The 57,671-nt window shown below is 43.0% G+C and carries 49 protein-coding genes and 2 pseudogenes (1 of these 51 running past the window's edge); 33 read left to right on the forward strand and 18 right to left on the reverse strand.

All coding sequences use genetic code 11. From position 1 onward, the window contains the following. The 3 genes and pseudogenes from F9Y84_RS22025 to F9Y84_RS00010 all read left to right on the forward strand — a co-directional run. Positions 1-111, forward strand: a pseudogene (locus tag F9Y84_RS22025) (IS982 family transposase); the annotation flags it as partial. A 258-nt stretch (positions 112-369) separates the two neighbouring features. After that, positions 370-1,974, forward strand: coding sequence for a hypothetical protein (locus F9Y84_RS00005; protein WP_147391263.1), 1,605 nt, complete (start codon positions 370-372; stop codon positions 1,972-1,974). Positions 1,975-2,194: 220 nt separating this feature from the next. Beyond that, entirely contained in the window at positions 2,195-3,784 is a 1,590-nt protein-coding gene (locus F9Y84_RS00010; protein WP_147391264.1) for a hypothetical protein, read from the forward strand. A gap of 829 nt (positions 3,785-4,613) precedes the next feature. Here the strand turns inward: F9Y84_RS00010 and F9Y84_RS00015 are convergent. Beyond that, positions 4,614-5,009, reverse strand: coding sequence for a VOC family protein (locus tag F9Y84_RS00015; protein ID WP_147391265.1), 396 nt, complete (start codon positions 5,007-5,009; stop codon positions 4,614-4,616). A gap of 20 nt (positions 5,010-5,029) precedes the next feature. Here F9Y84_RS00015 and F9Y84_RS00020 point away from each other — a divergent pair, with 20 nt between their 5' ends. Continuing rightward, on the forward strand, positions 5,030-5,320 hold the full coding sequence (locus F9Y84_RS00020) for a ribbon-helix-helix domain-containing protein (protein ID WP_147391266.1): 291 nt from the start codon (positions 5,030-5,032) through the stop codon (positions 5,318-5,320). A gap of 8 nt (positions 5,321-5,328) precedes the next feature. Here the strand turns inward: F9Y84_RS00020 and F9Y84_RS00025 are convergent, their stop codons facing one another. From F9Y84_RS00025 to F9Y84_RS00035, 3 genes are all read right to left on the reverse strand, one after another. Then, positions 5,329-6,006, reverse strand: a complete 678-nt coding sequence (locus F9Y84_RS00025) for a site-specific integrase (protein ID WP_167508305.1) — start codon at positions 6,004-6,006, stop codon at positions 5,329-5,331. Between the two features lie 336 nt (positions 6,007-6,342). Further along, a complete protein-coding gene (gene galU, locus F9Y84_RS00030; protein ID WP_147391267.1) occupies positions 6,343-7,221 on the reverse strand; it encodes a UTP--glucose-1-phosphate uridylyltransferase GalU in 879 nt (292 codons plus the stop codon). Positions 7,222-7,591: 370 nt separating this feature from the next. Further along, the gene (locus F9Y84_RS00035; RefSeq protein ID WP_147390116.1) at positions 7,592-10,090 is read right to left on the reverse strand and encodes a S8 family serine peptidase; all 2,499 of its coding nucleotides are present in this window, start codon (positions 10,088-10,090) and stop codon (positions 7,592-7,594) included. 623 nt (positions 10,091-10,713) lie between these two features. On the opposite strand from F9Y84_RS00035, the gene F9Y84_RS00040 reads away from it, so the two are divergent. The 4 genes from F9Y84_RS00040 (at position 10,714) to F9Y84_RS00055 (ending at position 14,157) form a co-directional block, all read left to right on the forward strand. Continuing rightward, positions 10,714-12,237, forward strand: a complete 1,524-nt coding sequence (locus tag F9Y84_RS00040) for an autotransporter outer membrane beta-barrel domain-containing protein (RefSeq protein ID WP_147390115.1) — start codon at positions 10,714-10,716, stop codon at positions 12,235-12,237. 305 nt (positions 12,238-12,542) lie between these two features. Continuing rightward, entirely contained in the window at positions 12,543-12,932 is a 390-nt protein-coding gene (locus F9Y84_RS00045; protein ID WP_125250636.1) for a CsgE family curli-type amyloid fiber assembly protein, read from the forward strand. A 1-nt stretch (position 12,933) separates the two neighbouring features. Then, positions 12,934-13,383 carry a curli assembly protein CsgF gene (locus tag F9Y84_RS00050; protein ID WP_373865584.1) on the forward strand — a complete coding sequence of 150 codons (450 nt, stop codon included), beginning with the start codon at positions 12,934-12,936 and terminating at the stop codon, positions 13,381-13,383. Beyond that, positions 13,384-14,157, forward strand: coding sequence for a CsgG/HfaB family protein (locus F9Y84_RS00055; RefSeq protein ID WP_128731623.1), 774 nt, complete (start codon positions 13,384-13,386; stop codon positions 14,155-14,157). Positions 14,158-14,220: 63 nt separating this feature from the next. Here F9Y84_RS00055 and F9Y84_RS00060 read toward each other — a convergent pair whose 3' ends face one another. Continuing rightward, positions 14,221-15,144, reverse strand: coding sequence for a manganese-dependent inorganic pyrophosphatase (locus F9Y84_RS00060; RefSeq protein WP_128731622.1), 924 nt, complete (start codon positions 15,142-15,144; stop codon positions 14,221-14,223). Between the two features lie 355 nt (positions 15,145-15,499). On the opposite strand from F9Y84_RS00060, the gene F9Y84_RS00065 reads away from it, so the two are divergent. Next, on the forward strand, positions 15,500-16,000 hold the full coding sequence (locus F9Y84_RS00065) for a hypothetical protein (protein ID WP_147390114.1): 501 nt from the start codon (positions 15,500-15,502) through the stop codon (positions 15,998-16,000). 8 nt (positions 16,001-16,008) lie between these two features. Further along, entirely contained in the window at positions 16,009-16,818 is an 810-nt protein-coding gene (gene mutM, locus F9Y84_RS00070; protein ID WP_128731621.1) for a bifunctional DNA-formamidopyrimidine glycosylase/DNA-(apurinic or apyrimidinic site) lyase, read from the forward strand. A gap of 308 nt (positions 16,819-17,126) precedes the next feature. Here mutM and F9Y84_RS00075 read toward each other — a convergent pair whose 3' ends face one another. Next, positions 17,127-18,746: a flagellar assembly protein A gene (locus F9Y84_RS00075; RefSeq protein ID WP_147390113.1), complete on the reverse strand. Its 1,620-nt coding sequence runs from the start codon at positions 18,744-18,746 to the stop codon at positions 17,127-17,129. A gap of 272 nt (positions 18,747-19,018) precedes the next feature. Beyond that, a complete protein-coding gene (locus tag F9Y84_RS00080) occupies positions 19,019-19,912 on the reverse strand; it encodes a LysR family transcriptional regulator (protein WP_147390112.1) in 894 nt (297 codons plus the stop codon). A gap of 111 nt (positions 19,913-20,023) precedes the next feature. On the opposite strand from F9Y84_RS00080, the gene F9Y84_RS00085 reads away from it, so the two are divergent. The 13 genes and pseudogenes from F9Y84_RS00085 (at position 20,024) to F9Y84_RS00145 (ending at position 36,119) form a co-directional block, all read left to right on the forward strand. Continuing rightward, positions 20,024-21,592: an NADH-quinone oxidoreductase subunit L gene (locus F9Y84_RS00085; RefSeq protein WP_147390111.1), complete on the forward strand. Its 1,569-nt coding sequence runs from the start codon at positions 20,024-20,026 to the stop codon at positions 21,590-21,592. After that, positions 21,592-24,006 (forward strand): YbcC family protein, encoded by a 2,415-nt coding sequence (locus F9Y84_RS00090; RefSeq protein WP_147390110.1) that lies wholly within the window; start codon positions 21,592-21,594, stop codon positions 24,004-24,006. Before F9Y84_RS00085 ends, F9Y84_RS00090 begins: the two co-directional genes overlap by 1 nt. Positions 24,007-24,143: 137 nt before the next feature. After that, positions 24,144-26,027 (forward strand): hypothetical protein, encoded by a 1,884-nt coding sequence (locus F9Y84_RS00095; protein WP_147390109.1) that lies wholly within the window; start codon positions 24,144-24,146, stop codon positions 26,025-26,027. A gap of 317 nt (positions 26,028-26,344) precedes the next feature. Then, positions 26,345-26,635, forward strand: coding sequence for a helix-turn-helix domain-containing protein (locus F9Y84_RS00100; RefSeq protein WP_147390108.1), 291 nt, complete (start codon positions 26,345-26,347; stop codon positions 26,633-26,635). Then, a pseudogene (locus tag F9Y84_RS00105) lies at positions 26,625-26,978 on the forward strand (HipA N-terminal domain-containing protein); the annotation flags it as partial. The gene F9Y84_RS00100 and the pseudogene F9Y84_RS00105, both read left to right, overlap by 11 nt. Then, positions 26,950-27,156: a hypothetical protein gene (locus F9Y84_RS00110; protein ID WP_147390107.1), complete on the forward strand. Its 207-nt coding sequence runs from the start codon at positions 26,950-26,952 to the stop codon at positions 27,154-27,156. The pseudogene F9Y84_RS00105 and the gene F9Y84_RS00110, both read left to right, overlap by 29 nt. 19 nt (positions 27,157-27,175) lie before the next feature. Further along, positions 27,176-28,180, forward strand: a complete 1,005-nt coding sequence (locus F9Y84_RS00115) for a YecA family protein (protein ID WP_147390106.1) — start codon at positions 27,176-27,178, stop codon at positions 28,178-28,180. 10 nt (positions 28,181-28,190) lie between these two features. Then, positions 28,191-29,315 carry a hypothetical protein gene (locus F9Y84_RS00120; protein WP_147390105.1) on the forward strand — a complete coding sequence of 375 codons (1,125 nt, stop codon included), beginning with the start codon at positions 28,191-28,193 and terminating at the stop codon, positions 29,313-29,315. A 349-nt stretch (positions 29,316-29,664) separates the two neighbouring features. Then, the gene (locus tag F9Y84_RS22030; protein ID WP_225740751.1) at positions 29,665-29,841 is read left to right on the forward strand and encodes a hypothetical protein; all 177 of its coding nucleotides are present in this window, start codon (positions 29,665-29,667) and stop codon (positions 29,839-29,841) included. A gap of 525 nt (positions 29,842-30,366) precedes the next feature. Next, entirely contained in the window at positions 30,367-30,618 is a 252-nt protein-coding gene (locus F9Y84_RS00130; protein WP_147390104.1) for an HVO_A0114 family putative DNA-binding protein, read from the forward strand. A 10-nt stretch (positions 30,619-30,628) separates the two neighbouring features. Beyond that, positions 30,629-33,769: a DEAD/DEAH box helicase gene (locus F9Y84_RS00135; RefSeq protein ID WP_147390103.1), complete on the forward strand. Its 3,141-nt coding sequence runs from the start codon at positions 30,629-30,631 to the stop codon at positions 33,767-33,769. A gap of 37 nt (positions 33,770-33,806) precedes the next feature. Then, positions 33,807-35,795 carry a DUF2357 domain-containing protein gene (locus F9Y84_RS00140; protein WP_404821599.1) on the forward strand — a complete coding sequence of 663 codons (1,989 nt, stop codon included), beginning with the start codon at positions 33,807-33,809 and terminating at the stop codon, positions 35,793-35,795. A 117-nt stretch (positions 35,796-35,912) separates the two neighbouring features. Further along, entirely contained in the window at positions 35,913-36,119 is a 207-nt protein-coding gene (locus F9Y84_RS00145) for a DarT ssDNA thymidine ADP-ribosyltransferase family protein (protein WP_211091502.1), read from the forward strand. A 383-nt stretch (positions 36,120-36,502) separates the two neighbouring features. On the opposite strand, the gene F9Y84_RS00150 is transcribed toward F9Y84_RS00145, so the two are convergent. The 3 genes from F9Y84_RS00150 to F9Y84_RS00160 all read right to left on the reverse strand — a co-directional run bounded on the left by F9Y84_RS00150 (position 36,503) and on the right by F9Y84_RS00160 (position 37,681). Beyond that, positions 36,503-37,078 (reverse strand): hypothetical protein, encoded by a 576-nt coding sequence (locus F9Y84_RS00150; RefSeq protein WP_147391328.1) that lies wholly within the window; start codon positions 37,076-37,078, stop codon positions 36,503-36,505. Continuing rightward, the gene (locus F9Y84_RS00155) at positions 37,075-37,362 is read right to left on the reverse strand and encodes a hypothetical protein (RefSeq protein WP_147391329.1); all 288 of its coding nucleotides are present in this window, start codon (positions 37,360-37,362) and stop codon (positions 37,075-37,077) included. The genes F9Y84_RS00150 and F9Y84_RS00155 overlap by 4 nt, the downstream gene beginning before the upstream one ends. A gap of 67 nt (positions 37,363-37,429) precedes the next feature. Then, the gene (locus F9Y84_RS00160; RefSeq protein WP_045962041.1) at positions 37,430-37,681 is read right to left on the reverse strand and encodes a helix-turn-helix transcriptional regulator; all 252 of its coding nucleotides are present in this window, start codon (positions 37,679-37,681) and stop codon (positions 37,430-37,432) included. Positions 37,682-37,962: 281 nt separating this feature from the next. On the opposite strand from F9Y84_RS00160, the gene F9Y84_RS00165 reads away from it, so the two are divergent. Beyond that, on the forward strand, positions 37,963-38,316 hold the full coding sequence (locus F9Y84_RS00165) for a hypothetical protein (protein WP_147391330.1): 354 nt from the start codon (positions 37,963-37,965) through the stop codon (positions 38,314-38,316). 309 nt (positions 38,317-38,625) lie between these two features. Here the strand turns inward: F9Y84_RS00165 and F9Y84_RS00170 are convergent, their stop codons facing one another. Beyond that, entirely contained in the window at positions 38,626-39,486 is an 861-nt protein-coding gene (locus F9Y84_RS00170; protein WP_128730764.1) for a YicC/YloC family endoribonuclease, read from the reverse strand. A 155-nt stretch (positions 39,487-39,641) separates the two neighbouring features. Here F9Y84_RS00170 and rph point away from each other — a divergent pair, with 155 nt between their 5' ends. Both rph and pyrE read left to right on the forward strand, forming a co-directional pair. Further along, positions 39,642-40,355, forward strand: coding sequence for a ribonuclease PH (rph, locus tag F9Y84_RS00175; RefSeq protein WP_010377321.1), 714 nt, complete (start codon positions 39,642-39,644; stop codon positions 40,353-40,355). Positions 40,356-40,375: 20 nt separating this feature from the next. Continuing rightward, positions 40,376-41,020, forward strand: coding sequence for an orotate phosphoribosyltransferase (pyrE, locus tag F9Y84_RS00180; RefSeq protein WP_125250626.1), 645 nt, complete (start codon positions 40,376-40,378; stop codon positions 41,018-41,020). A 130-nt stretch (positions 41,021-41,150) separates the two neighbouring features. On the opposite strand, the gene F9Y84_RS00185 is transcribed toward pyrE, so the two are convergent. The 7 genes from F9Y84_RS00185 to trhP form a co-directional block, all read right to left on the reverse strand. Further along, entirely contained in the window at positions 41,151-41,864 is a 714-nt protein-coding gene (locus F9Y84_RS00185; protein ID WP_125250625.1) for a response regulator transcription factor, read from the reverse strand. A 612-nt stretch (positions 41,865-42,476) separates the two neighbouring features. Then, positions 42,477-43,637: a M23 family metallopeptidase gene (locus F9Y84_RS00190; protein WP_147391491.1), complete on the reverse strand. Its 1,161-nt coding sequence runs from the start codon at positions 43,635-43,637 to the stop codon at positions 42,477-42,479. Between the two features lie 406 nt (positions 43,638-44,043). Beyond that, entirely contained in the window at positions 44,044-44,976 is a 933-nt protein-coding gene (locus F9Y84_RS00195; protein WP_147390183.1) for a GGDEF domain-containing response regulator, read from the reverse strand. 2 nt (positions 44,977-44,978) lie between these two features. After that, positions 44,979-45,383, reverse strand: a complete 405-nt coding sequence (locus F9Y84_RS00200) for a response regulator (RefSeq protein ID WP_147390182.1) — start codon at positions 45,381-45,383, stop codon at positions 44,979-44,981. Positions 45,384-45,385: 2 nt separating this feature from the next. Then, positions 45,386-48,073, reverse strand: a complete 2,688-nt coding sequence (locus tag F9Y84_RS00205; protein ID WP_147390181.1) for a PAS domain-containing sensor histidine kinase — start codon at positions 48,071-48,073, stop codon at positions 45,386-45,388. A gap of 489 nt (positions 48,074-48,562) precedes the next feature. After that, the gene (locus F9Y84_RS00210; protein WP_125250620.1) at positions 48,563-48,817 is read right to left on the reverse strand and encodes a YfhL family 4Fe-4S dicluster ferredoxin; all 255 of its coding nucleotides are present in this window, start codon (positions 48,815-48,817) and stop codon (positions 48,563-48,565) included. Positions 48,818-48,819: 2 nt separating this feature from the next. Next, complete coding sequence (trhP, locus tag F9Y84_RS00215; RefSeq protein ID WP_125250619.1) at positions 48,820-50,178, reverse strand: prephenate-dependent tRNA uridine(34) hydroxylase TrhP; 1,359 nt, start codon at positions 50,176-50,178, stop codon at positions 48,820-48,822. Positions 50,179-50,495: 317 nt separating this feature from the next. Between trhP and ndk the strand changes: the two genes are divergently transcribed. From ndk to F9Y84_RS00250, 7 genes are all read left to right on the forward strand, one after another. Next, positions 50,496-50,927 (forward strand): nucleoside-diphosphate kinase, encoded by a 432-nt coding sequence (gene ndk / locus F9Y84_RS00220; protein ID WP_010377338.1) that lies wholly within the window; start codon positions 50,496-50,498, stop codon positions 50,925-50,927. Between the two features lie 203 nt (positions 50,928-51,130). Next, entirely contained in the window at positions 51,131-52,267 is a 1,137-nt protein-coding gene (rlmN, locus tag F9Y84_RS00225) for a dual-specificity RNA methyltransferase RlmN (protein WP_125250618.1), read from the forward strand. 142 nt (positions 52,268-52,409) lie between these two features. Beyond that, positions 52,410-53,900, forward strand: a complete 1,491-nt coding sequence (gene pilW, locus F9Y84_RS00230; RefSeq protein ID WP_147390180.1) for a type IV pilus biogenesis/stability protein PilW — start codon at positions 52,410-52,412, stop codon at positions 53,898-53,900. A gap of 8 nt (positions 53,901-53,908) precedes the next feature. Next, a complete protein-coding gene (locus F9Y84_RS00235) occupies positions 53,909-54,784 on the forward strand; it encodes a RodZ domain-containing protein (RefSeq protein WP_225740752.1) in 876 nt (291 codons plus the stop codon). Between the two features lie 5 nt (positions 54,785-54,789). Continuing rightward, positions 54,790-55,908 carry a flavodoxin-dependent (E)-4-hydroxy-3-methylbut-2-enyl-diphosphate synthase gene (gene ispG / locus F9Y84_RS00240; protein WP_125250615.1) on the forward strand — a complete coding sequence of 373 codons (1,119 nt, stop codon included), beginning with the start codon at positions 54,790-54,792 and terminating at the stop codon, positions 55,906-55,908. A gap of 136 nt (positions 55,909-56,044) precedes the next feature. Continuing rightward, positions 56,045-57,322 carry a histidine--tRNA ligase gene (gene hisS / locus F9Y84_RS00245; RefSeq protein ID WP_147390178.1) on the forward strand — a complete coding sequence of 426 codons (1,278 nt, stop codon included), beginning with the start codon at positions 56,045-56,047 and terminating at the stop codon, positions 57,320-57,322. 9 nt (positions 57,323-57,331) lie between these two features. Then, on the forward strand, positions 57,332-57,671 hold the 5' portion of the coding sequence (locus tag F9Y84_RS00250; protein ID WP_147390177.1) for a YfgM family protein. 278 nt of this gene lie beyond the right edge of the window; 340 of the gene's 618 nt are visible here — the first part of the coding sequence; the start codon lies at positions 57,332-57,334; its stop codon lies beyond the right edge, outside the window.

Here is a 57,671-nt window from a genome sequence, read left to right on the forward strand (position 1 = left end):
TCAAGACATAGAAGCTTGCATGGAATGATATTAACAGTCTTGGGTGCGCTGATTGCATACAGCCACAAAGAAAAAAAGCCATCAATTTCTATTGATGAACTGATGGCTTAAACCGATCTCGGGTTAATTAAGTAATTAAGCAAATTGGTATTGGAGGAGTTACAAAACTTTCGAAGAAAACCCAAGAAGTAGTTAAAGGCCCATCTAAGAACCGTAGGTAGGTTTACTGCTAAATGCTATTCCCAGTTAATAAAATTATTTTACCTCCAGCCTAGACAATCCTTGAAGCTTTTCTATATTTAAATCTCAACACATCAAAATGCGCCACCACGCCAATGGGCGCTTGCTAAAAGGGAACAAGGATCCATCATGATTTCGAACAAAAAATCTTTACTCGCTTTATCTGTAGCGTCAGCTTTAACACTGTCAGGTTGTTTTAGTGATGATGATGACAACAAGGTTGTGGTGGTACCACCAACAGAACCAACAGATCCCGTTGTGGTTGCACCTGAGCTGCCCGATGCACTTGCTTTGGTTGTGAGCGCAAACATAGTGGATGCAGCAACGCAAAGAGTGGTCGACGCTAATGTTCGATTCTTGGAAAACGGTGTCGCATCTCAAAATATCGTTGATGTTGATGGTAATGCCATCTCCATGATTGAGGGGACTGGTGGAAGCTTTGCATTTACAAAAAAAGAGGATGCAACACTAACAGAGGTAACTGTGAGTGTAACTGCTGACGGTTATATCGGTAAAAGTTTTGTGGTTAACTTAGCGGCAGAAGAAGGCCAAACGGTATTGCCCGTGCAGTTAGCGATCACCTCAAAAAATGCTGATGGTGTATCAGATACTGTGGTTCCAGCAACGATAGGAGATGATGGTTCGTCTTCTGAAGCGATTGTAGCGCAAACTTCAGGTAAAGCAGCCGCTGGGGCTAACATACCCGCAGGGGTTATTTTGCGAGATGCGTCTGGCAACCCTGTTACTGGCCAAGTTTCGGTCAATGTCAGTGGCGCAGACGCTTCAACCAGTGCTGTTACTGCTATTTTACCTGAAGGGTTGAATGCAAGCGGCGCTGCTAATGTCGAACAAGCAGTTGGGGTGGCAAACGTGTTAGTGAATAGTGCGACAGGTAGCAAAGTTAAGCAGTTTTCAAACCCAATCACAGTAACGACTTCTATCCCAGCAACAACAACGTTGAACGGTGTACCAATCAAGACTGGCGATACATTGAGCCTCAAATCTCACAATGAAGATACCGGTGTATGGACTGCAGAGTCTACCCAAGCCACGGTTGGGAGCTTTAATGCTGAGACCAATACCTATACAGGGTCTTTTCAAACTGATCATCTAACGTTTTTTGCCTTAACCCGAACAACAGCTGCTTGTACCAATGATATGGTGGTTAATTTTACTGGAGCTGCCGTGCCTTCTTCAGGCCTCTTAGTAACAGAAACCTCATCGGATGCTAGTGCCAGTGGTTACGCGCCTGGGGGCTCAAGCTCTTTGAGAATATTAAGTGGTGCGCTTGCGACTCGTTATGGCGTTTCTGCTGAAGCAACAGCGCGAGTCAGGGTATTTGATTTTTCTAATAACATTTGGTTTGACTCGGTAAGTGAAGTTCCAGTGTGTGGAACGGTGCAGGCTGAGCTTGTTGAACCTGTAACCTATGTTGCTGAAACCTTCAGTCTAACAGCTACGTGTAGCAACGATGCTACTGTGTCTGTACCACTCACAGCTTCAGTTGTACGTTACTCTTTACCAGGCTTTTCTGCTAAAACAGCTGTAAATTTAGGTGCCGGCTCTTATCAGTTTTCTGACATGGTTGAAGGTTCAACATACAACGTGAGCATTAACCCTCGTGTCAATGATACCAATGGCCCCGTCGCTGCTCAAACTACGACTATAACTGCAGGAGGTGCAGCAGAGTCATTGAATATCACAATATCTTGCTCTGAGGTAACAGGAGCCTAATATTTTATAAAACAAAGCAGTAGAGCTGGCATTTGGATCAGCTCTACTGAAAATCTCTTCCACAAGCTGCACCAGTTTTGAAGTAACGGGTGATCAGCGCCATAAAAACCTCATTCCAAAGCTGGAGAAATTTAAAACCTCTTCTATAGTTTTTATTTGATATTAAAAAAATGCGCTATTGCGCACTCGTGCGCTTTCAAAATCGGAACAAGGATTAATCATGATTTCAAATAAAAAGTCTATACTAGCTTTATCAGTGGCTTCTGCACTGGTGCTTTCTGGTTGTTTTAGTGATGACGACGATAATGTTGTTGTGCCACCGCCTGAACCAACGGATCCTGTAGTGGTTCCACCAGAAAGCTCAGATCCGCTTACTCTAGTGATCAGTGCGAACGTGGTGGATAGAGCCTCAAATGATATTGTGCCAAGCACAATCCGCTTCCTAGAAGGTGGAGCGGTATCAAGCAATATTGTAAATGTAGATGGAAATGCGATAACATCACTGAGTGATGACGAAGGTGCTTTTGTGTTCACCAAAAAAGATGGCGCTGAATTGAGTGAGGTGACCATTCGGGTGAGTGCTGAAGGTTACTTTAGTAAAGACTTTACTGTAGCACTTGAGACATCAGGAGACAGCACCGCTGTCAATACTCTGCTCCCTATCGTTGCCAAAACTGGTGATGATGTGTCTGACACAACTGTAGAAGCGTCAGTAGGTACCGATGGTACAACCACCAGTGAAATTGTTGCTGAAACAACGGGTAAAGCAGGAGCTAGTGCAAAAATCCCTTCAGGTGTTGTATTACAAGATGCTGACGGTGCAGCTATTTCTGGCGCTGTTTCACTTAACGTGAGTGGTGCAGACTCAAATAGCTCAGCAGCAGCCTTAGTCTTGCCTGCAGGCTTAAATGCCGGTAACGACTCTGGCAACATACTTCAAGCTATTGGAGTATCAAATGTTGTAATGACAGCTGCAAATGGTAAAAAAGTTAAAAAATTCTCAAGCCCAATTACCGTTTCAATGTCTATACCTGCTGGAAAAAAAGTCAATGGTGTAGAGGTTAAAACTGGTGATATGCTAAACCTCAGATCGCACAATGAGGACACTGGCGTATGGTCTGCTGAAGAACAAATGGTCACAGTTGGCGAGCTAAATGAGGCCACTAATACCTACAATGGCACCTTTCAAACAGATCACTTAACCTTCTTCGCTGTTACAAGAAATGAACCTCGCTGTGACGCTGGCGTGATAATCAATACATCCGGTGCATCAGTACCAAACACAGGGTTACTTGTGACTATGCAGTCTTCAGATATGGGGGAGTTATTTGCGGTTACACAAGATGGTAACACCACATTGTTGACTGGACCTCAATCGTCGCGAGTTAGAGTATCAGCAACAGCGACGGCGAGCATAAGGGTATTTGATTTTTCAAACAATACTTGGTTTCAATCAAATGGGGAAATCCCTGTTTGTGGCACGTTTGATACACCGTTGACTAACCCTGTTACATTAGTGAGTGAAAACGTCTCGATAACAGCGACTTGTACAAACGATAGCACCGTATCTACACCAGTACCTGCTGCCGTTGTGAGGTATGCTCAGGGTAGTAGCTCAAGAAGAGCAGCCGGAAATGCGGGGGGAGGCACTTACACACTAAGTGACATGGTTCAAGGGCAAACCTATACCGTGTCAGTTAAACCAAGAATAGCTAATGCGACAGGCCTTGTAACTGCAACAATTACAGCAGACGGTACAGCTGAAACAATTAATGTGCCGGTGACTTGCTCAGTAGTGACCGGTGCATAGAAAATAATGATTAGTCCAATCATCTAAGCCGCGGAGACGCGGCTTTTTTCTAGGTAACAGTTATACTAAGTAAGTTTGATACTTATTCAATTTGAAGGAGTAAGCCTGATGCCAATTAGGTTAAAGACTTCTAATTATTGAACAATTACATAGTAAGATTTTTGCCTAGCCTACAGGGCGTAGGTACCTCGGTGTGAGCAGGACGCAAAAGCGGTGTTACAAACAAGGCTTTATCACCTCAAATTAGCAAGCTTAATTAACCTGAGCTGCGGATAATTAATGCCTCTCTAGCAGCCAGTTTTAGCGCTAACTGCGTTGAATTCCCTTTCAATAGTCAGCTATTGGTGCGTAAATTCACCTTGCCTACAGGATGTAGGTACCTGAACGAGAGCAGGACGTGGGAGCGGTGTTTTCCCTAAAGCTCTCTGGCTAGACAAGGAAAAAACTAAGTTGTGCTTTGGCAACAATGAGTTGGAACATGCCTTATCCAAACCTTAGATTAATTAAGGTAATTGATACTGACCATATCTTAAGGGAGTCGTTTTTTATGTTGCTCGTTTATGTTGAGCGGCGTCAAACCAACTTATTGCAGTAAACCCAATATCATCAAAATCTGGCTTTATATTAAGAAATAAGGCCAATCTAACGGCCTGCTGACACACTAAATTAGCTGAAGAAAAAGTTGAAATCTTGCAAGAGTAAGCATAAAAGCTGCGTTATACCTAATTCTTTGCTGAAAAGTGTAATGTCAGGCGTGTGTAATACACGATAAACTCACTCGATCCCTAACGCAGCTTCAGGTTATCTCGCTTTTATCCTAAAGCTCAGATCAGCGATATACATCGCTTTTCTCAATAACTTCAATCTCATACCCATCAGGGTCAGTGATAAAAAAGAACTTGGCAACTAGCACATCTCGATTGTAAAAGTCTTTTATGGCCTTTGGCTGGTAACCAAGCGCCTGAGCTTGCTCAAAGGTGGACTCTAGTTCATCAACAACAAACGCAAGGTGCCCGTAGCCATTACCATGGATGTATTCTGACTGCATGTCATGGTTCCAAGTCAACTCCAGCTCAAACGAGGTTTGCTCATTACCCAGATAAATAAGGGAAAAGTTGCTAAAATCTATACGTCGTTTTACAGTCAATGCAAATACGTCGTGATAAAATCGAATTGATTGATCAGCATCTTTTACTCTGATCATGCTATGTATCATTTTTGCCATTTACAACCTTTGGAATGTTTATGTGTGAGCTATACGCTTCAACGGCACCGCATCGATATGAAGTTGATCGGCGCTCTATTCGTATTCAAGGCGTGGTAACAAGCCTTGCGTTAGAAAACGAAATTTGGTCTGTGTTAGAAATTATCGCAAAACAGGAGCAACTATCACTCGCTGAGTTTATATCTACACTGTATCAAGAGGCGATAGAACGTCATGGTGAGATTAACAATCTTGCTTCTATGTTACGGGTAACTTGCTTAACTTACCTCGCACATCATAAATTAGCAGGGGTAGAAAAGGGTAGTAGCTGAGTACTACATTAGTGGCGGTCTAAAAACCTTTGCCAAGTTATGTTCGGATTGATAACTCTAAGCTGAGAGGTGATCTGCTTTAATATCGCTAATGGCGGGCAGGTTACTATATCGCCATCATCCTTTAATCCAAGCAGGTAATGCAAGCTACTCTTATGACCTTGTTGGATGGCTGATATTCTTATTTGTTGCTCAAAATTCAAACGAAGGCTACTAATAGCCGTTTTCATTCCTTGTTGATCGACATTGGGTAAGCCGCATTTTTGCAGGTAGCCCTGTCGCTCTCCTTCTCCTGAAAACCAAATTCTGACTTTTTCACTGTACCTTCCACTTTTGGCCGGTAGATCAAATAAAATACGTTGTTGACCGAGTTTTTTGACCTGCGTTAAATATTGCTCGAGTCCACTTTGCCAAAGCGCTGGATGAATAGGTACCACGCGAGGCTGAATTTTACCATGGGTTTTAAAGTGCAATAGGTGAACATGGTCTTGTTGAAAAATATCATCAAGGGTGAGCGAGCCAATTTCGTCGCTGTAGGCACCAGTGTAGTAACTCAGTAACGGTAGCCAAAAGTGCCAATGTTTGGGCTGTTCCCGTTTTAATTTTTCGTCGGTATAGATGTACCCGTTAAATAGAGTATGAAGTTCCATTGTTGAGAATGCTCGTCTGCCTAAATGAGTTTTCATACAATGATCAACACCTTGAGTATTAAGAGCGGTTAGTGTAGCGGGTTTTGTTTTTTTACGGAAGGGTATGATATACCGCGCAGGTCACATAATCTATGGGCTAATCTAAACTTGAAGTAAGAAGCGAGTTAATCAACTAAAAGGCAGTATCCTAAAAGTATACTACCACTACAACGAGAGGTTGTTGCTTTCTGTAATGGAAACTACTGCCTTTAAGTTTAATGCAGTAGTATGGATAACAGCTGCTAAAGAGAATGCTGTTATCCATAAGAGCCATTAGTATAAGTCGCTGCTAAGTGCGAGGTGTGATAGTCGCTATCCCAGTCTGTGACTTGGCTATTGTAATTGCTTTAAAAATTGTGAAAACGCGTCACCTAGCTGTTCATCTCGGATAGCATATTCAACAATCGCTTTTAAATAACCAAGTTTATCGCCACAGTCGTGCGATCTACCGCTCATATGAAAAGCTTCAACGGTTTCTTGCTCCATCAGCATATCAATGGCGTCAGTGAGTTGTATTTCACCGCCAGCCCCCTGTGGTGTCTTTTTAAGGAGCGGCCAAATATTTTTAGAAAGCACATAGCGGCCAACCACTGCGAGATTAGAAGGTGCTGTCTCCATATCAGGCTTTTCTACCATGTGCTTAATAGGGCTGCTTTCACCTGGACAAAGCGTTACACCACCAATATCGGCGATACCATATTTGCATACGTCTTCTTGGGGAACAGGCTCTAACATGATTTGGCTGGCTTGTGTTTGTGAAAAACGTTGTAGCATTGCAGCTAGATTTTCTTGGCCTTGATCTGCGGTATATTCATCTAAAATGACATCAGGTAATACAACTACAAAGTCACTATCGCCAACAATGGGTTGTGCGCACAAAACGGCGTGACCTAGACCTTTTGCTTCACCTTGGCGAACGTGCATAATGGTGACATCTTCAGGGCAAATTGAGCGGACCTCATCGAGTAACTTACGTTTCACACGCTTTTCTAGCGTAGCTTCTAACTCAAAGCTAGTGTCAAAGTGGTTTTCAATTGCATTTTTAGAAGAGTGGGTTACAAGTACAATTTCTTTTATCCCAGCAGCTACGCACTCAGTAACGATATACTGAATAAGCGGCTTATCGACTAAAGGTAGCATTTCTTTAGGAATTGCTTTGGTCATTGGGAGCATTCGGGTACCAAGACCCGCAACAGGAATTACTGCTTTCATAAAAGTCCATATTTTGACTGATTTCCAAGTTTCATCGGGCATTGTATCTTTCTGTCAAAAAGTTGCAAATTAGAATAACTTGATAGTTAGACAGAAGGTGTGAACGCTTGTTTATTTTTTGTTTTTTATTTTTTGTTTTTTTGTATCGAGGGGGAAGTATTGAGCGCTTAATGCCAATTTGCTTAATTAAGTGGTCTATTTTGAGGCGAGAAAATCTTGTCGATAACTCCGCTACCGCGCCTTGCTATCGCTAAGGTACCTACATCCATATAGGCAAGGCAAAAATTTTGCTATTTAGTTGTTCTAAATGAGACATTTTTAATAAAAAAAGCCCCAAGCGGGGCTTTGATTATCCACTGGAAGAGGATGATTAGAAGTTTACTGTGATCTCATTTGAGCAAAGCTCAGCAGATTGACACACTTTATAGGTGTAGCTAGTTGCCTCAAGGTCACGAGCAAAATCTCTGTACTTACCTGTGTTAGAAACGGTTTCAAGTAGTCGACCATCTCGGTAAATTGATACCTCACTTGCACTACTTCCTTCCCATGATAGTTCAACACGGATAAAGCCCAAGCGAGATTTATTTGCCCTCACAAGAGATAGTGCGACTTCGTCGCTGCTTACCACAACAGATTGCGCCGTTGTGTGACTATTGCCTTCGCTATCGGTAACGGTAAGTGCAACGTTATATTCACCGGATGCTGCAAACTCATGAATAGGGCTTGCGTCAGTGCTCGTGCTGCCATCTCCAAAATCCCATGCCCAGCTGACAATATCATCATTGGGATCACGGCTTTCATCTGTAAAGGTTACGGCTAAACCTGATGCACTATAGCTAAAGCCTGCCACAGGTGGTTGTGGTGCTACTTCACCAAGACCCGTTAAGTTTAAAGTCCAGCTGTTTAGTGAGCCGGTGTCAATGCCAGCATTATCAGAAACAGACAATGTCCAGTCACCCGTTGCAACTTCACCATTAAATGCCGCTGAATTGAAGGTTTGATTAATGTTGTCTGTGCTACCGCCCTGACGGTTATGCAGTGTAGCAACGGTTCCTGCTGGTGACGTTAACGTCACAATTAGGTCCCCGATATAAGTGTGAGTAATATCTACAAGCGTGTTACTGTCAAATACCGTAACAGCATCAGCAACAGTGATCACAGAGGTAATACCGGTCGCGTCGTTGTCAGGGATGTCAACTGCGGTGGTATTATCATAGCTAAAGTCACTTAAGCCTTGCGGAAGTACATAAAGTCCAACCTGTTCGCTATCAGCTAACTCTCCAGACGTCGCGTTTAGAGTCAAATTATACTCGCCCCACGGCGTCGTGCTGGTGGTTGGCACTGATAACGTTACAGTATCACCAGGCATAGCTGTATCAGCAGATAGTGCTGCACCCTCAAGAGGTGAAGCCACCGCAAGGTTGATGGAACCTTGCCAATCAGCAACTGATGTGAACGTAAATTCATAAGTTGCAGTATCACCAGCAACAATTTCTAGATTTGCTGGACGTGCTGAGACTCTAAAGCCTGGCTCAGGATCGGCATCAATAACAGCTTGATTTACATTTAAACGCGTACCAGAGACCGTTTTATCGGTAAGATCTGCGTTCACGTCACCACTTTGCATTAGTAGATTTTTAAGCTCAACAGCACTCAATGTTGGATTCACAGAAAGTACTAATGCGGCGGCACCGGCAACATGAGGTGTGGCCATAGATGTGCCTGAATAACTCGCATAGCCGCCACCAGGTACGGTAGACAGAATTGCGCTACCTGGCGCACCCATATCTACCGATGTTAATCCCCATTGTGAGAACGAAGACATAGCATCAGTATGTGTTGTGCTGGCGATAGAGAAAACAGTATCGTGATCATAGCTTGATGGATAATGTGGGTTTACATCATTATCAACCGCGCTGTTACCCGCTGCTGCAACAAACAGAATATCCGCATTTTCGCTTGCTGTAATCGAATCAGACAGTGCTTGGCTAAATCCGCCACCACCCCAGCTGTTATTTGTTACGCGGACATTGTGGCCTGCATTTTTTAATGCAACCATATAGTCAATACACTCGATAGCATCAGAAGTAGAACCTGAGCCTGACGCATCTAGGAATTTACAGCCTACAATGGATACTTCATGGTTGACACCAACAACACCTGTTGCATCATTACCAGTGGCACCAATTGTACCAGAAACGTGAGTACCGTGACCTTGGTCATCCATAGGGTCACCGCTACCTGTGATTGCGTTGATCCCGTATACGTCATCGATATAGCCATTACCATCATTATCGATACCATCTCCAGCAATTTCGCCAGGGTTTACCCAGGCATTTGCTGCAAGGTCTGGGTGTGTGTAGTCCACACCTGTATCAATAACACCGACAATCACATCACGTGAACCAATACTAATGTCCCATGCCTCAGGTGCATCGATATCAGCATCTGCTGTTCCACCTGTTTGGCCGGTATTGTGCATACCCCAAAGTTCATCGAAGCGGCTGTCATCAGGGATCCCAAGTGCTTTGACCTGATAGTCTGGCTCTACATATTCTACCGCAGGGTGGTTAGCTAGCTTTTCAATAGCTTGTTTTGCTTTGATGCTATCAAGCTTAAAGTTTGCTAGTCGTCCTTTCAAGACATGGCGATATTTGTCATCTACACCGTCAGCGTTTAAATCCGATATTTTTGCTTTAACAAGATTTCTTGCGTTAGCGCGCAGTGCCGCGGACGTATTTTCTTTAAATACCACTAAAATACTGTCGTCAGCAGTTGCGGTTGTTGTGTCAATTTGAACTGCTGCTTGAGCGGTAAACGCAAATGCAGGTAGCAAAGCCAAAGACAATGCAGAAAGTTTTGATCTCATTTTAATAACCTTTTTAATTTCAAGCGCTTTTTATTATCACGCTGTTTTAGTTGGTAGTTTTCTGGTAGTGGCTGTGGTCTTTTTGGCAACGCTTTAAAACGTAGACGCAGAAATTCGGCTATGCAATGTAAAAAAAGGGTTAAATAAAAAAATCAGGCATTTTTATTGGTTTGCAAATTTAAGAATATATTATTTAGTTCTTTTTTGTGAGTAGAGATAAGCTAAACGCGATGGAACTTTAGTCATACTTTTTTTGTAGTTAAATTTTTGATTTGTAATGGAATGTGATTTTTTATAGGTAAGTTTATGTAATTATGAGGTTATATATTTCATAAAACCTTCCTATTTATCTTCGGATGTTCCCAACTTAGAGTTAGAGATGGCAAAACGTAATGGAATATATTATTTCAGAATATCAAGGTGGCTGCTTTGATATAGATTATGTTTTTCACTCAAATGTAACACTCTGGTAACTGGCTTAGGTAGGAGCGGCTCAAATTATTGAGCCAGAACAGGACGTTGATTAGGTGAAGGTGGTATTTAACTGAGTAAAGGCAACTGCTCAGACGCAACACTGAACACTTAATTTTAAAACAATATAATAAATCTCTAAGGAGAACAGTGTGAAGTTTTCAAAATCAATTGTGAGCTGCGCCATAGCACTTGCATTAACTCATTCGTTTGCTGCACAGGCTGATACAAAATCAGACAACAAAGCGCTTTCTACTTCTGCACTTTCACAAGTTGAGCAAATCAATGGTACTAGTAACCAGTTAAAGCTTTCTCAAACTTCAAGAAGCCACGGTGATAACGAACTAATCTCCGTTCAATCTGGTGTTTCCAACCTAACCGATGTAACAACAGTTGGTGATGATAATACGACGACAGCAGAGCAAAATGGTACAGGTAATGTTGCTATTATCACTACAACCGGTAATAACAATGAACAAGTGTACAGCCAAGACGGAGAGTCTAACGGCGCACTTTCAGAAGTAACAGGTGATGATAACAACATTGATGTACAGCAATCAGGTGCTGGTCTGCTTGGTATTAATAACGAAGCGATTAACGTAGTAGCCGGTGATCAGAATACCATCTCGGTGTCTCAAGGTTCCGGTGGTCAATGGTTCTATAACCTAGACATGCAAGGCAGCCAAAACGAAGTCTCTGCAACACAAACTGGCACTTGGAATGAGGCTACATTAGAGTCACTGCAAGGTGATATGAACCAAATAACCTTGACACAAGACGGCTTGTACAATCAATACAAGGTGGTGAGTTTACAAGGTAACGAAAACGAGATTGAATCTAGTCAAAGTGGTGATTTCAATGTGGTTTCAATTGAGACAATCACAGGTGATGATAATCAAATAGAAATAGAGCAATCAGAAGGTAATAATAATAGCGTTAGCGTGTTTGAAATTTCAGGCGATAGTAATGAGCTAGCGATAGAGCAAGAGGGTTCGGGTAACCAGTTTGCATCTGATTTACTTGTTGGTAGTGACAATGAGATAACCACAGAACAACGACGCGAAAACAATAACATTTTGGCAGATGTTGTTGGTGACAATAACGAGTTTAGCGCACTTCAGGTCGGCGATAACAATGATATGTACCTAGGTGTTGCAGGGAACAACAATGAGTTTTCAGCCGTGCAAATCGGTGATGGTAACGTTGCGCATATCGCCAATTTCAACGGTAATGATAATGATGTTGAGGTGGTTCAAACCGGCAGCAATAATGAAGCACTTGTACAGTCATCTTATCCAAACGTGAACTTGGCAAGCAATAACAATGCGCTTGATATAACTCAAGACGGTGACAGCAATGGTGTCGCTGTGACAATGAGCAGTGTTTTTGAAAGTAGCGCTAACCAAGTTGATATTGCTCAGTCTGGAGAGTTCAATGCCATTGATCTGATGTTAGAAGGCAGTCGCAATATGTTAGACATCACACAAACTGGCACTAATAACTTTGTTATGGGGATGGGAGCTGACGCTTTTGTTATCAATGGTGATGATAATGCCCTAACAATTAGCCAAATGGGTGATGGTAACTTGGTACAAGGTGGCATTACAGGCAGTGGTCAAAACATCACGGTTACACAAGTAGGCGACAATAACGTTGCTACAATAACGCAGCAGTAACTGCGAATAAACGGGGGCTTAGTGAGCAGGCTCCCGCTTTGTACTGGTATCAATTTGTCTTGATGCTTGCTCAATTCGAAGGAGTAAACCTGGCGCTAATAGCGTTAAAAAAGTCTTATTTAGAACCACTAAATGGCAAAATTTTAACGGTATTATCGACAAGATTCTTTCGCCTCATAATACATCACTGAATGAAGCAAGTTGGTACTGTTTAGCCTATTTATCCTCAATTAATACTTGGCTCTAAACTGTAGTCTATAAGGAATACTCTCATCAACATCGCCAAAATAACGAGCAGATAAGTCATGACAAAAATAATAATACTACTAAGTGCGCAACTTTTTTTAGCCAATATAGCAGTGGCACAACAAGATGTTGAGATCGATGGTTTAGTGATGGATCAAAGTATTAGCCGGTTTGGCCATCAATTTTATTCCCAATTCTCACAACTTTGGCGAGATGTGCCAAATTCAACTGGAATTAACATTACGGTTAAAGAAACCGTTTTACCAAGAGCTGGTACTCGATTGGAAGTGTTAATGAATAATAAGCCTGTGTACGCAACTGCAATGGGAAGGCGAGGTGGCTCTGTTGACGAACGTGTTGAAACCGCGATTTTTACGGTAATGGATGCGATGGCTAAGGCGCAGTATCAGCAAAGTGGGTCTGAAGATTTGGCAGCTAGTGGGTGGTAAAATGAAGATAATAAAAATAACATTGTTACTCGGTGTGTTGGGCTGTGTTCACAGCAAAAATAGTATGGCAACTGAGTTGGTCTACAAGCCAATTAATCCAGCTTTTGGTGGTAACCCGCTAAACGCCAATATGTTACTAAGTAAAGCGCAATCACAAAATAAACACCGAGCGCCGATCATTGAAAAGACTTATGATGAAAAGTTTCAAGAATCGCTAGAGCGAACATATCTCAATCGTTTGGTCAGAGAGATCACTGATGTGGCTTTTGGTGATGATGTAAAAGATAGTATTTTTGATCAAGATGCCACATTTATGAGTGGAGATTATCAGATCCAAGTGATCACAAGTACGCCAGACACCATTACGGTGAGGATTACTAACACTTCGTCAGGTGAAGAAACGATCCTAGAAGTTCCTAGGTTTTCAGTCTCTCCCGACGGAGGGTTTTAAATGTACCGACTAGTAGTAATTGCCATCACGCTCTTTGTAACAGGTTGCTCTAATCTGTCTCGTGTTTTACCTCCTTCGCAGAGTGCTGCTATCGCATTAACAGAAACACAAACGTTTGCAGAGCTAAAAGCGCTACCTAAGCCCAGAGGTCGAATACCTGTTTCTGTTTATTCCTTTCGCGATCAAACCGGTCAATATAAGCCACAAGATAATGTTAGCTCTTTTTCTACCGCAGTTACGCAAGGCGCAAACTCAATTTTGATGCAAGCGCTACACGAGACCGACTGGTTTATTCCGGTTGAACGAGAGGGGCTACAAAACCTATTGACCGAGCGTAAAATTATTCGTGCAGCCAATGATGACAACGATGCTGCGCCATTACCGCCACTTACAACTGCAAAAATTATTTTAGAAGGCGGGATCATCAGTTATGACTCTAATATTCGCACGGGTGGATTAGGTATGGAGTACTTTGGTATTGGTGCTTCAGAGCTTTATCGAGAAGATGTCATTTCAATTTATATGCGCGCTGTTGATGTGCGTACTGGGCAAGTATTATTGTCTGTTGCAAGCAGCAAAAAAGTACTCTCAATGGAAGTTCGAGCCGGTTTTTTTCGTTACGTAAGTTATAAGCGGCTGGCGGAAGCGGAAGCTGGGTTTAGTGATAATGAGCCGATGCATATTTGTGTGACTCAAGCGATTGAAAAAGCGTTAACGTTAATAGTGAAGCAAGGGATAGAAAAGGGGGTCTGGTCAGCGGCTAATGCTGTTTAGTGTGTGGGCTTGGTTGTATAGAGTCAGGAGTAAAATGCCGAGGTAAGCACCTCGGCAATGGCATTACTGTGCAAAGGCATCTTGTAGTGGCGGGACTACTTGTTTTTTACGGCTTAGTACACCGTCTAACCATACTTTGCTTGCTTCTGGTTCAACATTATAGGCTTTAGCAATAATTGCTTCATCATCAGATGCGATTAGCATTTGTGAGCCTTCTTTCATGATGTCAGTCAGCAGTAACATCACACTGTGGCGATTACCTTCAGCTTTTAACTTGGCAATATCAGCGTGTAGCTCATCTTTGATGTTGTCGAACACAGCAAGATCAACGACTTCAAGTTGGCCGATCCCAACAAGGTTTCCATTCATATTGAAGTCTTTAAAATCACGCATTACTAAATCACGCACTGGAGTGCCATCAACTGCAGATTTTACTTTGAACATTTCCATGCCCAGTGCTTTTGCGTCATCAACACCAGCAATCTCAGCTAGCGCTTCAACACATTTAATATCTGCTGTAGTACAAGTCGGTGACTTAAAGATCACGGTATCGCTTAAAATTGCACACATCATGATGCCAGCAATATTTGCTGGGATTTCAACATCGTAAAAGTCATACATCATTTTGATAATCGTGTTACTACAACCGACTGGACGGATCCAACATTCTAGTGGGGCAGATGTGGTCAGATCGCCAAGCTTATGGTGGTCAACAACGCCGACAATCGTCGCTTTATCGATGTCATCAGGTGCTTGCGTCTTTTCAGTGTGATCTACGATGTAAACCTCTTCACCTGCGTAGCTCATTTTCAGCTCAGGTGCTTCAAAACCAAAACGGTCAAGGATAAACTGAGTTTCAGGTGATACATCACCTAAACGTGATGGGATTGCCTCTTCACCAATTTGATTTTTTAAATATGCAAGTGCGATTGCACCACAGATTGAATCTGAATCTGGGATCTTATGACCCACTACATACATTGCCATTGACGGAACTCCTAAAAATTTTGCCCACATTCTAGCAAAATAACTTGTTAATTAAATAGTCCAAATGTGCAATTTACCCCAGTTAGTTTGAGTTCAAGATAGCAAGCCTGCTTTAGGAAAGCATTGGCTTTTATAGCTGTGAATGTGGTAACGAGCATCTATAAGCGAGGGAAACTTTAGCCGTATTCACTTGGGCTGATGTTATACTCATGAATTGAATCATTTCGCTATTTGATAAGCTTAGTTAAGTGCCAAAGCGAACCGCTAAAAGGGCTTGTACCATCAAAAGCAGTGGTTAGGAAGCAGATAGCTATAAAAATAAATGCAAAAGAGCAGTAGACGCTAGGAGATGGCTATGATCCAAATGAGCCGTAAAGCATGGAATAACGTGGTTATATTTTCCATGCTGCTGATGATTTTCTTTCTCAATGGGTTACATTACAAATTGAATCCAACAGATGAAAAAATGGGAATACAGGCGGTGTTACCAGCGCAAAGCTTTGTCCTGACATTAGCGTTTCCCGGTTATAAGATTGAACGTATTGGTACTAGCTGGCGTATAGAACTGCCAAAAGGCGCGACGCAGTCTTATAGCGTGTCAGAGCTTAGTGCTATGGTCTCAAGTTGGCAAAAAGCCCAGCTTAATGTTATTGAAAAGCCGCCACAGCTAGGTGAGGCGCTTAGTGTCGCGCGTATTTGGTTAGCGACACATGAACTGCCATTAAGCTTTCAGTTATATCAACATAGCAACAGGTTGATTTTGTTTGATAAGCATAAGCAGCGCTGGTTTGAGCTTGATGAAGCACAGGCGCGCGCCTTGTTTTTACCCATATTATTTAGACAGCAAGAAATATAGAGCTAATTATGCCTGAATTACCAGAAGTGGAAGTAAGTCGGTTGGGCATTCAACCCTACTTAACTGAACAAGTGATCACCCATGTAAAAGTCTATAACGAGAAGCTAAGGTGGCCTGTCCCCCAAGACGTGCATTTGTTGGAAGGGGAGCAAGTCACCGCCGTGAAGCGCCGCGCTAAATATCTCTTAATTGAGTCGGCTCATGGCACCGCAATATTGCATTTGGGTATGTCGGGGAACTTGCGCGTTGTTGACCAAGGTGAACCGCTTAAAAAGCATGATCATGTCGAAATTATCCTCGCTGGTGGCAAATCACTTCGGCTGAACGATCCCCGCCGCTTCGGGGCTTTTTTGTGGCAAGCAAAAGGAGCACTACACCCGACTTTAGCAAAACTGGGTCCCGAGCCTTTGACCGTTGAGTTTACTGCGGAGCATTTGTTTGCAATGAGCCGTGGTAAAAAGCAAGCAGTTAAGCAATTTATTATGGATAACCACGTAGTCGTGGGGGTAGGGAATATTTATGCGAATGAATCCTTGTTTAAAGCTGGGATCCACCCTAAAAAAGAAGCAGGAAAAATATCCCTTAAACGTTATCAGGCACTTGCGCCCATAATTAAGGAAACCCTTAGTGCGGCGATTAAACAAGGCGGTACTACGCTAAAAGACTTTGCACAAAGCGATGGTAAACCTGGCTATTTTGCCCAAGAGTTACTGGTGTACGGACGAAAAGGTGAGCCGTGTGTTACTTGTGAAACTTCATTGAAAGAAGTCCGATTAGGACAGCGAAGTACAGTGTATTGTCCCAAATGCCAACGATAAATAGTTTTAGAGTTTGCTTATTTTTTTAAGTTTGTTTTCGCAGTCGTTTGATTGGTATTGTATAAGGTAGAGCCTGTGTAGGAGAGTTGCTTTATGTCAGTCAGGCGATAAAGAGTTTGTGTTCCTGTGAAGTCTCCTTGCCCCCTGATAGAGCAACTCAGTAAAAATGTGGATCAAGCGTTGCCCTTTAGGTTTACCCAAGTGCGCCTTGTTCACGATTGCCCAACTTCTACTTTGACTATTGGGCGGCAAGTTGAGCACCGCGACCAAAGTACACTCAAGGAGCAAAAATCAAAGGTCAACAGGCTCTAGTTACCAGCCGTTTTAAAATCAATTTTAACTTGGTTATCTTGTAATGAGGCTGTGCAAGGTGGATAGCTGCGGGTTGTTTTATAAACGCGATCAAATATATGTATTTCAACGCCAGAATGCAGCGCTTTATTTGCAGATAATTTTGTATCTTCTAACAGTTCATGTAAGTCATGGTCGAGCTGATAGAGCTGCTTCTCTAGCTGCTCGGCTTGCTGGCAATAGTGCATTTGTGTCGCACCTATCTTTGTTTTTAGCTGTTGCTTTTTCTCCGTGTCTTTGACTAACTCTGCTTTTTCAATAGCTTGTTGGAGTTGGTCTAAAGATTCATTGGTCGCTGCGACTTCTTTAAATAATGTGTCGGTATCTTCAGTGATTTGAATCCCTTTACGGGCTAAGTAAATCATCATTTTAGCCCCAGAACCACTGCCTATCTCTCCTGCTACTATCATCTGAGCATCAATGATAGAGCCGCCGATGAGTTTGCCATTAGGGTGCTCCCCAGTGCCTACTTGAACCAGCCGCTGCGCTTTGATATCACAATGGTTACTTTGCTTATTGATAAATATATTTTCACCTTCAAGGTAAGTATACTGACCATGAGCGATCTCGACATTGCCTTTTGCGCTGAGTTTGCAAGTTAAGCCTTGTTCGTTATTTTGGTGGTCAACATGACCTATAACGCCACCTTTTACTTCGATATTCCCACCAGCAACTAGCTCTCCTGATTCTACTGTGCCTAATATCGTTATATCTCCTTTTGCTGTAACCCGCATGCCCGGTTCAACATTGTGTGTGACGACTACGCTCCCATTGAAGTCAACGTGGCCACTTTTTACAGTTACATCAGCAATGGTAAAAACATCGTCTACCCGCATGCCGTTGCCTATGTCTGATGGACACCCCGCAATTGTTGCTATGAGCTCAAGAGGGTTACTGGGGTTAATTTCTGTACCTTCACCTGCCATCAACTGAAAAGACTCTCCTGCTTTGGCTTCTATGCTTTCACCCGTGACAGTAAACCCTTCTTTACCTGGGGTTGCTGGTCTTTGTGTAACCAGTAGATCTCCGGGGGAAACACTTGCGAGCTTGCCAAAATCACGCATATCCACAGTGCCATCTTCACGCATTCTTGGCTGTTTAAGGCGTTCTTTTAGCGTTTGTACATGAGGTAATAACTTAGCGGACTGACCATCTTGTGGTGGTCGACCTTGTGCGATGATGCCAGAAGCTTCTTCACCGGGAGGTAATTCAAACTGTTTGCTTAAAATCTTTTCTAGGTAGGCTTGCTTATAGCCACGACTAACGCCCGCTTTGATTATAACCTTCTTGGCTTCTTCTAATGCAATCGTTTTACCACCGCGTGCGGTTTTGAGTTGCCCAAAAGCTTGCATTTTGTCGTCGCTGAGTGTCACGGTAAATTCAGCGTCATATTGTTTCGCGACAACAAGCTGACTTTCAGGGAAGTCACTCTTGAAGTAAGCGTCAATAGAGTCATGGTCAACTTCACAGTCGGCAAACTGCGACTTTTCAAGGGCTTCAATGATAAAGGCTGCACTTGGCGGTGAAGCAGATTTCACATCCATTAAAATGTTGCCATTATGCGCAAGTTTGAACACGATCATCGCCTCGTTTATTTTTTGTCCTATAACTTCAGCTTGCTAAATAAACGTTAATTGGTCAAGTGCTTAGGGTGATTTTCTTACCTAAATATGGGCTCAGTTACAAAACACTCGACTATTGTCCATTTACACTAACTTTATAGGGCAATATAGATGCCTCAACTTTGGGTGGGGGCAGTCTTGCTATATGGTAAATTAAGTCTCTGTGCTACTGAACGTTTTATCGCTTGATGGCATGCGTAATGAGTATGGTCGCTAACAATCTCAACTTAAAAGGCTTCAGGGTCGCTACGTGCTTTATGTAACAACAGCTTAATCGCTTCAGGGATGACTTTTTTATGTGTTGAAATAGCATAAAAATATTCATAAATATCAGGTAAGTCTTGATAGTGCGTTAACACCCCTTGAGCAATTTCGTCTTTTACCACCACTGCTGGCAATACCGCCACAGCACCACTGTCTCTTGCAAGCAGTCGCATCATTGCCATGTCATCCACCTCAGCAAGTATGTTAGGAAAGAACTGGTGTTGCGCGCATAAGGCATTAAAAGCAGTGCGGAGATCAGAACTGGCTGGGGGTAAAATCCAGCGGGTGTTAGCAAAGCCTTTTGGAAACAATGTATCGGGTTTGTTTTGAGGTGGGCCTACAATGGCTAGCGGTTGCTTTGCCACGAGCTGACATTGCCAGTATGGATCGGATGTATCCAAGTTAACGGTGCGGTTGGTTAGTACTAAATCCAGTTCGTGCTTGGTTAGTCCGTTTAGTAGCTCAGAGATACTGCCTGATTTCAATTTAAATTGAACATCACTGCGCTGCATCAACGGGGTGATGAATGCCTCGACAAAGTTACGTGAGAGAGTTGTTAAAACCCCAATCGTAACATGAGTGGTAGATTGCACGCCTTTACTTAATAACGCCTCAAGTTCCTGTCCTGTAGTAAAAATATCATCCGCATAGCTAAGTACTTTTTTACCCTGCTCGGTAAGTATTAACTGTCGGCCGCTGCGTTCAAATAATGCAACTCCGCTATTGTGCTCTAGCTGCTTTATCTGTGCTGAAAGTGCAGACTGTGACACATGCAGATCTTTAGCTGCTTGAGTCAGGTTACCTTGTTTGGCGACTTGCCAAAAGTAATAAAGGTGATGATAGTTGAGTCGGCTCATTTATACATAACAAAAACAGAACGAATAGTTAAATTATATCTATTTTTATTAAGTTAAAAAGGTTGGAATAATACTGATACCGTAAAATTCGATAACGAAGTGTAGAAATTGATGCTTACCACCTTGGTGATTTTACTGCTCCTCCATTTTGTCGTTGCCGCTTTTGTGATGGGAAAAAGCATGGCTCAAAATGGTTTTTTATTCCGTGTTACTAACCTTTTTGCTCTGGGCGTTGGCCTTTGTTTGGTGTTAGCTTGGGGGTATTGGAGTACCTCAAAAAGCAATGCAAACACATTGTTTGAAATAAACTTTTTGCGACTTTGTGTGGTTTCTCTTATTGGCTTTATGAGCTTTGTGTTACTGCGCTATTCAATTCATTACCTTGATGGCGACAAGTTACGAGGACGGTATTTTCGCAGCCTGCTGATCACATTGCTGTGTGTGACTGTGGTGGTATTAAGCAATCACTTGATACTATTTTGGGTTTCTTGGGTTGGAATTAGCCTAAGTTTACATCGTCTTCTAGTGTTTTATCCAAACCGGCCAAGAGCTGCCTTGGCTGCACATAAAAAGTTTATTTTGGCGCGCTTGGCGGAGTCAGCACTCTTAGGTGCTTTTATCTGTATCTATTTAACCACAGGCTCACTGCAAGTTAATGAAATATTGGAATTTTATTCGACATATACAGGCGCGATCACAGCTTTGGATCAAACCGCCGCCATTTTATTGGCTGTTGTTGCATTAATAAAGTGTGCTCAGCTCCCCGTTCATGGGTGGCTAATGCAGGTTGTTGAGTCTCCAACGCCTGTCAGCGCGCTGCTGCACGCCGGTATCATTAATTTAGGTGGTTTTCTGGTGATGTTATTTGGAGCCTTAGTCTTACGGGTAGAGGCTGCGAAGTGGCTGCTTTTAATTGTTGCAGGGATCACCACGTTATTAGCGGCGCTTATTATGACTACGAGGATCAGCTTAAAGGTTCGTTTAGCTTGGTCTACATCAGCGCAAATGGGGCTCATGCTGGTGGAATGTGCGCTTGGGCTATACGAGTTGGCGCTGCTACACTTGCTTGCTCACTCAGCGTATAAAGCACATGCCTTTCTTAATGCGAGTCAATGGGTTCATGAAGACTTAACTCGACGGATGAGCAAGCAAGTAGAGCCGCCTTTTTGGCAGTGGTTTGGCGCACTTGGTGTTGCCATGGGTTTGGTTTATGGTGCAGCAAGCAGTATCGGGTACCAAGGGCCTGTAAGTATTTGGGCACTGATGATAGGCGCACTGACAGTATGGTTGGCACTGCGGTTCGAAGCTCAGGTGCTGCGTAGCTATTGGAAAATACTCGGTATTGCGTTGGTACTACTGGTTGTGTACAGCGTACAGAAATGGTTATTACATTTTATGGTCGCTTTACCCGACGAGCTAAGAACACAGGCTTTTTCTGCTTCAGACGTATGGCTGCTCACCATAGTGATCACATTAGCGATAGTCAATTATCTACTTTACTATCGCGCCCACTTACCTCTGGTACAAAAGCTGTCTCGATTATTATATGCCGGTCTCTATTTGGATGAATGGATGACTAGATTGACCATATTACTTTGGCCTGTGCAGCTGCCTCGTACCAAAAAGCAAAAGTATCTCGCTAAACATCATTATACCCCCAACCTTGAGGAGCTGAAGTAATGTTCAATCACAGTAATAACCAGAGTGTATTGTCAGCGCCACAGCAACAGCAATTGCTCGACGCAGAAATGCGGATCGCGCCAACTTGGCCGCTTGATCAGTTAATTGCGGTTAATCCGTTTTGGGGGATAAAAGCCTTGTCATTTGATGTGGCGGTGAGCAAACTGAGTGCGTTGGCACAAGTTAACATGTTGATGCCCGTTGATTTCTATCTTGAACAGTGGCAACAAGGGGCTATCGCGCCTGCTGCGCTACAACAAGCTGCCGAGTACTATCAGGTGCCGCGCAGCAATAATGAATTACTGAATTGGTTAAGGCAAAGTCGCCGAAAAGCGTTACCACATTGGCATACGTTGGCTGATCTATTTGACTGCTACCGCTCTGAACACAAGATGCCATGGCAAGAGGAAATAGCCCATCAAATTAGCCAATTTTGCGCTGCCCACTATCAGCAAGTGCAGCCTATCTTGAAACAAACCCAAGGACACAAAAAGCTCTGCGTTTATCGTCATTGGCATGAGACGGTTTCTCAAGATTTGGGCATAAGTATCGTGATGGGGGAGCCAGGTTTAGTCGAATACTTTAAACAGTTACCGACAGAACCTGATACGGTAATAGCACTGACCGTTGAGACATTAGGCATTGAGTTCACAGCGCTTGCGGACTACGCACATATGCTGCTGTTAGATATAAATGGTTGGGCGTCATGGGTTGGGTACGAGCGTTGGCAGGCTAATCTTACCGGCTGCCCAAACTCTGACATGCGAGCGCTATTGGCTATTAGAATGGCATGGGAGCTTGTGATTTGGCAGTATGTTAGTAAACGTTATCCTACGATGTTTAGTCAAATTAGCCATCATTGGAACAGGCAAAAGCAGCAGCTACCTGAAATCATCGCGGAGCATAAGCAAGCACTCTCGCCAAGGTTGTTATTCCAGCGTGCACTGGAGCTTAGCTATCAAACTAAGTTAGCTCAACAATTCGAGTCTAAGCAAGCACATGAGAGCAACGCAAATATACTACAAGCTATATTTTGCATTGATGTGCGCTCAGAGGTAATACGTCGGGCACTAGAAAAGCAGCACCTTGGTATTCACACGATGGGATACGCTGGTTTTTTTGGCTTACCGATAGATTATCGAGCCTCAGATAGCGGCTTTGAGCGGCCACAATTACCTGGTTTATTAAAAGCCCCATTAAAGGTAACACAAATACACGAGCCACAATCGCTAACCACACAACGTCAACATACGGGGCGCTGGCAGAGTTGGTCACACTCTGCCGCAGCTTCTTTTTCTATGGTTGAATCGATGGGGATGAGCTATTTTTACAAGCTGTTACGTAAAGTGTTTATGCTGCATCCCACCGCGCACCCTGTTGATAGCCACATAGGTACAACAGCATGGCGGCTTACTCAAGATGAAAGAGAGATTTCGGCTACTGAACAAGCTCAATTGGTTGCACCTATCTTAGCAGGCATGGGACTAACAACATTTGCAGATACAGTTTTGTTAGTAGGTCACGGAGCAAAAACCACTAATAATCTTCACGACGCGGGGCTACAGTGTGGCGCATGCGGTGGTCAATCTGGCGAGGTTAATGTAAAAGTACTCGCCCAGCTATTAAATGATGTTGCGGTGCGTAATGAGCTGATAAAACTGGGGGTGCAGATCCCTGTCACAACTCGGTTCATCGCAGCATTACACAATACCACAACAGAGCAAATTGTAACTTATGGCGAACTCAAACCAGAGATCAGTCAGTGGCTAAAACAGGCATCACATCTAGCCCGCATTGAGCGCTCAGAGGCACTTGCAATCAACCCAGATATTTTGTCACAGCAACAGCTAGAACAGCAGTTTAGCGCTCGAACCAAGGATTGGTCTCAAGTTCGTCCTGAGTGGGGGCTTGCGAATAACGCTGGATTTATTATTGCGCCTCGACAGACAACGCAGGGGCTAGACCTACAAGGTCGAGTGTTCTTACATGAGTACGATTATCAGCAAGACCCAGAGTTAACTAAATTAACCTCAATTTTAACGGCGCCAATGCTCGTTACTAATTGGATTAATATGCAATATAACGCCTCAGTCACCGATCCTGGTAAGTATGGTAGTGGTAATAAAGTACTTCATAACGTGGTAGGGGGGCGAATAGGCGTTTTTGAGGGGAATGGCGGAGATTTGCGAATTGGTCTGCCACTGCAATCCGTTTATAACGGTGAAAAGTGGATGCACACACCACAGCGTTTGAGCGTAATAGTTCAAGCACCAACCGAGGCGCTTGAGCAAATCATGACAGCACACCCGGTTGTAAAACAATTGGTAGAAAACGAGTGGCTTTATCTTCTGTCTATTTCGCCTAATTGTAACGAAATTAGACGATTTGATAATGGTAAGTGGGAACTTCTTTGAATTCAAACGAAACTCGTTGCAACTTAATAAGTTATTGTGCAGAGTATTACATGAATTGAAAGGTGTGGCAGGACGCTACGTAAGCTAAACGACCTCCTAGCCACCGACATTGGACTGTTTATACAAGGAGGCTGCTAGTGGCTTTTGATTATGGCTCTATTGATTTAGGGCTTAAAAACCCATTTAAAACGGAAGGTAAAATCACTGCTTTTCGTGGTGCAATACAAACTATTGCGGGCATTGCACTACTTGTGATTGCCGCCAGCTCCGTTAAGAGCGATGCGGGTATGGGTTGGATCATCATGCTATTTGGCATGTTGATTTTAGGTCTTGGGATCACTTCTCTTGCAAAAGGAATATATGCAACGCTGCGCTTTTTTGTGGGTCGTAATCACCCCACCTCTTTAGCTTATAACTTCAGTAAGTCAGAAACTTCAACCGCCCAGCAAGAAAAGGCTGATGTGGCTTACCGGGCTAAAACGCTAGAAGAAATGTTGATTGGCCGAAAGAACAGCACGTTTGTAGAACCGAAAGGTTTCTTATCGCGTTTGCTTCACAGCATTGCACCTAAATTACTTTTTCTCCCTTATCCTATCAGAAATATGAGTCAACGCTTATTTGGTGCATGGGTGAGTACATTAACCGCACTCGTGCTTTATGGTGTGGTGGCGTTTGTATCGCTATCGGGCTTTGCCGGTGATGCTGGGGAGCTGACTTTTCCAATCTATAGCACCTTACTGATGATATATATTTTGTCATGTTGGTACAGCGCGGCTAAACCGATTTCACGCAAAGCGGAACATGCTATTGAATCTTTGGGGAGTGCGACCCTCGCTAAAGTGATTTCGCTCTCTTTTGTGCTACCAATCTTGATAGGCCTAACTTTGTCTTACATCATGGATGAAGGGAAGTTAAGTAAAGCCGATATTGAGCTCTTTTTTGCGCCGCTACCTAGCCTTCATACTTGGGCTTATCTCACGGGCGTTATCGTGCTTGCACTTGGCTGTAGCGCCATTATTGCTGTTATGCTTAAAGCGCGTTTAGATAAAGTAAACCCAGTGGTTGAAGTGTCTGAATTAAGAGAAAACTGGCAAGAGTCAGTACATCCAAACGAGATATTTATTAACTTAGATAACTTGGTGATGGCAAATCGCCGCTATAAAGAAGTACCAAACCGGGTTTATCGTGAGCTAGATCCCAGCTTGCAAGAACAAGTTGATGGTAAAGGTGGCTTTAAAGGCGAAATGATCCAAGAAGTACAACCTAAAGTTCTCCCCCTAGATTTAGGTAAATCATTTGAGCGCTTTAGGTTTTTATCTTTGCTTGGTGGTAACTTACTGCTACTAGTGACCCTTGGGTTAAGTGTCTTTTTTGCTTATGCCGTAGTAGATATTTACCACTATGTAACGAGCGCCAATATCAGTAATTTTTCTAGTGCCTTCAGCGAAGAAAACATCGCGTCGTTCAGCGCCGTTGTGATGGTAGCCGTGCATTTACTGCTAAGTGGCTTATTGATTAAATCGTTTGCATCAATGCTAACCAATGCTGCACACGTATTCTATGCCGAGATGCAGTTTGAATCTCTGCTGGTTTATTTTAAATGTGAAGGGACATTTACTGAGTCAAAAATATCAACAGGTACTGGTATTCACGATTCCACACGCTCTGAAAATACGCTAGTACGCAGCAGTATTACCCCTTGGGTAGTGGTGTCGAGAATAGTATCAACGACCTTTGCAGCAACGGGCATGAAAAACCTAGAGCACCCAAGACATATTCTAGAAATGCATAAAGACGATGCACAGCTAAGCGACATCCGTAAAGATGTGATTAGTTTCTTAAAAGATCGGGAGTCCATTGCCGCAATTACCAGTGAGCGTGATTTAGGCAACGCCTCACAAGTATACCAGCTCAACCAGCAAACGAGAGCTGTGGACCAAAACCACCAACTGCGTGCAAGTAGTGACGAAGCCGGTGCTTATCTGCGCCGAGAAGAAGCACTCGAAAATAAAGAAGAGTAACAGACAAATGCCACCCTCGGGTGGCAATCTAAACATTTAAAGACTCAAAACTCAAAAACTTACTGAAAATAAACCTTTCAAAAATGCCTGTTTGCCCACCAAACTGCTCACCACTGACCTATGGCTTTTACTAAACCTTAGTGGTTAGCAATGGAAAAATAGTGCCGTTTTTATGCTGCTAGGGTTTAAAAATATAAGTTTTGAAAGGCTTGAACGAGTGATTTTTCAACACTTCATTTATTCGTGGATACAATAGTATCTACTTTCTGCTTTATTTCGCTATAGTGGATATAACTGTATCCATTTTGCCTTTGCGGATGAAATTTACCTTACTTGATGATACCGATGTAAGCCAAGCCTATGCGGCTTATTTACGTGAGTTACGAAAGCGGGCAAAACTGTCACGATCTGCATTGGCTGAGCGAAGCTGTGTACCTGCGGCCACCATTAAGAAGTTTGAGCTAACTGGGCAAATTTCATTTCGCCAATTGTTGTTGCTCTGGCAAACCCTCGACTCGCTTGGGCGGTTATACGAGCTCACACAACCAAGCAAAGAACACGCTGCTGTACCCAAGAGTATTGATGAGGTGCTAAAAGATGAGTTTTAAACCCATTCAAAAACTCATGGTAACTCGTAGATTAAGCTCAGGTGAGCAGGTTGCTGTAGGGGTCTTGGCGCAGAATCGGCAAGGCGTTTTTTTCCAGTATGCAGACAGCTATTTGCAGCAGTTTGGCAATTTATCACCTTTTACTTTGCAGTCGAGCACACAAGTTCAAGTCGCACCTCAAGCGCCACATCAAGGTGTACATGGCGTATTTGGAGATTGTTTTCCCGATGGCTGGGGCATGCTGTTGCAAGATCGTATTTTCCGGCAAAAGGGCATCCTGCCTAATCAATTAACGGCGATGGATAGACTGGCCTTTGTCGGTGATAAAGGCATGGGCGCATTGTACCAATGCTAGCTTTTCGAATTGGAATGATGCAAGGCAAGTCATTGAAGAAGTCGCAGAAGCCATCAGCCAATTTACGTATCTTGCACAGCAGCAAGGGATCAGTAAAACAACAGTGTCTGCGATTGCTAAGACATTGCAACAGCGCAAACAGGAAAATGCAGCGCTTTTTCTATAACAATTAAGAAGGGACAACAATGAAGCTCGGCCGAAACGATCCTTGCCATTGTGGTAGTGGGAAAAAATTTAAACGCTGTTGTATGAGCAGCGTTTCCAAGCAACATGCCCAAGTTTTCGATGATGTTGAATCTATGTTGGCAATGAATCCAAATTGGAGCCTTGATGAGCTCAACGCAGCTTTGCAACACAAAGTTCAGGATCGCAATAATCAACCCCATCCCGATTTTTGTGGCGTAACGCCAACGCAGATGTCCAATTGGCTGTATGCGCCTTTTACTGAATTACAGTGGATCACAATCAGTACGCCAGACAGCCTTGCTGCCAGCCCAGTAATGCGCTATTTAGCCCTCATTCTGGATGAAGCGATGGCGCAAAGCGGCTCCTTCAAAGCAACGAGCAAAGGCAACTTACCGACTAAATTAGTCAAACAAGCCAGTGAGTTATTGCCCGAATTTGCCGTTGCTCAATTCGAACGTGAAATAAGCATCAGTGAGTTTGCGGGCAGCAACGAAGACAAGTTTAATGCCTTGCACTACACCCGAGTGCTTGCCGAAATTAGCGGTATTATTTATCGACGTAGTGGCCGCTACCATGTGAAAAAATCAGCGCAAAAGCAGTATCAGGTGTCAGGTATACAAGAATTTTTTAAACCTATGTTAGAAGCCGCCATCAGCAAATATAACTGGGGCTATTTGGACAGTTTTGAGTTTGATGCCGACTTGCAAACCTTTTGGCTGTTTATGCTGTGGCGTATTCAAAGCCACAGTAGTGTAGATCAGCTAGTTGAAGAGATGAAAGTGGCTTTCCCTGATTTACTACAGGGCTTCCCAGCAGATAATTACTTCTCGCCGGAAAGAAACTTGAGCATTCTCATCGAATCACGGTTTATTGAGCGATTTTTACAGTTTTGGGGATTTGTTACCCTTGATCCAAGAAGTTTTTTAAACACGGGATCTGTTGGTAGGACGGTACAGGTACTGCCTTTATTGAAACAAACTTTTCAATTTACAATAAATACATAGCAAGGTCATCGTGAGCGAATATCAATACTATAAATTCGAGCGTCTAGATGGGTATTTAGATGCTAAAGCACGTCAAGCACTCAGAGCCATTTCAAGTCGTGCCGAGATCAGCTCTACGTCCTTTCAGGTGTATTACAACTATGGTGACTTAAAGGCGGAGCCTTTTGAGCTGATGTTAAAATACTTTGATATCGGTTTTTATTATGCCGATTGGGGCTCAATCGATGTCTACATCAAGCTACCAGCAGCAACGCTCCCTGAAGCGTTACTTGGCTTTTCAAGTGATGGGCTTCATGTTCACGAAAACGATGAGTGGCAACTGCTGATTTTTTCCATTGAAGAGTACTACGAATATTTTGACGATGAGCATGCTGACGACTTTTTCCAGCATTTAGCCGCTTTACGCAGTGGATTAATGCAAGGGGATTGGCGCCTTGTGTACTTTATGTGGCTCAAAGCGTTTGATTTTAATGATGACGTTGAGCGAGTGCCGTTAGCTCAATTCGATTTTAAGCACCTCAGTGAAGAGGAGCAGGCGTTTGCAGCGCTGTATGATATTCCTTTAGCATTGGTTAAGGCACTCGCCATGGTGCTGAAAGAGCAACCCAGTCACCAAGCCAAACAAACCCAGTTTCAGTTTGATACGTGGCTCAATAGTCTCTCAGAAGCAGAGAAAGACACGTTATTACGCATGTTGTTTGAGCAGGGCCAGCTTACCCGTCACCAAGCCTTAGCACTGACGCGAAATGAACCTGCCAACACAGACGAACACTATCAGTATTGGCTAACCCCCGAGGTAATTTCCCCTTTTATCGAGGAAGCGCAAAGCCAATTACAGCAAGAGCAAGCCGCAGCCCTCGCAAAAAAATTAGCCATCGAAAAAGCAGAAAAAGAAGAAGTGTTGACGGATGTTTACAATCGGCGTGAGCACTACTGGCAGCAAGCACAAGAGCAAGCGGATCGAACTTGCGCCAGTGGTTACGATGCGGCATCACGCTATCTGCATCAGCTGTTTGATGCCTATCATTTTAAAGCGAATGAGGTGGCGTTTGAACAACGTTTTAAGCGCTTTGTTGTGGCGAACAATAGCCGTAAAGCGCTGTTAAATCGGTTGAGTGATTTGCTTAAACGATGAGGCAAGAGACTGGCCAAATGACGTTAGCAAAAAACTGATTGAGGGTTAATGGAAGGTTGTAAGCCCGCCAAAAGGTTTACAGATTGTTACCCATAAAGTCACTTTGTGTAGACCTCCAACCTCTGCATTCCACCGTTCGGTAAAACGCATAGAGGAGTACTCAACTTGCATAGCACACTTTTACGCGCAGAAAAGTGTAATGGCCTTACCGTTGGGCAAGGCTTTCCCTTTTGAGATGGCTTTGGGTACTTACCCCTCGGGCTTTTGGGGCAATATGGACAACGGCTTAATTCACGCTACCTAGCCACACACTAACCCAGCTTAACAATGGATACTTACCCGTGGTGGTGTGGTCGCCAATGAAGACCAACAAGCCATTCGCCAAGTGCGCAGTTTTATTGAGCAGCATGGCGAAAGCCGCTTTACGTCTAAACAAACAGGTTACAGCAGCCAAGTACGCCAACGAGCAGGTTGGCTAGACCGCTACTGCGCATCCATGCGCTCACGGCATACCGGTCATCCTTAACATAACACCACTGAGCCACAAACCCTTTACCTGTTTTACCCAACTGGCTGGCGTGAAGCCACCGAAGGCCTAAGCCCAGATCGCGCCGCCAAAGCACTGATGGCCGCAGGCAACCTAGTCCCTGATGGCAACCGACCACAGCGAAAAGTCAGCCTGCCCGACAACACACGCCTACGCACTTTCTTTAAAATAAACAGCGGGTGAAAGGCAGCATCTTGGATGACTAACTAGGTGGTGAATCCTATGTGGGCTTGTCGCCTTGCAGTAAACCGCTAGTCAACCTAGGGGCAGAGCTAGGCTCATAGGCTGAGGCAGACAATACCGCTAGTTTACTGGCTGTGTACCTGCTGTATACGTGGCTTATAATCGTCCTAAACAGACAATACCCTTGCGATATTATCGGTTGTTGATAAGATGCGTGTCTTATGTATAAGCGTACGGTCTTTTGATTATTTAAACGTTGTTTTATGTACTTGCTGGGAACCTAGTGAGCAAAGGATTCGAGTAAGCTATGCGAGTAAAGCAATGAAAAACGCAAAACAATCGCGCTGCGTGATTGGGATTAAAGGACAAACGTCTGCCCCAGGTTTCCCCGTTGATATTTGGTTCGACTCGCTGAAATCAGTGGCCAATGTGCTGTCGAAAGAAAACCAGCAGTTGTTAAAAGTGATTGCCGAACAACAGCCGCAATCGGTCACTGAGCTGGCCACGCTGACTGGCCGAGCGGTCAGGCTGCAATATCAATCCATGTTACTGTTAATTCAGCCATTGGAGTAAAAGGGACATTATGCAACAAGTCGGAATTTATGAGCAGCTTATAACGCAGCTTATCGAGAGTCGAATTGACCGAGATCGCTTCTATGTCGGCGAACGTGAGCTCAATAGTAGTGAAGCATCGACGTGGTTATCTCGTTTCCTATCACACATTCTTGAGTATGCGATTGAGTCAGTCCCCTCTGGCGATGATCGCCTACAACACCAGATTGCTTTATCTAACCAATTGTTACTATGGCTAAAAACACAAATTCAAGATAACGATTTTATCGAAGGCAATTTGCTTGCTAGTCAAGGTAAAATCCTAACTGCGCTCTATGAGCTCGAAAATCCTGTTTCAGCCGATTTAAAAAATTATATTAACGACATTTTCCCACTAACTGGTTTAAGTCAAAGCGAGCTGTTTTGTGGCAGTAATGCTGGATTGTCGCTTGAATCTGAATTGAAGCGAGAGATTCTATCCGCGGATAAGATTTACTGGTTAGTGTCATTTATTAAGTGGGCAGGGATACGGATTTTTCGTAAAGAGTTAGAGGAGTTTACCTATAGCGGTCGCGAGCTAAAAATTATCACCACCTCATACATGGGGGCTACAGATGCTAAAGCGGTTGAGTATTTGGCGAGTTTACCCAATACTGAAGTGAAGCTAAGTTACAACACCGAGCATGAACGTTTACATGCCAAGAGCTACTTATTTTTGCGCAATACGGGTTATCACACTGGTTATATCGGCTCTTCCAATCTTTCCCATTCAGCGTTAACTAATGGCTTAGAGTGGAATTTAAAAATTACCTCGCAAGAAATTCCACACATTATCAATAAATCATTGAGTACTTTTGAAACCTATTGGGCATCACATGATTTTGAACACTTTAGTGGTGATGCAATAAGCAATGAAAAACTCAAAAAAGCTTTGAACCAGCAGCGTGGAAATTTTGAGACCAGCCCAACGCACTTTTTTGATATATCGCCGTTTCCTCACCAAAATGACATTTTGGAACAACTGGCTGTTGAGCGCAGTGTTCACCAGCGCTTTCGTAATTTAGTGGTAGCGGCAACCGGCACTGGAAAAACCCTGATTTCAGCCTTTGATTTTGCGCGCTTTATCAAAGCCAAGCCGCAAGCTAATTTCTTATTTGTTGCTCATCGAGAAGAAATATTAAAGCAAGCCAGATCTGCGTATCGTGGGGTATTGCGTAATGGTACGTTTGGTGAACTTTGGGTTGGCGGACATACACCGGAGTACTATCGACAACTGTTTGTTTCTATTCAAACTCTGAACAATCAGCTGAACCAGCTTAACCTAACTGCTGACTATTATGACTACATTGTCATTGATGAAGTGCATCATATTGCAGCGACTAGTTATCGCGCGCTGCTGGAGCACTTTTCCCCAACTATATTACTCGGCCTGACTGCAACACCTGAGCGCCATGATGGCGGTGATATTTTAGCGGATTTTGGTGGTGTGATTGCGGCAGAGATCCGTTTGTCGGAAGCGATTAATCGTCGTCACCTTTGCCCATTTCAGTATTTTGGCATCGATGATGATACTGATCTTCGCAACATTCCTTGGCGTCGTGGACGTTACGATATTGCGAAACTAACAGACCTTTATACTCAGAACCAAGTTCGTTTTAACAAAATTTTACTCTGTATGCAGGAAATACTGACAGATACTAGCAAAATGAAAGCGCTAGCTTTTTGTGTGAGTAAAGCTCATGCTCAGTACATGACACAGCAACTATTATTAAAAGGAATTAGAGCTGATGTGCTGACCAGTGATAATAGCCATGAGCGCCAGCAAAAGCAGCAGGCCATTCGCTCTGGCAGCATTAACGTGCTTTGTGTCGTCGATATTTTCAATGAAGGTGTTGATATTCCCGAAGTCGATACGTTATTGTTTTTACGACCGACAGAAAGTCTCACCATTTTCCTGCAACAGCTAGGCCGAGGTTTGCGTTTATCGGATGGTAAAGAGTGCTGCACAGTACTCGATTTTGTTGGTAATTCCCGCCCAGAGTATGACTTTGCCAATAAATTTAGAGCTTTAGTCGGTAAAAGCCATCGAGCGATAAGCGAAGAAATAAAGCAAGGGTTCCCCCACGCACCACTGGGTTGTCGCATTGAGTTGAGTAAGCGCACTCAAGAAATGGTGCTAAGCAACATTCGTCAAGCTTCATTAACGTTGAAGCGCCTAGTCGCAATGATCCGCCAATATCCTCAGCATTCTACACTGCCGTTAACATTGTCGAATTTCTTAGCCTTAAATCCTCACATCGACTTGAATGAGCTTTATAAGCGAGGGAGTTGGTCTAAGCTGGTTCGGCAAGCTAAGGATGAAATCAACGAAAATTCAGCTGATGAAGATTTGCTGAAAATGCTTAGAAAGGCCATTCATAACCGAATTTTGACCTGTGATGATCATACCTATTTGAGTTTCTTAAAACAGCTTTGCCAAAGTAACTTTGTCATTGAAGATGCTGACCATCGTTATGCCTTGATGTGTCATTACGATTTTTGGCAGAAAACGGGGCCTGAATGTGGATTAGATTCCATTGTTCAAAGCTTAGCGAAACTGAATGCTTGCGAGTTAAAAGCAGAGTTACTGGATGTTGTGCATTGGCAACTCGCACAAACCAAGCATGAGCAACCAGCAATGCAGGCTTTGCCAGAGGTCGCATTGAGGCTACATGCACGTTATGCGCGTGAGCAAATATTGGTCGCATTTGGTGCTACCACGTTTGAGCGCCAACCGCCAGCACGTGAAGGTGTATTTGTACTTAAAGAACTAAATATTGAATTGATGTTTGTTACCTTGGACAAAAACGAAAAGCAATTTTCGCCAACCACCATGTATCACGATTACGCTATTAACGAACACCTCTTTCATTGGCAGTCGCAAAATAGTGCACGGCCCGATAAGGGGCGTGGCTTGGAATACATCCAACATAAAAAAATGGGTAAGCGTCTGTTTTTATTTGTACGCGAGCAAAGCAAAGATGAATTTGGCCGCACTATGGGTTTTGTGAATTATGGTGAAGTTGACTATGTATCGCATACAGGGTCACAACCGATGAGCATTACTTGGCAGTTGAAAGTGCCTATGCCGCATTTTATGTGGCAACAAGCCGCGAAGTTGGCTGTGGGTTAGCTATCATGATGACTTCAGTCATTGACATAGTATACCGATTTGGCGCTTTAGTTTGGTAGAAAAAACAGAACAAGATGCAGCGACCAGCCAGCAACGCGGGCATTTTCCATTGATGTGGTTGGCTAATTTTGCTGCGTTACGGGCGCGTTTTGAGCAAGGCTTAAAAGTGATTTGTGCAGCCCCTCATAGCCGCTTACAACCGGTGGTTGCCAATATCAAAGCGGCCAAATTAAAAGGCCGTTTGCCTCATAAGCTAGCGGAGCAAGTCAAACAAGACTTTGCTAATGGCCAGTACGATAAACGCTACGCAGTCGAAAAAAAGCAACTGAGTGTTGATACCCCTGAAAATCGTTTTATCAAAATGGCGGTGAGTAAAAGCAAGTGGCAATTAGCGGAGTTTGAACAAAAACTTAGGCAGAGTAACCAAGCACCAGAACGGCAACGGTTGTCAGATTCATTTTTAAATGAGCCGCATAGTTGGCAACAACCGCTGCAAAAAGTATTAGGTCAAAGCTTTTTAAAAGAGGTGGGGGCATACACAGGGTTAAACCGTGAGTCGTTAGTGCTTCAGCAAAAAACCGGTTACAGCGCGGTGTATCGCATTTGGCAGGAGCTGAAATTTTATTTAGATGTGTTTGGCAACCAGTCGAGCATTTCAATGAAATCAGTGGCCGAGATTTACGAAGTGTGGTGTTTTTTGTGTTTGAAACAGATTTTAGAGCAGGATCTAGGCTTCGAATTGGTTGAAAACAGTGCGACTAAGCTCGCCCAAAATGACTTTTTTGAGTACCAACTTAAAGATGGCTTTGCTGGGGCTTTTCATTTTAAACGCAGCGATGGTGTGACCGCTAGGCTGGCACACGAGCCGAAATTTACCAAAAAGGGTCAATCAATCCGCTCGTATTTAGTGAACCAAGAGCCAGATATTGTCTTGGAAGTGACACTGCCTAAAAGCGCCGATTTAACGAAAGCAGACTCATCAGAAGAAAGGCAATTTATTTGGCTGTTTGATGCCAAATATCGCATTAAAACCGAGAAAAATCGCTTTGATGACAGCAATGAAGATATTGAAAGTACTAATTACGTACCAGACGATGCCATTAACCAAATGCACCGCTATCGGGATGCTTTGATTTGCCTATCAGAGCCGGATAAATCTGATTGTTCATCCAGTTCAATCGCTGACCAATCGGCTAAAAAAAGCCGCCCAGTTTTTGGTGCGTTTGCTTTATATCCAGGCTTTTTTAATCAAGCCACAACACCCAACCCCTACGCAGCCGCGATAGAGGAAGTGGGCATTGGCGCATTTGCCTTGTCACCTAGTCAAAATGAGCCTAGTCAAACGGATCTTAGCCAGACAAAGAGTCTTTATTCCGGTCATCAATGGTTGCTAGCGTTCTTGCAAGCGCAAATTGGCACAGCGCCGAACACACAAACAGGTCAAAACAATGAAGCCATGTATCATGTGCCTGGCATGGCGGAAAGGCTCTACATACAAGAAACAGCACGAATACCGTATTACGGCATGCGCCAAGTGCTGTACCCTGATTTGACGATGACGATGACGATGACGATGACGATGACGATGACAGTGGCATTGGGCAAGTATAATGACAGATTCATAAATTGCTTTGAGAAGTTTAAAAATGAGGAATTACACTTTTATCACCTTCCAGTTTCGACATTTGAATTAAATTTTAAATCCCATGTTGTCAATGAAATTAGATACTTAGCCTTGATTCCAAATTACCAAGTGAGCCACGATATTAGACTAGTCTGGCCAATTAGAGATGTTCAATATGTAAAGAGACGAGAAATCGAATTATCCATCACAGGATATGAGAGTAACTCTGATGAGCCTTATATTTTGTTTGAGCTGGGTAAACCTTTTTCATTAAAAGATCCGGTTGTTTTTCAGCCTAATGATACATTTAGGCATTCGATAAAAATCACTACAATGGCACAATTAGAACGAGCTGAGTACTTAAATCAAGCTAAAGCAGTTTACCTAGAGGCTTTAGCATGATTGGGTATTGGTTTTTAAATATGACTTTGTTCATTTTTTAGTATTGATAATGTAGATATAGCATCAGCTCAGCTTAAAATTTAGCATATTGTTCGTGGAGACTGGTCAGCTTCTGTTTTGGCATCTTTAGTATCGTTATGTGACGCTCAAATTGGTGTACAAAATACCATCAAGCAGCGCTGTTTAACAGAGTTGACCTTGAGCAGTTATCCTGATTTGTTTGTTGGGCAATGTGTGCCATTTTATTTTTGTCCTCGTTCCATCATGTTGTATGTAATTGATCTAGCTGATGGTGAGGAGTTGGTTGACCCAACCATTTCGTGACTTGAAGTTCATAAGCTTTTGTATTTTATGCAAGAATCTACACTCAGATTTACTTTTCTTTCTCAGACAGGTCAGGACTAGTTACTCCACCGCCTGCTGCTCCTGTTATTTTTTAGCTATATCATTGGGTAATACAAATTTGATTTAATACTTGCTCAATTTGAAGGAGTAAATTTGACGCTAACAGCGTTAAAAATTTCTTATTTAGAACAACTAAATAGCAAAATTTCTGCCTGATTATCGACAAAATTTTCTCGCCTCAAAATAGATCACTTAATTAAGAAAATTGTTATAGCAATATCATGATAATTCTCCAGTTTTAATAAAAGTAACCTCTGCACGTTATGTGATAGTACAAAGCTAATTCACTCCGAGCCATGCTCTCACATTGAGCTACTGCGACTTGTAGAGTCACGACGAGTATAGAAACCACGATAAGCATCAATGACTAGTGAAAATACAACCAGCACGGAAAGAATAGTGAGTATGTGCATCAAACTTGGGTACGCGTTATAGATAAACATTGGGTTAAAGTCAGTTAGCTTTCTGAACCCTCGCTCTATAAGGGACGCAGTTTGAATGAGAGCAGCACTTGCTAAAATGAGTATGTAAGTGAGCTCATTTGGTGTTAGGGAAAAGTCTTTTGCACTTTTTTGTGCAAAGCGACTGATAAAGTTTAAATTGAACTGCGCTATATAGTTTGCAATCTGTTTGCGTTTTATGACGAGCGCCATCAAAAGTAAATTTTGCGTCGCCATTATAAAGTAAAACCATCCGCCCAGCTTTAAAGCAGGTTCATACAGTGCAATGTCTAATGTGCGTGCAAATAAAATATTGACTGCTAACCATTGAACATTAGGGCTGTCTTTACTTAGAAAGACTGAAATTATCAAAACCACCCAAATCGAAATATTGATTAGGTGGTTATTTTCCATTATGACTTGATATAACGTACTCATGATTTCTCGTTGCTAGATTTAAAGTAAGGCGTTTGTATCGCACCTTCCACTTGTTGAGGATCAACTTGACCGCCGCCTCCACCAGCTACACCGCCAGAGCCCGTAATTAGTCGCAAGTACTTGTGAGAAATGACTTGTACTACAGAGGTCGCTATATTGCCTCTTTCTTGTTTAGGGTTAATTTGAGCGCCATCACCGACCACACCACCCGAACCGATAATACTGCCTAAGTGTTCATCAGGAAGTAGCTGCTTTGAGATGTAATTAGGTTCTTTTTTATACACTTTGTATTCCTTATGTTAATAACATTTGTATGCATAGTGTAACAATCTTGATTGCAAATTGCGCTATTTAATCGAGGTTGGTATCGGTATCACCAAGTTCATCATTACTGCTTTTTTTTCGCTTTGGTAGTAAAGACTTGGGGTTCAATCCACAAACAATGTACATTCTAATTACTTGGTTTAAATCCGGTGTTGTCAGGCCGCTCTCCCAGTTGTAGATGGTTTGTTTTGAAACGCCCATCTTCTTTGCAAACTGAATTACAGAGTATCCTGCGGCAAACCTCAGTTGCTGTACTAAACTGCTTGCTTTAATTGTCATTTATCTTTTCCCTTTGGGTACTCCATTAATATTCTTTTACTAACAATGACAACGCTATAGTCCTGCCTGAGCCTTGTTTGTGTATTTTGTGTTAAACAAATGAAACGCTCAAGTGTAAAAATCTGAAACAGTCTAAGCTTTTGGACTCATACCTTTGTAAGATCTGACACTAGAAGGAACAGTAAGGCGCTGTACTTGAAGTAACGCACACTGAAAAAGCAATGCGTTACGCACATCACGTTCCTTTTTGGCATTTTCAGCATATTAAAAAGGACAGCAACATGAGAAAACGTAAGACTGAAACGTTTGAAACAAGCATGACGCAAATTGGTGAGCCAGAGAGTTCAACTGATTTAAGCACCATGAAGCTACGCGTTGAGACTCAAGACGCAATCGAAATTACATCCTTCAGATTACTCATCTATATTTTATCTGGAAAGTGTTCTTTTTTTAGTCTCTCTGGACTGCATCAAGATACTAAGTGCCCATTATGTGCGTTAGCGTATCGTCAACGTGAGCAAAAAGGTACACAACGAAAACTTATAGCTGACAAGCAAAACGGACAGATAAACCAACGATCCAAACCGCACAAAATGCTATGGCAGGCACAAGACTGGTGGAAATACTTGGAATAACTTAATACGAAAAAGTGTGTTATCGCCCTCATGCACAAAATTTGCGTCATGTGCTCAATGCTATTGAAGGTAGCTTTATTTCTGGTTATGTCGATGGTGGAGGTGCGCTTAAAAAGAGTTACAGCTAGTGCCCTGTGCTATAGAAGATGCGCAGGAGTTCTACCCACCACTAAACAGGTAGTTGGTAACGGACATCTGCAAACCTATTTGGACGGGAAAAATAAAAAAGCCTTGTATTTATTAGCACTTCGGCAAGAAATACAAGACTTTTAAGACATTCTCTGAACGGGTGACTTTCTACCCAAGAATCTATTCGATGTTTTGGATCTGCTCACGCATCTGTTCGATCAGCACTTTTAGTTCTACAGCGGCGTTGGTGATGTCGCTGTTGATCGACTTTGAAGCAAGGGTGTTAGATTCGCGGTTAAATTCTTGCATCATAAAGTCTAAACGACGACCACACGCGCCTCCTTTTTTGAGGATTTTGTGGGTTTCTTTAACGTGTGACTTAAGACGGTCGAGTTCTTCGGCAACATCTTGTTTTTGTGCAAGATAAATAAGTTCTTGCTCTAAGCGGCCTTCGTCAATGTCGGTTTTGAGTTCTTCAAGCTTTTGAGAAAGCTTTTCACGTTGCCATTTTGTCACCTCAGGCATATGCCCTTCAACAATGGCAACTTGTTCTAATATACCGTCGAGGCGGGTGGTGATCATGGTCTCTAGATTTTCACCTTCACTTGCACGCGCCGCTTTAAAGTCTTCAACTAGATCGTCAAAGCCACTTAACAGCTCGCTGTTTACGGAGTCCAAATCAACTTCTTCGGCTTCCATCACGCCTGGCCAGCGTAGAATATCTACGGGATTGATGTCGCCACCACTTTGAGATTGCAGCCACTTTGCGCTTTCAACAAGTTGCTTCGCGAGTGCTTCGTTGACACTGAGTTGGCCTACGTGCGCTGGGTTGGCGGTGAACTTTAGGAATACTTCAACTTTGCCGCGTTGTAGGTGCTTACGCAGGCGCTCACGTATTACTGGCTCTAAGCCTCTAAATTGTTCCGGTGCGCGGATAAAGGTTTCAAGATAGCGTTGATTAACTGAACGAATTTCCCAAACCCCAGTGCCCCAATCACCTTTCACTTCTTTGCGGGCGTAGGCGGTCATACTATGGATCATATAAAGTCCCTAAAATTTAGCTTGGTTTAACCGCAGCATTATAGCCGAATTTCCACACAGCCCTAAAGTGAATTTTATTTTTAGTCGGATCGCGTGGCATAGTCTTTGTGATCCCTTTATAATGTACGGCAAATTTTGATGATGGGGGAACGTGGATGCGTCCAAGCGAAAGAACTGCAAATCAGATCAGGCCGGTTACATTTACTCGTAACTATACTATGCACGCTGAAGGCTCAGTAATGGTGGAGTTTGGTAACACAAAAGTGTTATGCACAGCTTCTGTAGAAGCCGGTGTACCACGCTTTATGAAGGGGCAAGGCAAGGGCTGGATCACCGCAGAATACGGTATGCTTCCGCGCTCTACACATACGCGCAACAACCGTGAAGCAGCGCGCGGTAAACAAGGTGGCCGCACCATGGAAATTCAACGCTTAATCGCGCGTGCTTTACGTGCCGCGGTTGATTTAAAAGCGTTAGGTGAAAACACAATTACCATTGACTGTGATGTTATCCAAGCTGATGGTGGTACTCGTACTGCGTCAATCAGTGGTGCTTGTGTGGCATTGGTTGATGCACTAACGCACATGCGTGCAAAAGGCATGATTAATGTAAACCCATTAAAATTTATGATCGCGGCAATTTCGGTTGGGGTTTATAAAGGTCAGCCAATCACGGATCTCGAGTATCTTGAAGACTCAGAAGCCGAAACAGACATGAACGTGATCATGACTGAAACCGGTAAGCTCATTGAAGTACAAGGTACTGCTGAAGGCGAACCTTTCTCGTTTGACGAGCTAGACGAGCTACTTGGCTTGGCGAAACATTCAATTAGAGAAATTATTGATCTACAAAAGCAAGCGCTAGCATAATCAACACTCGGTAGAAAAACATGAAACAGTATCAAAAAGAGTTTATTGAATTTGCCTTAGAAAAGCAGGTGCTGAAGTTTGGTGAGTTTACGTTAAAATCAGGCCGCACAAGTCCTTACTTTTTCAATGCAGGCTTATTTAACACGGGTCGTGATCTTGCCCGTTTAGGCCGTTTTTATGCGTCAGCATTGGAAGATGCAGGTATTGAGTTTGATGTGTTGTTTGGCCCAGCATATAAAGGTATTCCTATTGCAACCACTACAGCGGTTGCCCTTGCCGATCATCACAATAAAGATGTGCCTTATTGCTTTAATCGTAAAGAAAAGAAAGAGCACGGTGAAGGCGGCAACTTAGTAGGTTCTGCACTTGAGGGTCGTATTATGTTGGTTGATGATGTTATCACGGCGGGCACTGCTATTCGTGAGTCAATGGAAATCATCGCTGCCAACGGTGCCGATCTTGCTGGTGTATTAATTGCGTTGGACCGTCAAGAAAAAGGCAAAGCTGAGCTTTCTGCTATTCAGGAAGTTGAGCGCGATTTTAATACTCAGGTAGTTTCTATCGTTAAGCTTGCTGATCTGATCACTTACCTTGAGCAACAAGGTGGTATGGATGCACACCTAGATGCAGTTAAAGCATACCGTGATAGCTATGGCGTAGCGTAATACAGCTCGCGTTTTGTATTATTGAGCGGTTAGGTTTACTAGCCGCCTATTCTCTTTTCACTTCTTTTACTTTGCGTTCGTATAATCAAAGGCACTATATTTTTCTGAGCGTTAAGTGAATTACTGATATTTAATTTAAACTGACTATGGGTATATGCCGTAGCGCCCAATTAGCTAGCTCAACGCGGTTGCGTGAGTTCGTTTTTTTAAACGCGCTATAGATATGAGTTTTTACTGTATGACTACTTATATTTAGCTTGTCAGCGATATCTTCATTTTTGGCACCCGCCGCGATTAGTTTGATCACTGATTTTTCTCTACAGGTGAGTATACTTAGCTCTTCACTGTTTAAGACTATATCGCTATTAGGCAGCGTTTGAGGGAGTGCAGCAAGTAGCTCACTAAATGCGGTAGAAATAGCACTTCGACAAAACCAAAGCTCACCTTTTAAGACTCTGCTAAGTCCTTTAAATAGAGTTTCGGGGGGGGAGTTCTGGTAAAGTAAGCCTTTCACATTACCAAGTAATGCTGTTTTTTCATTTACTTCTTCGGGATTGGCATTGAACAACAAAACTTTATGGGTTGCGGCCAATAGCTTAACTTCAGCACTTATCAGCTCGTTACAGTCTCGGTGTTCAGTATCCACCAAAAAAAGAGCGGTTTGTGCGCGTAAATTTGGCTCAGGAAGTCTGGTATCAACTTTAACTGAGCTGCCTAAGGTTTCTAACACTTTTATTAATAGTGTGTAGTTGGTAGAGCTTGTATCGGCTTTGGCGTGAGTTAAGATAAAAAAGTTGCGTTTTTGCCACTCGATGAAATCATTAGAATTTTCCTTAGTAAGCATGGATGTACTCAATCCTTTTTTATTTTATTTAAAAATTAATATACATAGTTTTTACAAAAAGTTAAGTTTTTTATAATTTGGGTTTGCTGAATTAACGACTCTATTTTTGGCGTTAAAACGTTAGGTAATAAGACGCTATTGTTGAATTTTACTGGAGCTTCAGTGCTTTAGAATGGTCATGTAGGTAAAGGCCAGCTACGTAGGCAAGCCTTTATCGAATAATACAAAAGTATAGTGTTATCTCTAGCTGAGGGGGTATCTTAGCCTCAACTTGAGATAAGAAGTTAGTTAATCAACTAAAATACCTAAACCCAGACGTGCAACATCACGCTAGCCGGAAGCTATCTCTTAAAACAAATTTCACCCTAAGGGATAACAGCGGCTAGAGAACAAGTTATCATCTATACCAATTTGACTTAATACTTGCTCAATTTGAAGGAGTAAATCTGACGCTAACAGCGTTAAAAATTTCTTATTTAGAACAACTAAATAGCAAAATTTTTGCCTTGCCTACACGGATGTAGGTACCTTGGCGATAGCAGGACGCGGAAGCGGTGTTATCGACAAGATTTTCTTACCTCAAAATAGATCACTTAATTAAAAAAATTGGTATTACTTATACAATGCTCTCCATGCACAGGTGCGGTAACCGTTTTTCTCAAAGTAGAAGCGGCTGCAATTATCGTCATAGTTGTAGTTACCAACGTCTATGCGATAGCCACTGATGTACCAATTATGAAGTGAAATATGCCCGCCATTATAGAGTAAAGAGAAGTGCACATGAGGGCCTGTTGATTGACCTCCTTGGCATAATGCTGTTGATTTGTCGTCGGCATAGCGGCCGAGCCACGCGCCTGCGGATACCACATCACCAGTATTATATTGGAGGCTTTCCATATGGTAGTACTGAGTTGAGTAGCCACTTGAGTGTGTTACTCGAATATTACATTGTGAGTAGCGCGTGACGGTACCGCTGTGCGCGGCTTGCACCCAAGGTGTATTACTACCCCAACCACCAGACCCATTATTAAAGTCCAATGAAGAGTATGGGTATCCAGATCCGGTATTCGAGTGTGCGCCACCACTATACCAAGCGTAACCTGAAGGCCAAGGAAAGTTGAGAGTGAAACTGGCGAGTGTGCCTACTTGTGAGTCTTTTGAGGCCGTAAAGTGTGAAACGCCACCTTCCTTGAGTGCCAAAGATTCACCATTAAATAATGTCTGATAAACATTAAATAGTTGATTGACTGGCATATTAGTCAGATCAGCAAGGGCAACGGTGGCTTCATTTACTGCTGGAAAGGCTTGTAAGCCCATTTCAGTTTGAAGTTTTTGGAACGCGTAATATCGACCACTTAAATTTAGCGCGATATCTTTAAGTTGCGCATCGAAGCCTGTTTCATGCGAGAGTTTTCCAAACGGTGCTAAGTATGCCTCTGGCGTTGGCGTGCTAATGATGCCAGATGACATTTCCATTAAAGCGAGCAATAGCTTTGGATTGATACTGGCATAGCCTGCGTAATGCAAGATGACCTCTAGTTTATCGTTGAGATGGGGCGCAGTTGTATCAAGAGTTTGTTGCCAATCAACATACTGCAGCGCGTTACTAAATAGAAATAGATCTGGGTTCACGGCCATCAGGCTGGTGATTGGTAAGCTACGAACATGCTCTGCGGTAAAATCAGGTAGCGAGATTGAGTCGTGTTGACCTGCTGCTGTAGCTTGGTGCGAAAGCAATGCGAGTATACATGCTGATAGATAGTGGTGTTTCATGCTGTATCCTGTTTGTTTGTTTTTTGTTCAGATTAAGTTGTAACCAAGTGTAATTGTTTTGTAAAATAAAAGTTTTGTTTTGACTGGGTTTAACAAGGGGGCTGTTTGGCTCGAAGTGTTCGGACGAAACAAAAGGAATACATAAACTATGCAATCGCTGAGGTGAAGGCCATCCAAGAGTGAATGATGCCAATTTTCTTAATTAAGTGGTCTGTTTTGAGGCGAGAAAATCTTGTCGATGACACCGTTTCCGCGTCTTGCTCTCGCCGAGGTACCTACGTCCTGTAGGCAAGGTAAAAATTTTGCTATTTAGTTGTTCTAAATAAGAAACTTTTAACGCTGTTAGCGTCAGATTTACTCCTTAAAATTGAGCAAGTATTAAGTCAAATTGGTATGAGTTGTTTTGTTATTGCTCAGTTGATTCAGTTTCGTTATATAGAGCGTATGGGAGCTGATTACTTTTGGCGAAGTACATGGCTTTATCTGCTTTTGCAACCAGTTCAGCGGCCGAAGCCGCGTCGGACGGATAAATGACAGCGCCGATACTTAAACTTAACTTTACTTCTTGAATACAGCCGCTTTCATCTTGTAAACAATAGGTATCGCTAAGCAAGTCATATTTGTGTTGTACGAGCTTTTTAAGTTGGTTTTTTTCGCAAAGATTGGGTGCAATAACGACAAACTCATCTCCGCCATAGCGGGCGACAAAATCAGATGCACGTTTGTACATTTTGAGCTTCGCTGAGATTATTTTTAACAATTGATCACCGGCTTGGTGACCGAGCGTATCATTGACCGGTTTAAAGTTATCTAAATCAATGAACAACAAACCAAATCCGTGACCATATCGCTCAGAGCCTGATATGGCTTTTTCTAGTTCAGTATCAAATGCTCCACGGTTGTGAAGCATGGTTAGTTTGTCCATGACAACTAAGTTTTCTAAATTGCGATGCATCTCATAACGTTCTTTTGAAAAGGTGATAGTGCGAGCAAGCAGTGGGCCGCTGAGTTCATGCTTAGGTATATAGTCTTGTGCACCTAATTGTATGGCCTTTTCACGAAAAAGCGTTTCTGACACCCCTGTTAACACTACGATAGGGGCGCGTATATTAAGCTGTTTTACTTTAATTAAAGTGGATAGTCCTTGGCTTTCTTCGATATTTAGGTCGAGCAATAACACGTCAGGCTTAACTGTGTTGATTGCATGATCAAGCTGTTCGAGATTGATAAAGTGCTTCACATTAAACTTTTGTCTGCCTTCGACTTTGGCAAGCGTGCGCTTTACCAAGTAGGCATCTTCATCGTTGTCTTCTAGAAGGTAAACAAGACATGTATTCATAGTTATCCCTGCACAACTCGATTGTTATCAAACCAATATTGTTTTATCAACTTAATTAATGACTCTAAATCACGCAAACGTCCAGGTTTGGTGATGTAGGATTTTGCACCGAGTTGATACGCTTTGCGGATATCACTGTGATGTGTGGAGGTGGTGTAACACACCGTAATTAAATTATCTATCATGTGCTCAGCGCGTAAAGCTTCCATTACCTCGAAGCCGCTCATCACAGGCATATTCAAGTCTAACAACAGCACTTGGTTGGGGGTTGTACAGGTGTTGAGATAATCCAGCAAAGCATGACCATCTGAAAAGATTTTCAACTCAGGTGCGTTATCTATACTGCGATAGGCACGTTCAAAGAAATAGACATCATCGGGGTCATCCTCAACTAATAACAGTTCCATTATTACTCCTTAGCTTTATTTGCAAAAGCCATTACAAATAAAGCACCTTGTTCGCACTCTATACACTTAATGGTGCCGCCGTGTAACTTAATAATTTGACGACACAAAGCAAGTCCTATTCCACTACCGTATTCTTGTGTTGTACCAAAGCGCCTAAATGGTTCGAATATTTGTTGTCGTCGTGATTTTGGTATTCCTATCCCATTATCTTGATAATAGATCATGGTTTCACTACTACTTTGAGTAACTGAAATACGAATAATAGGTACCGTATCAGGTGATTTAAATTTGATGCTATTACTTATTAGATTTTGCAATACTTGCAAAAATAAAGAAGCATCAAGCTGTAGCGGTACCTCAGCGTTTTCAAGCTTAATCTCGGCTTGACTTTCCTCTAAGCTAAAGCTCATCACTTCACAAACATCCTCAATTAGTATAGACAAGTTAGTGGGTTGTCGCTTTAAAGTGTGTGAATGTAAGCGTGAAAGTTTTAGTAGGTCTTGGATCATGACTCGCATTCGCTGACTGGCATCAACCAGCCTGTCGATTTCAAACTTTGCATCGTCATAGTCTTTAAGCTCAGGCGTGATCCTCTGTGCTAAGCTATCCGAAAAGGCGGTGATCTTTCTCAGCGGTTCTTGCAAGTCATGAGAGGCGATATATGCAAAATGCTTAAGGTGCGCGTTTGACTCCTGTAACTGAAGTAAGAGTTCTGTGTACTCAGTCATGTCGACGAAAGTACCTAACATCAATTCAGGTTCACCGTGTTTATCACGGGTGATAATGGTATCTACTGAGTAGCACCACACCCAATGCCCATCTTTGTGTTTAAATCGATACTTTATGGGAATAAGCACGCCATCTTGGCTAGATTTGATTTCTTCTATGTGCTCATACACCAAAGCGCGTTCACTCTCATGGAAACAACTATCAAGGTCACAGAGCTCTAGTTCTTTCATGGTGTAGCCCAGTATTTGTGTATAGCGTTTATTGATCCGAGTATTTTTATGTGCTTTCAAGTCGTAGAGGTAAAGACCACACACCGCAGAGTCAATCATTCGTTGTAAGAAATTGTGATTATCCTTGAGTTCTTTTTCTGCAATTTTTCGTGCGGTAATGTCTACAGCTACCCCGACAATACGCTCAACATTTTGTTTATGATCTTTTAACGGGTAGAGGGTAGTCTGATACCAGTGCGCTTTGCCTTTCAGTGGCATCATTTCGGTGTAGTCGATTGGCTTTGCAAGCTCTACGCAGAGCAAGTAGTTTTTTTCTATTCTGTCGACTAATTCTGCGTCAAATGTCGCGCCTCTGAGCTCTTTCAGTGTTTTCCCAAGCACTTGTTCTAATTTTACTCCGGTGCGCTGACAGGCAAATTTATTGTACTCTAAAAAGCGAAAATCTTGATTTGGTTCGACTTTCAATAACCAAATGGCTTGGCTTGAACCTTCGTAAATGGCATTTAAAATTTTGCTTTTCTCCGCAACCTGTAATTCAAGGGCTTTTCTTTGGTGAATATTTCTCAGCGCACCAGACATAATATGGGGTTTGCCATTGTCATCAAACTGACTGTTACCTACAGCAGAAAACCACGCATATTCACCTTTATTATCTCTGCCTAAATACTCTACAAAGTATTGTGCCTTCGTTTCAAAGTGTTGCTCGATAGCGGCTTGTACTTTATTTTGATGATCAGGGTGGATGTGTGCAAACCAGTCATCAAAAGTCACGTTTTCATCTTCTCTTTTGCCTATCATGGCTTTTAACCCAGCAGAGTAACTTACGCTATTGTCAACAACGTTCCACTCCCATATCCCATCTTCTGTTGCACCAATGGCTCGTTTCATTTTATCTATAGAGTCGGCAAGCGCTTGTTCCGTCTTCTTTAGGGAGGAAAGGTTATTGAATACTGCAAGAATAAGATGGGTACCATCATGAGGTTCTTGCACTAGTCGCATTTCCATCGGAATTTGGTTACCAAATTTATCTCGAACATGGCACAGTGACTCTTTACTGTAATCATTTTGATCAAGTAATGATTGGCTTACAGATTCGAGACTATCGAAGGGGTCATCCAAGCTGATGATGTCATGTAATCGTAATCCGATAAGTTCATCGGGGGAGTCATAACCAAGTTCACGATAGAAGTAAGGGTTACACTTACTTATCGAAAGCAACTCATCGAGCAGTAAGGTGCTTGTTGGCAGCGTATTGAGCATAAATTCAGCGACCCTATGTTGATCAAGCTGGGTATGTAGGGCTTGCTTTTCATCGGTGACACGTTTGAGTTTTGCGCTAATACCATGAAATTGGTTTGGCGTTGGAATAGCGACTGCGCTTGGAATAAGCCTGAATAAGTATACCGCTGTGATCATAGAAATAAGGGCGGTTGCGGCTTTTGAGATCCCGTGTATACCATACGCACCATGCCAAACGGTGTAGACACCAATAAGATGTGTTAAGCCACATAAGGTAATGAAGCTACAAAACAGCACGAATACCCAATTTTTGCCAACATTAGGTCTCTGTTTTGCATAAATGATGATCGCCATGGGGATGGAAAAATATGCAGTCGCGATCAGAATATCGGAGATAACATTTGTCCATAGCAAATGAGGTTGCCACAAGTAGCAGTGGCCATGGGGCATGTAGGCATTGTGAAAAAAAGACTCAAATGAGTTCAAATCCATGTTATTTCCCTACCTTAAGTGATACCAATTCCAGAGGGTAACTATCAAGCTGTGTTGGCTCTTTAACCTATTTGAGAAATATTCCTATACAATTGAATATAAAGTTTTTCGGCCTACGTAGTTGCAGTATTAATCTTCGAGTTATTAGCTCTATCGTTTTCTTTGCAAAATCGCGCATTTGCTATAATGCAATTAAAGATAATTAATTTGTTTCTAAGCTTAATTTGATTGTAGTATATCTATTTGAAACTTCGAAAAGGTCAAATCTGAACTATACCAATTAGCCTAATTATTAGACGTTCATCAGGTTAGTAAGCGCGCTATTTTGAGCTAATAAATTACAGATTAGAATTGTCTGTATAGTTGTTTGAGATAAGGCTATTCCTACCGTTAGCATCAAAATTATGCTGTCGTCTGAAACAAGTAGAAAAACAAATGGTATTTCTGAGGCGAGTGAAGGATGAAAAGAGAAAGTGAAGCCTTTAGGCTTCACGGATTTGGTTCAGTAAGGCGAAGATACTTTTCAGCCAGTTGATCGAGGCTTTCCTTATAGTTTGGGTCCGGCTTGATACAGTCTATTGGGCATACACTCACACAAGTTGGTGTATCGTAATGCCCCACGCATTCTGTGCACTTATCTGGGTCAATTTGATAAATTTTATCGCCCATATAAATGGCTTGATTTGGACATTCAGGGTCACACATGTCACAGTTGATACATTTATCGTTGATCAAAAGTGCCATGACTAAGCCTTTTTAAATGGGTTTCGTGTGTCCTCATGCTGACCTAAATTACGCATTAAAATCGCATGGTCTAAGTCAATATCTTCCGGCAATGGGATCTTTACAACATGGCCTGAGCCTTTAGCGTCATCAATGGTCTCACCTTTTTTATTTTCCATGTGTTCAAGGTTAAAGTGAATATTCCCTTTTGGTGTCATCAACTCAAGGCTGTGTCCTGTGCAGAATTTGTTCTTTACGTCGATTTCAACTAAGCCATTGTTTGTGCGACCTAGCACTTCACCGACAAATTGTTGTTTATCTGAAATAGAGTGGCCGTAGTCGTAGTTTTGGTAGTCCTGATGTACATGACGCTTTAAGAAGCCTTCGGTGTAGCCTCGGTGAGCAAGATTCTCTAGAGTTTTCATTAAGCTGGGATCAAATGGCTTACCCGCCACTGCATCATCGATGGCTTTACGATAAACTTGAGCGGTACGTGCAACGTAATAGAAAGATTTGGTACGACCTTCAATTTTAAGGCTATGTACGCCCATACGAGTCAACTGGTCAACATACTGTACAGCACGTAAGTCTTTGGAGTTCATGATGTATGTGCCGTGTTCATCCTCAAACGCTGGCATATATTCACCTGGACGGCCTTGCTCTTCGAGCATAAAGACTTGATCGGTTGGCTGGCCTTCACCCAAAGTAGGAATAATGGCCTTTGGATCCACTTTATGCACTACGTCACCGGTTTCGTCTTCTTGACCTGGCTTTACGTCGTAACTCCAGCGACAGGCATTGGTACACGTCCCTTGGTTTGGATCGCGTTTATTGATGTAACCAGATAACAAACAGCGCCCAGAGTATGCCATGCACAGTGCCCCATGGACAAACACCTCAAGTTCTGTTTCTGGGCAAAGCGCACGGATCTCTTCTATTTCTTGTAGTGATAGTTCACGAGAAAGAATTACGCGCTCAATTCCTTGTTTGGCCCAAAATTGTACCGCAGCATAGTTGACTGCATTAGCCTGTACAGAAAGGTGAATTGGCATATCAGGCCACTTGTCACGTACGAGCATAATTAGCCCAGGATCGGACATGATAAGCGCATCTGGTTTCATCGCGATGACGGGTTCAATATCACGTAAGTAGGTCTTTACTTTGCCATTATGCGGCGCAATATTTGACACCACATAAAGCTTTTTATTCTGCTGGTGGGCTTCATTGATACCTATCTCAAGGTTCTCAAGGTCAAATTCGTTATTACGCACTCGCAAACTATATCTAGGTTGTCCGGCATAGACGGCATCGGCACCGTACGCAAAAGCGTAACGCATATTCTTTAAACTGCCGGCTGGAGAGAGAAGTTCTGGTACAAACATGGTTTACCTCATACATTGAACTGATTACGGGTCAGCTGTTGAGTGATTTCGTGCGCTGATTCTAAAAAGCGGCGCAGTATAGAAGAAAGCCTGTAAAATAATTTTGATGTAGATCAGGTTTTTCGATGTTGTCTGTGAAGCAAATAGATTTCCCTGTCAGCTGGGCTGTAGCGGTGAATTATGGACGTTTATTGATATTAAATTGACTAAACTTCTTTATCTTCTCAAAGAAAGCGGCGTGAGATAGTAGGTTTTTTCTACCAAACAACGTATAATTCGCGCCCGTTAATATTCACAACAATATTTTGGAGCAAAAGATGGCTTTAGAGCGTACTTTTTCAATCATCAAGCCTGATGCGGTAGCTAAAAACCACATCGGTGCTATCTACAACCGTTTTGAGTCTGCTGGTCTTAAAATCGTTGCATCAAAAATGGTTCACCTTTCTCAAGAGAAAGCTGAAGGTTTCTACGCAGAGCACAAAGAGCGTCCTTTCTTTGGTGCACTAGTTTCTTTCATGACTTCAGGCCCTGTAATGGTTCAGGTTCTTGAAGGTGAAGATGCAGTTCGTAAAAACCGTGAAATCATGGGTGCTACTAACCCTGCAGAAGCGTTAGCTGGTACACTACGTGCTGACTATGCAGACAGCATCGACGAGAACGCTGTACACGGTTCTGACGCACCAGAGTCTGCTGCTCGCGAAATCGCTTACTTCTTCGCTGAAGAAGAAATCTGCCCACGTACTCGTTAATTCGAGACTAGGTGCCAAAAAAGGGCTTTCGAGCCCTTTTTTTGTCCCGTAGCCAAATGGTGTTGATATGGGATAAGCGTGCTTTGTAAAGTAATCACACTACTTCACAAAACACGTTTCATTATTTGTGATGTTTGCTGCTTTTTTGTACAATGCTCAGTTGGCAATTAAGCTGTTTTTACCGTCTATAACCGAGGTTGTTCATGACCACTATTGAGAAAAAAATTAACTTACTTGATTTAAATCGCGAGGGGATGCGCGAGTTATTTGCATCATATGGCGAAAAGCCGTTTCGCGCGGATCAGGTGATGAAATGGATTTATCATTTTGGTATCGATAATTTCGATGAGATGAGTAACTTAAATAAAAAACTTCGTGCACGTTTGCAGGCTGAGTGTGAGATTAAAGCGCCTGAAATATCAGTAAAGCAAGAGGCTTCAGATGGCACCATCAAATATGCACTGTTACTCGAAGGCGGCCAAGAAGTTGAAACCGTGTGGATCCCAGAAAAAGATAGAGCCACACTGTGTGTATCTTCTCAGGTTGGCTGTGCGTTGGAATGTACTTTTTGCTCAACGGCGCAGCAGGGCTTTAACCGTAACTTAAAAGTGTCTGAGATCATAGGTCAGGTTTGGCGCGTGGCAACCGACATTGGTCTACATAAAGGTGATAGCACTAAGCGCCCAATTACTAACATCGTGATGATGGGTATGGGTGAGCCTCTGTTAAACCTCAATAACGTTGTACCAGCGATGGAGCTGATGATGGACGATTGGGCGTTTGGCCTATCCAAGCGCCGCGTCACGCTCAGTACATCAGGCGTGGTACCTGCGCTTGACATCTTGAAAGAAAAAATAGATGTGGCACTTGCAATTTCACTACATGCACCAAATAACCCACTTCGCGATGTGCTTGTACCAATCAATAAAAAGTATCCAATTGAAGAGTTCTTAGCGGCATGTCGCCGTTATATTGATGGCTCAAAGGCGAATAAAGATGTCACCATTGAGTATGTAATGCTGCAAGATGTTAATGACAGCACGGATCATGCCCATGAGTTAGTAAAAGTGCTTAAAGGCACGCCATCAAAGATTAACTTGATCCCGTTCAACCCGTTCCCTGGTAACGAATATGGCCGCTCTAGTAATAGCCGTATCGATAGATTCTCGAAAGTGTTACAAGCGGCTGGACTGACTTGTATTGTGCGTCGTACTCGTGGCGATGATATTGATGCTGCATGTGGTCAGTTGGTTGGTGATGTTGTGGATAGAACCAAGCGTCTAGCCAAGAAAAAGCAACGTGATGACAACGCAATTGCTGTCAATGTGAGTGCACAATAACAAATAATGAGCTGGCTTGGGTCAGCTCATTTCATCTGAGTCTCAGATAAGTTCTGGTTATCTTACAAAAAATGGGTGAATCTCGTAGCCTTTTGGGTAATATAGTGCAGATATAAAACCCAGTGGCATTCAAAGGTGAGTGATGCAATCGCGAAATTATCGCAAAACAGGATTGGCTGCATCCATTCTCGCAGGTGCGAGTTTAGTTTTGTCAGGTTGTGTGACGGAGCGCAGCTATCGTGCTGATGGCCGTCCAGTAGCCGAGCAGCAAGTCAATAACACCAATGCTGCTAGAACTCGTATCGCGCTTGCACTTCAATATCTCAATTCAGGTAATACTACGTCAGCGAAGTTTAATCTTGAGCGCGCGTTGCAACTCGCGCCAAAGCTGGCAGAAGCACATTATACGCTGGCCTATTACTATGAGCAGGTGGGAGAGCAACAGCGTGCCGACAATGCGTACCAAGTGGCATTGGATATTGAACCTGATAATCCCGATACGCTAAATAACTATGGCACGTTTTTGTGCCGAGTAGGGCAGTACGATAAAGCTAATGCGTACTTTTTTAAGGCAATTGAAGTGCCAAGTTATCTCAGAGTTGCAGCCAGTTACGAAAACTTAGCATTATGTGCTTTGAAGCAAAATGAATATTTACTTGCTGAGGACTATTTGCAAAGCGCTATTAAGCATAATGCACAGCAGATCTCTTCACAGCTGGCTTTAGCCGGTCTGTATTATGCGCGCAGTGACTTTTTGCGAGTCGAAGATATTCTAGAAAGTATTGAAAAGCGGGGTTTTGTTTCTCCCAGAAGCCTGATGCTTGGCCACCTTGTTCACATGCAAATGGGACATTTACAAAAAGCGCAGGACTTAGCAACCACGTTAGTGCAAAGCTATCCAAAGTCAGCGCAGGCGGCCTTGATATTAACTGACAATACTGTGGCGAGTGAGTTTGAACGACTGAGGAATCGATACCGAGAAGCGCAGCTTAACAAGTTGGCTGGTGCGTCACCCAGTCATATCGTTGCAAATCCAAAGATAAAAATTAAACGTAAAAAAACGCAACGCAAATCAACGCCTATATTCACTGCTGATTCACCTGTAGAGACTAATAATTTTGCGCCAGTAGCAAAACCTGAGGTAGTTAAAAATTCTCCAGTGGCAACTACGTCATTGCGCTCTGATGAGCAAGTTGAGTTCTATCAACCAAATCCTGCAGATGTCACCTTTAGTGAAGTGCCAAAGGAACGTCATGTAGTGACCGCGGCAGCAACTAACACTTCTATACCGCTGCTAAACAGCGAATTAACGCCACCAAGGGTAGCGTTTCACACGGTTATAGCAGGTGAAAACCTATTTAGTATTTCTGTAAAATACGACATTAAAATGGTCGATTTGATGCAGTATAATCAAGTGCGTGAATCTGCAAGGTTAGTTGCGGGTCAAAAGGTGTATCTAAATAATCCCAATGTGATCCATAAAATCGCTGTGGGAGATACTTTGCTCAGCGTAGCCGATCGATATGGTGTGTTGATCGATGAAATTATGCGATGGAATAAGCTAACTCCTGACGTGGCGCTGCAAGCAGGCCACGGATTATTAATAGTAGACCCAACAAATTACGTTTTATGAACCAAAATATGAAAGAGCAAGAAGCACCTGAACAAGAGCAGCCTTCAATCGGGCAAACTTTGGCGACTGCAAGACAAAATGCTGGGATCAGTTTTGCTGAGATTGAATCACGTCTAAAGATGACTCATGCCCAACTCACTAAGCTCGAGCAGGACGATTATCAAGATTTAGGGCCTGAAACATTTGTGCGTGGTTATATTAAAAACTATGCTGCATTGCTTGGACTAAATCCGGTAGAGGTACTGGCCATGTACCAATCACCAGTGGTACCGCCGCAGAAAAAACGAATGCAGAGCTTTTCGCGTCGTACGCACAAAGAGGCACATGATAGCCGTTTAATGATGGTGAGTTATATCGTGCTTGCTATTGTGTTGGGATCCTCAGCGTTGTGGTTTTGGCAGACCAATACTTCGGAGCCTGAAAGCGCTCAAGAAAGCGCGATCACCACAATTGAAGCACCAGAGCTTGAAGTACCAGAGCTTGAAGTAACAAGCGATCAAGAAGAGATACAAAACGACGAGCCAGAACAGTCTGAGAGTACAGGCGCGCTAGAAGAGCAGCCAACAAGTACGCTTGAGGTGGCGACATCAACGCCTGCCCAGAGCAACCCGAAAGAGCAGACTAAACGCGCGCCAGGGAGCAGCACGGTGGTGATGTACTTTAATGAAGAAAGTTGGGTTGAAATGTTTGATGCAACCCAAGAGCGCGTGGCATTTGGGGTTAAAAAAGCAGGATATACCATGACAGTTGAAGGGAAAGCCCCTTTTTCTGTTATACTCGGCAAGCATCGGGCCGTAGAGGTCACACTTGATGGTAAACCTGTGACCTTGCCAGAGTTCACTAAAAACCGTCTAGCCAAATTTAATTTACCGTTAGCAGAGTAGTCAGCATGTTTTCAGAACCACCTATTAAGCGTAGAAAGTCAACGAGGATCTATGTCGGTAATGTGCCTATTGGTGATGGCGCACCGATAGCGGTGCAATCGATGACGAATACTAACACCCTAGATGTCGATGCAACGGTGGCGCAGATAAGAGCTATCCAAGATGCGGGCGCTGATATCGTTCGCGTTTCTGTGCCGACCATGGATGCCGCTGAAGCATTCAAAAGCATTAAAGCACAAGTAGACATTCCACTGGTGACAGACATTCATTTCGACTACCGCATCGCTTTACAAGTTGCCAAGTATGGTGCGGACTGTCTGCGGATCAACCCTGGCAATATCGGTAGTGAAGACAGGATCCGCGCTGTGATTGACGCAGCTGGTGAACACAATATTCCTATTCGAATTGGGGTCAATGGCGGGTCACTTGAGCGAGACTTGCAAGAGAAGTACGGTGAGCCAACACCTGAGGCTTTACTTGAGTCCGCGATGCGTCACGTTGAGATTCTTCAGCGTCATAACTTCGATCAGTTTAAGGTATCGGTAAAAGCGTCAGATGTGTTTCTGGCGGTGGGCGCTTATCGTCTACTCGCTAAAGAAATCGATCAGCCACTACATTTAGGGATCACAGAAGCTGGTGGCTTTAGAGCCGGTTCAGTGAAGTCGGCAGTGGGTCTTGGCATGTTGTTGGCTGAGGGGATAGGTGACACCCTGCGCGTTTCTCTTGCTGCTGATCCAGTACAAGAGATAAAAGTTGGCTTCGATATCCTTAAATCGCTGCGTATCCGTTCGCGTGGTATTAACTTTATCGCTTGCCCAAGCTGTTCAAGACAAGAGTTTGATGTGGTCAACACCATGAATCAACTTGAAGAGCGTCTAGAAGATATCACTACGCCAATTTCGGTGTCGGTGATAGGGTGTGTGGTAAATGGCCCTGGTGAAGCATTAGTGAGTGATTTAGGTCTTGCAGGTGCAAATCGCCGCTCAGGGCTTTACATTAATGGTGAACGTCAAAAAACACGTATTGATAATGATGATATTGTTGCTCAGCTTGAATCTCAAATTAGAGAGTATGTAGAGAAAAAAGAGAGCGAAGAAAAAATCGATGTAAAAATCATCGACTGATACGGATGTAATCGTTAAGATAAGCGAATTTTCAAGCTTTATACAGGTACGCAAACAATGCTACCTGAGCATGTGTTTAAGCAATAGCATCAACCAACACATATTGGCTGATGGCAAAGAATAATTAGGGTTTTCAGTGACAAAACAACTTCAGGCAATCCGTGGGATGAATGATTGTCTGCCAGGTGATACACAAATCTGGCAGAAAGTAGAATCGGTATTAAAAGAAACAGTGGCTGCGTTTGGCTACCAAGAGATCCGTTTTCCAATCGTTGAATCGACTGATCTATTCAAACGCTCTATTGGTGAAGTGACCGATATTGTTGAAAAAGAAATGTATACCTTTGATGATCGTAACGGCGACAGCTTAACGCTACGTCCTGAAGGGACGGCTGTGTGCGTACGTGCTGGTAATCAACATGGTTTACTGTATAACCAAGAGCAGCGTCTTTGGTATATGGGGCCAATGTTCCGCCATGAGCGGCCGCAGAAAGGTCGTTATCGTCAATTTCACCAATTTGGTGTTGAAACTTATGGGGTCGCAACGCCTGATATTGATGCTGAAGTGATCTTAATGACGGCGCGTCTATGGCAGCAATTTGGTATTCAAGAGCACGTCAAGCTTGAGCTTAATTCATTGGGCTCTAACGAAGCCCGAGCTGAATATCGAGATGCTTTGATAGCTTATTTAGAACAGCATAAAGCGGTACTTGATGAAGACAGTTTGCGTCGTATGTACACTAACCCGCTTCGAGTTCTTGATAGCAAAAACCCAGACATTCAAGCAGTTTTAGTCGATGCGCCAAAGCTTTCTGAGTATTTAGACCAAGAGTCGCGTGAACATTTTGCGAATTTATGTGAACGTTTAGACGCAGCTGGCGTCGAATACCAGGTTAATGAAAAGCTGGTACGTGGCCTAGACTACTACAACCGTACTGTATTTGAGTGGGTAACAACCAGTCTTGGTGCTCAAGGTACTGTGTGTGCCGGTGGACGTTACGATTGCTTGGTTGAACAACTAGGTGGAAAAGCGACACCGGCTGTCGGTTTTGCGATGGGTATCGAGCGTCTTGTGTTAATGTTACAAACATTAGAGTGTGTTGGTGAAATCCGCCGTAATGCTGATGTTTATGTAGTTGCTATGGGTGACAAAGCGGCAATCCAAGCTCCAGTAGTAGCGCAGCAGCTACGAGATGAGGTTGCAGGACTTCGCGTGATGGTACATTGCGGTGGGGGCAACTTCAAAAAGCAATTTAAACGTGCAGACAAAAGCGATGCAGTCGTGGCATTAGTGCTAGGCGAAGATGAACTGGCGCAAGGCAAAGTGACTGTAAAATATTTGCGTGAAGAGAAAGAACAAATCACCTTACCGCTTGCAGAAGTAAAAGCACTGCTTGCAGAGTCGGTAAGCTAAGAGGTTAGAATGGAAATTTATTCAACAGAAGAGCAACAAGAAGAAGCAATAAAGCGATTTTTCCGCGAGAATGGTACAACCCTAGTGATAGGGGCTGTATTAGGGTTAGGCGGTTTATACGGTTGGAAAGCCTATAATCAGAGTCAGATTGACACCGCAGAAGCGACATCTGAAGCCTACAGCCAAATCGTAGAAAGTGATGACGTACTTGCAAAAAGCGAAGCATTTGTTGCAGATAATGCTGATTCTAACTATGCCGTATTAGCCGCATTTGTTGCTGCAAAAGAGGCAATTGAAAAGAATGACTTAACATTAGCCGCAGACAAATTAACTTGGGCTGCTGAAAATG

This window comes from Pseudoalteromonas peptidolytica, from assembly GCF_012641745.1.
In the GTDB taxonomy this organism is placed as follows: domain Bacteria; phylum Pseudomonadota; class Gammaproteobacteria; order Enterobacterales; family Alteromonadaceae; genus Pseudoalteromonas; species Pseudoalteromonas peptidolytica.

What these genes read in the sequence shown, in the direction of transcription:
- F9Y84_RS00005 (WP_147391263.1), top strand. Translation starts at nt 370, where the DNA reads ATGATTTCGAACAAAAAATCTTTACTCGCTTTATCTGTAGCGTCAGCT.
- F9Y84_RS00010 (WP_147391264.1), top strand. Translation starts at nt 2,195, where the DNA reads ATGATTTCAAATAAAAAGTCTATACTAGCTTTATCAGTGGCTTCTGCA.
- F9Y84_RS00015 (WP_147391265.1), bottom strand. Translation starts at nt 5,009, where the DNA reads ATGGCAAAAATGATACATAGCATGATCAGAGTAAAAGATGCTGATCAA.
- F9Y84_RS00020 (WP_147391266.1), top strand. Translation starts at nt 5,030, where the DNA reads ATGTGTGAGCTATACGCTTCAACGGCACCGCATCGATATGAAGTTGAT.
- F9Y84_RS00025 (WP_167508305.1), bottom strand. Translation starts at nt 6,006, where the DNA reads ATGAAAACTCATTTAGGCAGACGAGCATTCTCAACAATGGAACTTCAT.
- galU (WP_147391267.1), bottom strand. Translation starts at nt 7,221, where the DNA reads ATGAAAGCAGTAATTCCTGTTGCGGGTCTTGGTACCCGAATGCTCCCA.
- F9Y84_RS00035 (WP_147390116.1), bottom strand. Translation starts at nt 10,090, where the DNA reads ATGAGATCAAAACTTTCTGCATTGTCTTTGGCTTTGCTACCTGCATTT.
- F9Y84_RS00045 (WP_125250636.1), top strand. Translation starts at nt 12,543, where the DNA reads ATGACAAAAATAATAATACTACTAAGTGCGCAACTTTTTTTAGCCAAT.
- F9Y84_RS00050 (WP_373865584.1), top strand. Translation starts at nt 12,934, where the DNA reads ATGAAGATAATAAAAATAACATTGTTACTCGGTGTGTTGGGCTGTGTT.
- F9Y84_RS00055 (WP_128731623.1), top strand. Translation starts at nt 13,384, where the DNA reads ATGTACCGACTAGTAGTAATTGCCATCACGCTCTTTGTAACAGGTTGC.
- F9Y84_RS00060 (WP_128731622.1), bottom strand. Translation starts at nt 15,144, where the DNA reads ATGGCAATGTATGTAGTGGGTCATAAGATCCCAGATTCAGATTCAATC.
- F9Y84_RS00065 (WP_147390114.1), top strand. Translation starts at nt 15,500, where the DNA reads ATGATCCAAATGAGCCGTAAAGCATGGAATAACGTGGTTATATTTTCC.
- mutM (WP_128731621.1), top strand. Translation starts at nt 16,009, where the DNA reads ATGCCTGAATTACCAGAAGTGGAAGTAAGTCGGTTGGGCATTCAACCC.
- F9Y84_RS00080 (WP_147390112.1), bottom strand. Translation starts at nt 19,912, where the DNA reads ATGAGCCGACTCAACTATCATCACCTTTATTACTTTTGGCAAGTCGCC.
- F9Y84_RS00085 (WP_147390111.1), top strand. Translation starts at nt 20,024, where the DNA reads ATGCTTACCACCTTGGTGATTTTACTGCTCCTCCATTTTGTCGTTGCC.
- F9Y84_RS00090 (WP_147390110.1), top strand. Translation starts at nt 21,592, where the DNA reads ATGTTCAATCACAGTAATAACCAGAGTGTATTGTCAGCGCCACAGCAA.
- F9Y84_RS00100 (WP_147390108.1), top strand. Translation starts at nt 26,345, where the DNA reads ATGAAATTTACCTTACTTGATGATACCGATGTAAGCCAAGCCTATGCG.
- F9Y84_RS00115 (WP_147390106.1), top strand. Translation starts at nt 27,176, where the DNA reads ATGAAGCTCGGCCGAAACGATCCTTGCCATTGTGGTAGTGGGAAAAAA.
- F9Y84_RS00130 (WP_147390104.1), top strand. Translation starts at nt 30,367, where the DNA reads ATGAAAAACGCAAAACAATCGCGCTGCGTGATTGGGATTAAAGGACAA.
- F9Y84_RS00135 (WP_147390103.1), top strand. Translation starts at nt 30,629, where the DNA reads ATGCAACAAGTCGGAATTTATGAGCAGCTTATAACGCAGCTTATCGAG.
- F9Y84_RS00150 (WP_147391328.1), bottom strand. Translation starts at nt 37,078, where the DNA reads ATGAGTACGTTATATCAAGTCATAATGGAAAATAACCACCTAATCAAT.
- F9Y84_RS00160 (WP_045962041.1), bottom strand. Translation starts at nt 37,681, where the DNA reads ATGACAATTAAAGCAAGCAGTTTAGTACAGCAACTGAGGTTTGCCGCA.
- F9Y84_RS00165 (WP_147391330.1), top strand. Translation starts at nt 37,963, where the DNA reads ATGAGAAAACGTAAGACTGAAACGTTTGAAACAAGCATGACGCAAATT.
- F9Y84_RS00170 (WP_128730764.1), bottom strand. Translation starts at nt 39,486, where the DNA reads ATGATCCATAGTATGACCGCCTACGCCCGCAAAGAAGTGAAAGGTGAT.
- rph (WP_010377321.1), top strand. Translation starts at nt 39,642, where the DNA reads ATGCGTCCAAGCGAAAGAACTGCAAATCAGATCAGGCCGGTTACATTT.
- pyrE (WP_125250626.1), top strand. Translation starts at nt 40,376, where the DNA reads ATGAAACAGTATCAAAAAGAGTTTATTGAATTTGCCTTAGAAAAGCAG.
- F9Y84_RS00185 (WP_125250625.1), bottom strand. Translation starts at nt 41,864, where the DNA reads ATGCTTACTAAGGAAAATTCTAATGATTTCATCGAGTGGCAAAAACGC.
- F9Y84_RS00190 (WP_147391491.1), bottom strand. Translation starts at nt 43,637, where the DNA reads ATGAAACACCACTATCTATCAGCATGTATACTCGCATTGCTTTCGCAC.
- F9Y84_RS00195 (WP_147390183.1), bottom strand. Translation starts at nt 44,976, where the DNA reads ATGAATACATGTCTTGTTTACCTTCTAGAAGACAACGATGAAGATGCC.
- F9Y84_RS00200 (WP_147390182.1), bottom strand. Translation starts at nt 45,383, where the DNA reads ATGGAACTGTTATTAGTTGAGGATGACCCCGATGATGTCTATTTCTTT.
- F9Y84_RS00205 (WP_147390181.1), bottom strand. Translation starts at nt 48,073, where the DNA reads ATGGATTTGAACTCATTTGAGTCTTTTTTTCACAATGCCTACATGCCC.
- F9Y84_RS00210 (WP_125250620.1), bottom strand. Translation starts at nt 48,817, where the DNA reads ATGGCACTTTTGATCAACGATAAATGTATCAACTGTGACATGTGTGAC.
- trhP (WP_125250619.1), bottom strand. Translation starts at nt 50,178, where the DNA reads ATGTTTGTACCAGAACTTCTCTCTCCAGCCGGCAGTTTAAAGAATATG.
- ndk (WP_010377338.1), top strand. Translation starts at nt 50,496, where the DNA reads ATGGCTTTAGAGCGTACTTTTTCAATCATCAAGCCTGATGCGGTAGCT.
- rlmN (WP_125250618.1), top strand. Translation starts at nt 51,131, where the DNA reads ATGACCACTATTGAGAAAAAAATTAACTTACTTGATTTAAATCGCGAG.
- pilW (WP_147390180.1), top strand. Translation starts at nt 52,410, where the DNA reads ATGCAATCGCGAAATTATCGCAAAACAGGATTGGCTGCATCCATTCTC.
- F9Y84_RS00235 (WP_225740752.1), top strand. Translation starts at nt 53,909, where the DNA reads ATGAAAGAGCAAGAAGCACCTGAACAAGAGCAGCCTTCAATCGGGCAA.
- ispG (WP_125250615.1), top strand. Translation starts at nt 54,790, where the DNA reads ATGTTTTCAGAACCACCTATTAAGCGTAGAAAGTCAACGAGGATCTAT.